At 66.1% G+C, this 57,671-nt stretch carries 36 protein-coding genes, 2 tRNA genes and 1 riboswitch (2 of these 39 cut by a window edge); of the genes, 18 read left to right on the top strand and 20 right to left on the bottom strand.

The annotated features are described in order from the left end of the window. The 5 genes from dusB to hemF all read left to right on the top strand — a co-directional run. On the top strand, positions 1 to 841 hold the 3' portion of the coding sequence (dusB, locus tag VVD47_RS17000; protein WP_327604705.1) for a tRNA dihydrouridine synthase DusB. Its footprint begins 200 nt before the window's first position; 841 of the gene's 1,041 nt are visible here — the last part of the coding sequence; its start codon lies off the left edge, out of view; the stop codon is at positions 839 to 841. Further along, on the top strand, positions 838 to 1,074 hold the full coding sequence (locus tag VVD47_RS17005; RefSeq protein WP_327604706.1) for a helix-turn-helix domain-containing protein: 237 nt from the start codon (positions 838 to 840) through the stop codon (positions 1,072 to 1,074). Before dusB ends, VVD47_RS17005 begins: the two co-directional genes overlap by 4 nt. 59 nt (positions 1,075 to 1,133) lie before the next feature. After that, positions 1,134 to 2,726: a bifunctional phosphoribosylaminoimidazolecarboxamide formyltransferase/IMP cyclohydrolase gene (gene purH / locus VVD47_RS17010; RefSeq protein WP_327604707.1), complete on the top strand. Its 1,593-nt coding sequence runs from the start codon at positions 1,134 to 1,136 to the stop codon at positions 2,724 to 2,726. A 78-nt stretch (positions 2,727 to 2,804) separates the two neighbouring features. Continuing rightward, a complete protein-coding gene (purD, locus tag VVD47_RS17015) occupies positions 2,805 to 4,073 on the top strand; it encodes a phosphoribosylamine--glycine ligase (RefSeq protein ID WP_327604708.1) in 1,269 nt (422 codons plus the stop codon). 11 nt (positions 4,074 to 4,084) lie between these two features. Continuing rightward, a complete protein-coding gene (hemF, locus tag VVD47_RS17020; RefSeq protein WP_327604709.1) occupies positions 4,085 to 5,101 on the top strand; it encodes an oxygen-dependent coproporphyrinogen oxidase in 1,017 nt (338 codons plus the stop codon). Between the two features lie 134 nt (positions 5,102 to 5,235). Here the strand turns inward: hemF and VVD47_RS17025 are convergent, their stop codons facing one another. The 11 genes from VVD47_RS17025 to VVD47_RS17075 all read right to left on the bottom strand — a co-directional run bounded on the left by VVD47_RS17025 (position 5,236) and on the right by VVD47_RS17075 (position 30,805). After that, positions 5,236 to 6,408 carry a heme biosynthesis HemY N-terminal domain-containing protein gene (locus tag VVD47_RS17025; RefSeq protein ID WP_327604710.1) on the bottom strand — a complete coding sequence of 391 codons (1,173 nt, stop codon included), beginning with the start codon at positions 6,406 to 6,408 and terminating at the stop codon, positions 5,236 to 5,238. A gap of 9 nt (positions 6,409 to 6,417) precedes the next feature. Further along, the gene (locus tag VVD47_RS17030) at positions 6,418 to 7,554 is read right to left on the bottom strand and encodes a uroporphyrinogen-III C-methyltransferase (protein WP_327604711.1); all 1,137 of its coding nucleotides are present in this window, start codon (positions 7,552 to 7,554) and stop codon (positions 6,418 to 6,420) included. Positions 7,555 to 7,706: 152 nt separating this feature from the next. Further along, positions 7,707 to 7,782, bottom strand: a tRNA-Lys gene (locus VVD47_RS17035). A gap of 72 nt (positions 7,783 to 7,854) precedes the next feature. Then, a tRNA-Lys gene (locus VVD47_RS17040) sits at positions 7,855 to 7,930 on the bottom strand. Between the two features lie 83 nt (positions 7,931 to 8,013). Further along, positions 8,014 to 8,973 (bottom strand): Bug family tripartite tricarboxylate transporter substrate binding protein, encoded by a 960-nt coding sequence (locus tag VVD47_RS17045; protein WP_327604712.1) that lies wholly within the window; start codon positions 8,971 to 8,973, stop codon positions 8,014 to 8,016. Between the two features lie 199 nt (positions 8,974 to 9,172). After that, on the bottom strand, positions 9,173 to 10,024 hold the full coding sequence (gene metF, locus VVD47_RS17050) for a methylenetetrahydrofolate reductase [NAD(P)H] (RefSeq protein ID WP_327604713.1): 852 nt from the start codon (positions 10,022 to 10,024) through the stop codon (positions 9,173 to 9,175). Beyond that, complete coding sequence (locus VVD47_RS17055) at positions 10,021 to 10,896, bottom strand: TlyA family RNA methyltransferase (RefSeq protein ID WP_327604714.1); 876 nt, start codon at positions 10,894 to 10,896, stop codon at positions 10,021 to 10,023. The genes metF and VVD47_RS17055 overlap by 4 nt, the downstream gene beginning before the upstream one ends. A gap of 21 nt (positions 10,897 to 10,917) precedes the next feature. Next, a complete protein-coding gene (ahcY, locus tag VVD47_RS17060; RefSeq protein WP_327604715.1) occupies positions 10,918 to 12,327 on the bottom strand; it encodes an adenosylhomocysteinase in 1,410 nt (469 codons plus the stop codon). Positions 12,328 to 12,415: 88 nt separating this feature from the next. Next, a riboswitch (S-adenosyl-L-homocysteine riboswitch) is annotated at positions 12,416 to 12,510 on the bottom strand. 46 nt (positions 12,511 to 12,556) lie between these two features. Continuing rightward, positions 12,557 to 13,855 carry a hemolysin family protein gene (locus VVD47_RS17065; RefSeq protein WP_327604716.1) on the bottom strand — a complete coding sequence of 433 codons (1,299 nt, stop codon included), beginning with the start codon at positions 13,853 to 13,855 and terminating at the stop codon, positions 12,557 to 12,559. A 67-nt stretch (positions 13,856 to 13,922) separates the two neighbouring features. Further along, a complete protein-coding gene (locus tag VVD47_RS17070; protein WP_327604717.1) occupies positions 13,923 to 15,602 on the bottom strand; it encodes a ShlB/FhaC/HecB family hemolysin secretion/activation protein in 1,680 nt (559 codons plus the stop codon). A gap of 17 nt (positions 15,603 to 15,619) precedes the next feature. Next, positions 15,620 to 30,805 carry a leukotoxin LktA family filamentous adhesin gene (locus tag VVD47_RS17075; RefSeq protein WP_327604718.1) on the bottom strand — a complete coding sequence of 5,062 codons (15,186 nt, stop codon included), beginning with the start codon at positions 30,803 to 30,805 and terminating at the stop codon, positions 15,620 to 15,622. A 513-nt stretch (positions 30,806 to 31,318) separates the two neighbouring features. On the opposite strand from VVD47_RS17075, the gene VVD47_RS17080 reads away from it, so the two are divergent. Beyond that, a complete protein-coding gene (locus VVD47_RS17080; RefSeq protein WP_327604719.1) occupies positions 31,319 to 32,809 on the top strand; it encodes a C13 family peptidase in 1,491 nt (496 codons plus the stop codon). Positions 32,810 to 32,944: 135 nt separating this feature from the next. Further along, complete coding sequence (gene asd, locus VVD47_RS17085; RefSeq protein WP_327604720.1) at positions 32,945 to 33,790, top strand: archaetidylserine decarboxylase; 846 nt, start codon at positions 32,945 to 32,947, stop codon at positions 33,788 to 33,790. 28 nt (positions 33,791 to 33,818) lie between these two features. Here asd and VVD47_RS17090 read toward each other — a convergent pair whose 3' ends face one another. The 4 genes from VVD47_RS17090 to metK form a co-directional block, all read right to left on the bottom strand. Continuing rightward, positions 33,819 to 34,382, bottom strand: coding sequence for a hypothetical protein (locus VVD47_RS17090; protein WP_327604721.1), 564 nt, complete (start codon positions 34,380 to 34,382; stop codon positions 33,819 to 33,821). A 56-nt stretch (positions 34,383 to 34,438) separates the two neighbouring features. Beyond that, a complete protein-coding gene (locus tag VVD47_RS17095; protein ID WP_327604722.1) occupies positions 34,439 to 35,452 on the bottom strand; it encodes a nucleoid-associated protein in 1,014 nt (337 codons plus the stop codon). Positions 35,453 to 35,603: 151 nt separating this feature from the next. Beyond that, positions 35,604 to 36,071: a hypothetical protein gene (locus tag VVD47_RS17100; protein WP_327604723.1), complete on the bottom strand. Its 468-nt coding sequence runs from the start codon at positions 36,069 to 36,071 to the stop codon at positions 35,604 to 35,606. Between the two features lie 234 nt (positions 36,072 to 36,305). After that, a complete protein-coding gene (gene metK / locus VVD47_RS17105; protein WP_327604724.1) occupies positions 36,306 to 37,469 on the bottom strand; it encodes a methionine adenosyltransferase in 1,164 nt (387 codons plus the stop codon). 242 nt (positions 37,470 to 37,711) lie between these two features. Here metK and VVD47_RS17110 point away from each other — a divergent pair, with 242 nt between their 5' ends. The 7 genes from VVD47_RS17110 to VVD47_RS17140 all read left to right on the top strand — a co-directional run bounded on the left by VVD47_RS17110 (position 37,712) and on the right by VVD47_RS17140 (position 44,182). Next, positions 37,712 to 38,611, top strand: coding sequence for a lysophospholipid acyltransferase family protein (locus VVD47_RS17110; protein WP_327604725.1), 900 nt, complete (start codon positions 37,712 to 37,714; stop codon positions 38,609 to 38,611). Positions 38,612 to 38,653: 42 nt separating this feature from the next. After that, a complete protein-coding gene (locus tag VVD47_RS17115; RefSeq protein ID WP_327604726.1) occupies positions 38,654 to 39,538 on the top strand; it encodes an LpxL/LpxP family acyltransferase in 885 nt (294 codons plus the stop codon). Between the two features lie 159 nt (positions 39,539 to 39,697). After that, positions 39,698 to 40,657, top strand: coding sequence for a toll/interleukin-1 receptor domain-containing protein (locus VVD47_RS17120; RefSeq protein WP_327604727.1), 960 nt, complete (start codon positions 39,698 to 39,700; stop codon positions 40,655 to 40,657). 20 nt (positions 40,658 to 40,677) lie between these two features. Beyond that, on the top strand, positions 40,678 to 41,508 hold the full coding sequence (dapF, locus tag VVD47_RS17125) for a diaminopimelate epimerase (RefSeq protein WP_327604728.1): 831 nt from the start codon (positions 40,678 to 40,680) through the stop codon (positions 41,506 to 41,508). A gap of 94 nt (positions 41,509 to 41,602) precedes the next feature. After that, a complete protein-coding gene (locus tag VVD47_RS17130) occupies positions 41,603 to 42,253 on the top strand; it encodes a DUF484 family protein (protein WP_327604729.1) in 651 nt (216 codons plus the stop codon). Between the two features lie 7 nt (positions 42,254 to 42,260). Continuing rightward, complete coding sequence (xerC, locus tag VVD47_RS17135; RefSeq protein ID WP_327604730.1) at positions 42,261 to 43,232, top strand: tyrosine recombinase XerC; 972 nt, start codon at positions 42,261 to 42,263, stop codon at positions 43,230 to 43,232. Beyond that, the gene (locus VVD47_RS17140) at positions 43,232 to 44,182 is read left to right on the top strand and encodes a TraB/GumN family protein (protein WP_327604731.1); all 951 of its coding nucleotides are present in this window, start codon (positions 43,232 to 43,234) and stop codon (positions 44,180 to 44,182) included. The genes xerC and VVD47_RS17140 overlap by 1 nt, the downstream gene beginning before the upstream one ends. 33 nt (positions 44,183 to 44,215) lie before the next feature. Here the strand turns inward: VVD47_RS17140 and VVD47_RS17145 are convergent, their stop codons facing one another. Further along, complete coding sequence (locus tag VVD47_RS17145; RefSeq protein ID WP_327604732.1) at positions 44,216 to 44,731, bottom strand: 3'-5' exonuclease; 516 nt, start codon at positions 44,729 to 44,731, stop codon at positions 44,216 to 44,218. Between the two features lie 221 nt (positions 44,732 to 44,952). On the opposite strand from VVD47_RS17145, the gene VVD47_RS17150 reads away from it, so the two are divergent. From VVD47_RS17150 to VVD47_RS17160, 3 genes are all read left to right on the top strand, one after another. Then, positions 44,953 to 46,140: a class I SAM-dependent rRNA methyltransferase gene (locus VVD47_RS17150; protein WP_327604733.1), complete on the top strand. Its 1,188-nt coding sequence runs from the start codon at positions 44,953 to 44,955 to the stop codon at positions 46,138 to 46,140. 1,204 nt (positions 46,141 to 47,344) lie between these two features. Next, a complete protein-coding gene (locus VVD47_RS17155) occupies positions 47,345 to 47,932 on the top strand; it encodes a hypothetical protein (protein WP_327604734.1) in 588 nt (195 codons plus the stop codon). 263 nt (positions 47,933 to 48,195) lie between these two features. Continuing rightward, complete coding sequence (locus VVD47_RS17160; RefSeq protein WP_327604735.1) at positions 48,196 to 48,966, top strand: hypothetical protein; 771 nt, start codon at positions 48,196 to 48,198, stop codon at positions 48,964 to 48,966. 688 nt (positions 48,967 to 49,654) lie between these two features. Here VVD47_RS17160 and nirD read toward each other — a convergent pair. The 4 genes from nirD to VVD47_RS17180 all read right to left on the bottom strand — a co-directional run bounded on the left by nirD (position 49,655) and on the right by VVD47_RS17180 (position 56,394). Continuing rightward, complete coding sequence (gene nirD, locus VVD47_RS17165; RefSeq protein ID WP_327604736.1) at positions 49,655 to 49,996, bottom strand: nitrite reductase small subunit NirD; 342 nt, start codon at positions 49,994 to 49,996, stop codon at positions 49,655 to 49,657. A gap of 20 nt (positions 49,997 to 50,016) precedes the next feature. Then, positions 50,017 to 52,539, bottom strand: a complete 2,523-nt coding sequence (gene nirB / locus VVD47_RS17170; RefSeq protein ID WP_327604737.1) for a nitrite reductase large subunit NirB — start codon at positions 52,537 to 52,539, stop codon at positions 50,017 to 50,019. 856 nt (positions 52,540 to 53,395) lie between these two features. After that, entirely contained in the window at positions 53,396 to 54,610 is a 1,215-nt protein-coding gene (locus VVD47_RS17175; protein WP_327604738.1) for an HNH endonuclease, read from the bottom strand. A 593-nt stretch (positions 54,611 to 55,203) separates the two neighbouring features. Beyond that, positions 55,204 to 56,394: a glycerophosphodiester phosphodiesterase gene (locus VVD47_RS17180; protein ID WP_327604739.1), complete on the bottom strand. Its 1,191-nt coding sequence runs from the start codon at positions 56,392 to 56,394 to the stop codon at positions 55,204 to 55,206. Positions 56,395 to 56,641: 247 nt separating this feature from the next. Here VVD47_RS17180 and VVD47_RS17185 point away from each other — a divergent pair, with 247 nt between their 5' ends. Continuing rightward, positions 56,642 to 57,671, top strand: partial view of a sodium:solute symporter family protein gene (locus tag VVD47_RS17185; protein ID WP_327604740.1) — the 5' portion only. It continues 758 nt past the right edge of the window; only the first 1,030 of its 1,788 coding nucleotides appear in the window; it begins with the start codon at positions 56,642 to 56,644; its stop codon lies off the right edge, out of view.

Below are 57,671 nucleotides of genomic sequence, written 5' to 3' on the forward strand. Positions count from 1 at the left end.
CTCGGTGCAGATCGCCGGTGCGGACCCGATCATGATGGCCGAGGCGGCACGTCACAACGTTGACCGTGGCGCGCAGATCATCGACATCAACATGGGCTGCCCGGCCAAGAAGGTCTGCAATGTCGCCGCCGGCTCCGCGCTGATGCGCGACGAGGCGCTGGTGGGCCGCATCCTCGAAGCGGTGGTCGGCGCGGTCAGCGTGCCGGTGACGCTGAAATTCCGCACCGGCTGGGATCGCGACAACCGCAATGCGCCGACGATCGCGCGCATCGCCGAAGAGGCTGGTATCCGCCTCATCGCCATCCATGGCCGCACGCGTTGCGATCACTACATGGGCGACGCGGAGTACGACACCATCGCGCTGGTGAAGTCGCAGGTCGGCATCCCGGTCTTCGCCAACGGCGATATCTCCTCGCCGCGCAAGGCGAAGCAGGTGCTGGACTACACGAAGGCCGACGGCGTGATGATCGGTCGCGCCGCCCAGGGCCGGCCGTGGATCTTCCGCGAGATCGAACACTACCTGGCGACCGGCAGCGAACTGCCGCCGCCGGAGGTCGGCGAGATCCACCGCGTGTGCCGCGAGCATCTGGCCGATCTGTATGGTTTCTACGGCGAAGAGGCCGGCGTGCGTGTCGCGCGCAAGCACATCGCCTGGTACACGAAGGGCCTGGTGGGCTCCAACGTGTTCCGCAGCATGATGAACACCTTGCCTGACGTACCCCGCCAGCTCGAAGCGGTGGACGGTTTCTTCGCCCAGCTTGCCGACCACGGCAGGTATCTGGCCTACGACGAGTCGGCCGTCAATGAATCTGAAGCTGGGATGGAGGCGCTCGCAGCATGAGCCGCAACAGTGAAATCGCGCTCTGCGTGGAGCAGGCGCTGGACCGTTACTTCAAGGACCTCGACGGCGAGCAGCCGAACGATGTGTACGGCATGGTGTTGCGCCAGATCGAGCGGCCGATGCTGGAGTCCGTGCTGCGCCGCACGCGCGGCAACCAGACGCAGGCGGCCGAGATCCTCGGCATCAATCGCAACACACTGCGCCGCAAGCTCTCCGAGCACGGCCTGATCTGACAACTACCCACACGCACCCGCTCACGCGGGTGTTTCTTTTGCACTGAATGGTTTTGCACATGAAAGTTACCCAGGCTCTCCTCAGCGTTTCCGACAAGCAAGGCGTCGTGGACTTCGCTCGCGAACTCGATGCCCTCGGCGTCAAGCTGCTGTCCACCGGCGGCACCGCCAAGGCGCTGCGCGATGCTGGCCTGCCGGTGACGGACGTGGGTGATTACACCGGTTTCCCGGAGATGCTGGACGGCCGCGTGAAGACATTGCACCCCAAGGTGCACGGCGGCATCCTGGCGCGTCGCGACCTGGCCGAACACCTGAGCACCATCGAGCAGCACGCCATTCCGCGCATCGACCTGGTGGTGGTGAACCTCTATCCGTTCCAGGCCACCGTCGCCAAGGCGGGCTGCACGCTGGAGGATGCCATCGAGAACATCGACATCGGCGGCCCGACCATGGTGCGTTCCGCCGCCAAGAACCACGGTGGCGAGGCAGGCGGTGTCGGCATCGTGACCGACCCGGCCGACTATGCCGGTATCGTGACCGAGCTGAAGTCCAACGCTGGTGCGCTCAGCTACAAGACCCGCTTCGAGTTGGCCCGCAAGGCCTTCACGCATACCGCCCGCTACGATGCCGCGATCGCCAACTGGCTGACCGCCGTCGACGCCGACAAGCTGGAGCCGGCAGCCGCGCCCGAGCGCGCGACCTACCCCGGCAAGCTGCAACTGGCCTTCGACAAGGTGCAGGACCTGCGCTACGGCGAGAACCCGCACCAGAGCGCGGCGTTCTACCGCGACACGAACGCGCCGGCCGGTGGCATCGCGGGCTACACCCAGCTGCAAGGCAAGGAACTGTCGTACAACAACATCGCCGACGCAGACGCCGCCTGGGAGTGCGTGAAGGCCTTCGAAGGCGGCGTGGCCTGCGTCATCATCAAGCACGCCAACCCCTGTGGCGTGGCCGTCGCGGCGACCACCGAAGAGGCCTATCGAAAGGCCTTCCAGACCGATCCGACCTCGGCCTTCGGCGGCATCATCGCCTTCAATGCACCGGTGGACGAAGCGACCGCCAAGGCCGTTTCTGGCCAGTTCATGGAAGTGCTGATCGCACCGTCCTACACGCCCGAGGCGCTTGCCCTGCTAGCCGCCAAGCAGAACGTGCGGGTGCTGACCTGCGGCCTGGGCCGCATCAGCCAGACCGACTACAAGCGCGTCGCGGGCGGGCTGCTGGTCCAGACCTACGATGACGCGATCATCACCCCGGCCGATCTCAAGGTGGTGACCAAGCGCGCACCGTCCGACAAGGAGCTGGCGGACCTGCTGTTCGCCTGGCGCGTTGCCAAGTACGTGAAGAGCAATGCCATCGTCTACTGCCAGGACGGCATGACCGTGGGTGTCGGCGCCGGCCAGATGAGCCGCGTGGACTCGGCGCGCATCGCCAAGATCAAGGCCGAGAACGCCGGCCTGAAGATCGAGGGTTGCGTGGTGGCCTCCGACGCCTTCTTCCCGTTCCGCGATGGCCTCGACGTGCTGGCGCAGGCTGGCGCCACCGCAGTGATCCAGCCGGGCGGCTCGATGCGCGACGCCGAGGTGATCGCCGCGGCCGACGAGCAGAACGTCGCGATGGTGTTCACCGGCTTCCGTCACTTCCGCCACTGACCGTCAGCGCAGCGTCAGGCGCGCGGCGTTGAATGGCCCGACCGCCGCGCCTCCTTACCGAACCTCTACTTTGACACCATGAAAATTCTCGTAATCGGTTCCGGCGGACGCGAACATGCGCTGGCCTGGAAGCTGGCGCAGTCGCCCAAGGTGCAGAAGATCTTCGTGGCGCCCGGCAATGCTGGAACTGCCCTGGAGAACGGCGTCGAGAACGTGCCGGCCAGCAGCATTCCGGAGTGGATCGAGTTCGTGAAGCGTGAAGGCATCGCGCTGACCGTCGTGGGGCCGGAGGCGCCCTTGGCGGCGGGGGTGGTGGACGCTTTCCGTGCGGAAGGGCTGGCAATCTTCGGACCGAGCAAGGCCTGCGCGCAACTCGAAGCATCGAAGGATTTCGCCAAGGCCTTCATGACCCGTCACGACATTCCGACGGCGAAGTACCAGACCTTCTCGGACGCAGCCGCGGCGCACGCCTACGTGGATGCCGAAGGCGCGCCCATCGTCATCAAGGCTGACGGCCTGGCTGCCGGCAAGGGCGTGGTGGTGGCGATGACGCTGGATGAAGCGCATGCCGCCATCGACGCGATGCTCATCGACAACAAGATGGGTGACGCCGGCGCGCGCGTGGTCATCGAGGAATTCATGCAGGGCGAGGAAGCCAGCTTCATCGTCATGTGCGACGGGAAGAACGCGCTGGCCATGGCGACCAGCCAGGACCACAAGCGCCTGCTCGATGGCGACGAAGGCCCCAACACCGGCGGCATGGGCGCCTACTCGCCGGCCCCGGTGGTGACGCCGGAAGTGCATGCGCGCGCGATGCGCGAGGTGATCCGCCCGGTACTGGCCGGCATGGCTGCCGAGGGCTCGCCCTACAGCGGCTTCCTGTACGCGGGGCTGATGATCGATGACAGCGGTGCGCCGCGCGTGGTCGAGTTCAACTGCCGTTTCGGCGACCCCGAGACGCAGCCGGTCATGATGCGTTTGAAGAGCGACCTGGTGGATCTGGTGGAAGCTGCGCTGGCCGGCAAGCTCGACGAGGCCGAGGCGGAGTGGGATCGCCGCGTCGCGCTGGGCGTGGTGCTGGCAGCCGGCGGCTACCCCGACAGTCCGCGCAAGGGCGATGCCATCCAGGGCCTGTCGGCGCCGAGCGAAGACGCTCACGTCTTCCATGCCGGCACCGTGAAGCAGAACGGCAAGGTGCTGACCGCGGGCGGTCGCGTGCTGTGCGTGACGGCGCTGGGTGACTCGGTGCGGGGAGCCCAGGCGCGTGCCTATGAAGTGGCATCGACGATCCACTTCGAGGGCATCCAGTACCGCAGGGACATCGGCCATCGCGCCCTCAAGCGCTGAGGCAACACAGGATGACGACCCGTCTGGTACGCGAATATCTGCTCGAGCTGCAGGCCCGCATCGTCGCCTCGCTGGAGGCTTTTGACGGCAACAGTTTCCGCACGGATCAGTGGGAGCGTCCGAAGGGGGGCGGTGGCATTACCCGCGTCATCGAGGACGGTCGCTTCTTCGAGCGTGGCGGCGTCAACTTCTCCCACGTCATGGGCGATTCCCTGCCGCCGTCGGCGACCGCCGCGCGACCCGAACTGGCGGGTGCCGGTTTCGAAGCCATGGGCGTGTCGCTGGTCCTGCACCCGCGCAATCCGTATTGCCCCACGGTGCACATGAATGTGCGCTTCTTCTCGGCGACCCCGAAAGATGCGGAGGTGGAGCCGGAGCCCAGCGCGCCGCCGAAGTTCTTCGCGGCGCCACGTGGTCGCGGCCACGTGAAAGTGCCGGTGAACCCGGCTGCGGTGCGCCTCAACGGCGAGGGCGATGCACAGCCGACCTGGTGGTTCGGGGGCGGCATGGACCTGACGCCGTACTACGTGTTCGAAGAAGACGCGCGGCATTTCCACCGTGCCTGCTACAACGCCGTGGCGCCCTATGGCGACGAGCGCTATGCCCGCTACAAGAACTGGTGCGACGAGTATTTCTTCCTGAAGCATCGCAACGAAGCGCGAGGCTTGGGCGGCCTGTTCTTCGACGATCTCAACGAACTGGGCTTCGAACAGAGCTTCGGCCTCATGGCCGGTGTGGGCGATGCCTTCCTGGACGCCTATCTGCCGATCGCCGAGCGTCGTCGCAGCCTTGCCTATGGTGAGCGCGAGCGTGCCTTCCAGGCGTATCGCCGTGGCCGCTATGTCGAGTTCAACCTGGTGTACGACCGCGGCACCTTGTTCGGCCTGCAGTCAGGCGGGCGCACGGAATCGATCCTGATGTCCCTGCCGCCGAGCGTGAACTGGCGCTATGACTGGCAGCCGGAAGCGGGCAGCGAGGAGGCGAAGCTGTACGAGTACCTGCAGGGCCGTGACTGGCTGGCGGACTGATGCGCGCGACCGATCGGTGAAATCGGTGAACCGGTGGGACTGGTGAAGTGGTGAAGATGCAAAGCAGAACGGCTTCCCGCGGGAAGCCGTTCTGCTTTGTCCTTTGTGGGTGAGGGCGCTGCCGGGAGTCGACCTCAGGCGCCGAGCTCGGCAGCCGCACGGAAATGCTGGTTGGCTTTCTCGCCACGCTCCAGCGACTCGGCCAGGCGTGCCAGCTCCAGGTGGGCGGCGCGCGATGGCGCCATCGACAGCGAGGCTTCCAGGTAGCTCTCCGCCTTGCCCCACAGCTGGGCGCGCAGGCACAGGCGGCCCAGCGTCAGCAGCAGGCCGGCGTCATCCGGGTGAGTCTTCAGCCAGCGCTCGGCGGTGGCGAGCTGGGCGCGCAGATCGGCCGACTTGCAGCGGCCATAGAGCACCGCCAGCTCGGGCTCCCAATCCTTGTCGAGCACGGACTCGATGGCCTTTGCAGCGAGCAGCTCGTCGCCGGCGCCGATGTAGAGCGGGAGCGCGCGTGCCAGGAAGCGCGGGTCCTGGCGCTCCTCCTCGGGAATGGACTGCCACAGGCGATGCAGCGCGTCGAGATCGCCGTCGGCTTCGCGCAGTTGCTCCTGCTGCGCACGGCGCAGCAAGGGCGCAGCCTGCTCGGGGGTCAGTGCGCGGTACTTGCGGAGCTGGCGGGTGATGCGCGCCACTTCTTCCCAGCGGCCGCGTCCCTGCTCCGTCTGCAGCGACAGGCGCAGGGCCGCGATGTGGCGATGGCCGCTGTTGCGCAACTGTTCGAGCAGGGTGGCGGCGACATCGAAGCGCCGGTCGTTGACCGCGTGCTCGGTCTCTACCATCAGGCGCGCCATGTGGATGTCACGGTCATGTTCGGCGGCGCGGTCCAGCCATTGCTGGCGACGCTCCGGCTCGCGCAGGGCCTGTGCGGCCTTGGCCGCCAGCAATGCCGACAGGCCGGGCGCAAAACCGCCGTCATAGGCGGCCTCGGCATGGCGATAGGCCTGGCCGTAGCGGCCTTCCAGATACAGGCGGCTGCCATCCTGCAGCGCTTCGGCCGCGGCCTGGCGGCGCCTGCGCTGGCGCCAGGCTTCCACCTGACCCGGCAGCTCGATGGTGCGGGCGATGAGGCGTAGCAGCAGGTAGAAGCCGATGAAGGCTGCGGCCGTCAGCAAGGCCAGCAGGTTCAGTGAAATCTGCACGCGATAGGGCGGCAGTACGAGCAGGGCGTAGGCGCTGTTGTAGCGCGCCAGTACGGCGAGCGTGACGGCGAACGTGAAGAGACCCAGCAGCCAGAACAGGGCGCGCATGTGTCCCTCCTAGCGGTTGCCGGCCTTGAGCGCGCGCAGGGCGCTCTCGGTGTCGGCCAGCGTGGGGACTTCCACCTTGAGGCGGGCACCTTCCAGCTGGCGTAACTCGGTCAGCATCTGCGCCACCGGGCGCGCGCTCACGTCGAAGTAGCGCTCCAGCCATTGCTCGACCTGGCGGATATCCTCGCCGAACACCTTGCCGTCACGTTGCAGCAGGGCGAGGCGGGCGGACAGCAGGCGCAGGCGCAGGTTCTCGCGCAGGTAGGCCGACTGCGAAGGCGACAGCAGGGCCGGATCGGGACGATCCATGCGCTCGATGCGGATCAGGTGACGGAAGTCGGTCCACAAGTCGCTCAGGATGCTGGACAGGAAGCCCGGTTCCGGCGGTGCGAGCGGTGCCGATGCCGCGGCGACGGGGGCCGACTGTACCTCCGGCTTGCTGCCACGACGTGGTGTCGGTGCCGGCTTGCGCGGTGCCGCGGCAGGTGCCGATGCATTGCGACCGGGCAGGGGCGGGGCATGCTCGAAGCCAAGTGGCAGGGAGTCGATGCGCCCAAGCATGGTTTCCAGTTGCAGCGCCATGCTGGTGACGTCTGCCAGCGGCAATGCCTTCAGGCGGTCGATGTCGCGGGCCAGCGCGCGGCGCAGTGGCAGCAACTGCGCACGGTCCACGCTGCCGAGGCGGGCTTCCGCACTTTGCAGCGCGGTCAGCGCGGCGGGAATGTTGCCCGCGAGCTGCAGCTGCTGGATTGCGATGCCCACGGCTTGGTCGACGTCGGCGAGGACGCGTTCGTCCCGGGCCTTGGAGAACTCCTGATATACGGACTCCAGGGTGGACTGCAGCCCCTGGGTTTCAGCCAGGCGAGCCTCCACCGCGCCCAGCTTGGCCTGGATGGTCTGCAACTGGTCATGGCTCTTGTCCGCCAGCGTGCGGGCTTCCCGGGCGACGGTATCGCCTTCGTTCAGGCGGCGCGCCAGTTCTTCCTGGGTGCGGCGCAGCTCCTGGCGTGTGTCTATCCATTGCCAGGCGAGGAACAACAGGCCGGCAGTGCCGATGATGGCCAGCGGCAGTATCCAGCGGTTCGCACGGCCGGCTCTGGCTGCTGCGGGCGGGGCCGGCGGATTCGGGGCAGGTACGGGCTCCATGCCGCGCATCTTACCCGAAGCCTTGTCTGGCCAGTCTCCGGGAAGGCCACAAGCGACAGCCTGCAGGCTGCACGATGGGTGAAAACACCACACCGACGCACATGGGCATACAAAGCAAAAAGCCCAGTCCGCGGACTGGGCTTTTCTGTATCTGGTGGGGGCACAAGGACTTGAACCTTGGACCTACGGATTAAGAGTCCGCTGCTCTACCAACTGAGCTATACCCCCGAGAGAGGCGCGCATCTTACCGGATATTGCAGGAATGGCAAGGCGCCCTTTACTGCTTTGCTTCGTTGCGGGTGGTGGGTCGGGCGAGACTCGAACTCGCGACCAACGGATTAAAAGTCCGCTGCTCTACCGACTGAGCTACCGACCCGCAAAGCAAAGACGCGAAATTATAGGCTAGCTGCTGCCTGTTGTCAAAGGCCGCGAGCGACCGGATTCGGCATTCGGAGGCCGTCAGCGTTTTGCCAGGCCGAGGGCGCGCATCACGGCGGCGACGTCGGCATAGTTCCGGTCGAGGAAGCGTGCAAACTCCGGTCCGTCCTGGTAGTCCAGATTCAACGAGGCCTTGCGCGCGGATTCGCGGAATGCGGGTGAGTCGAACGCGCGCTTGAAGGCGTCGGTCAGGCGTGCCTTGGTTTCATCGGGCACGCCCAGCGGCAGGGCGAGTCCGCGCCAGGTCGAGAAGCTGACCGGCAGCCCCTGTTCGGCGAACGTCGGCACATCCGGGAAAAGCTCGTCGCGCTTGTCGTCCATCACGGCGAGAACGCGGAGGTTGCCGGCCTGCACCTGGGCGCGTACTTCCGGCACGCTCACCGAGACGGCCTTGATGTGCCCGCTGAGCAGGGCGGTGACGGCAGACATGGCGCCGTCGAAAGGCACGTGGCGCACCTGGATGCCTGCCTTGGCCGCGAACAGGCCTCCGGCCAGATGCCACACGGAGGCGGCTCCGGAGCTGCCCAGCGTGAGCTCCCCCGGGTGACTGCGCGCGAAGCGGATGAATTCGCGCAGGTTGTCGAAAGGCGCGTCCCGCCGCACGGTGAGCGCCGCCGCATCGCTGTTGATGCGCATCAGCGGATCGAAATCGCGGTAGGTGAACGGGACCTGCCCCTGTACCTGCAGCGAGTTCAGTTCGAAGGTGATCATGCCCAGTGTGTAGCCGTCCGGCCGCGCCTGGGTGATGGCGCTGTGACCGACCGCGCCACCGCCGCCGGTCGTGTTGACGACGCGGATCGTGTAGCCGAGATGTCGCTCGGCCTCGTGGACCAGCGCACGCAGCAGGGTGTCGGTGCCGCCGCCTGCCGGCCAGGGGCAGATGACGGTAACCGGCTTGAGGGGAAAGCTCGTGTTCTGGCCGTGTGCCGCCGGAAGCGCGCAGGCCAGCGATGCCGCCATGAAGCGACGTCGGTTCATCATCTCCTCCTCCTGCATCCGGCTGACACCGTGTGCCCGGTGCGTGCGCGGCGCTTGTCGTTATTCCCGTGCGTGACGGGTCCGACGATTGTGACGCAGGGCGGTACTCGCAGGCGGCTGGGGAGAACCCGGACGAAGCCCTTTGGCGGGGCTGCGTGGGCGGGTCGGTCGGCGAGGTGGGTGATGCTTGCGGTGCTACGTGTCACGTGTGGGAACTGTCCTGGTTCGACAGGCGCAAACGCTGCCAGATCTCGCGCGTCAGGCCGGCCTGGTTCAGGGTGTAGAAGTGCAGGCCCGGAGCGCCGCCGGCCAGCAGGCGCTCGCACAGGTCGGTCACTACGTCCAGGCCGAATGCGCGCACCGAATCGGCGTCGTCGCCGAAGCTTTCGAAGCGGCGGCGCATCCATTGCGGAATCTCGGCGCCGCAGGCATCCGAGAAGCGCGCCAGTTTGCTGTAGCTGGCAATCGGCATGATGCCGGCCACGATGGGGGCGGTGACACCGCGTCCGCGAACGACGTCGACAAACCGGAAGTAGGCGTCGGCGTTGTAGAAGTACTGGGTGATGGCCGCATCGGCTCCGGCTTCCATCTTGCGCACGAAGGCGTCGATGTCCTGCTGGGCATTGCGGGCCTGCGGATGGAACTCGGGGTAGGCCGCCACCTCGATGTGGAATTCCTCGCCGGATTCCTGGCGGATGAATTGCACCAGCTCGTTGGCGTAGCGGAATTCGCCGGGGTCCGCCATGCCGGAGGGCAGGTCGCCGCGCAGCGCGACGATGCGCTTCACGCCGATCTCGCGGAATTCGGCGAGGTGCTCGCGGATGCTCTGGGCCGTGGCGCCGATGCACGACAGGTGTGGCGCGGCGGAGAGTCCCTCGGCCTGGATCTCGCGCACGATGGCCAGCGTGCGGTCGCGCGTGGAGCCGCCGGCACCATAGGTCACCGAGAAGTAGGCCGGGTTCAGTGCCACCAGTTGCGCGCGGGTGGCGCGCAGCTTGTCCACGCCTTCCGGCGTGGCGGGGGGGAAGAATTCGATGCTGAAAGTCTGGGTCATGAGGTGATCCGTGACGTAGCTTCGTGCAGGGCGGCCGTGTTGCCGCGCTGCGCGAAGACGAAGAACTCGCGGTTGCCGTCGCTACCGGTAATGGGGCTGTCGAAGTAGTCCAGCACCTGCAGGCCGTGGGTGCCGCAGGTGTCGCGTATACGCGCTTCTACCTGCGGGTACAGGCTGGCGTCACGCACGATGCCGCCGCGGCCCACACCTTGCGGCCCGACCTCGAACTGCGGTTTCACCAGCGACAGTACGTGACCGCCCTCTTGCAGAAGGGCGGGCCAGCGTGGCAGCAGCAAGCCCAGCGAAATGAAGCTGGCATCGCAGACGACGAGGCCGAAGCCGCCGGGGGGCATGTGCGCGCCCAGTTGATCTGCGCTCAACTCGCGGGCGTTGATGCCCTCCAGCGTCACGCAGCGCGCATCCTCGTGCAGGCGGGCATGCAACTGGCCGTGACCGACCTCCACGCCGATCACCCGTGCAGCACCGGCCTGCAGCAGGCAGTCGCTGAAGCCACCGGTGCTCTGGCCCACGTCCAGGCAGGTCATGCCGACGACATCCAGCCCGCTGCGCGCCAGGGCGCCATCGAGCTTGAGGCCGCCGCGCGACACGAAGCGATCCGCCTCGTCCGGCGTGACATGCAGTTCCGCGGAGTCGGGCAGCAGTTCCGAGGGTTTGCGAACGAGCGTGCTGCCCTGCGCCGAACGCCAGCTCACGCGGCCAGCCGCGATGAGCCGCTGGGCGGCCGTGCGCGACGCCGCCAGGCCGCGCTCGACCAGCAACTGGTCGATGCGCGGCAGGCCTTCACGCGCCGCGGCCCCAGCAGCCGGCGTGGCCGGTTTGCTGCGCGGTGTGCGGGCGTGAAAGGAGTCCATGCTGCGAAGGCTGGCGAACGCTCAGTAGCGGTAGTGGTTGGACTTGTACGGGCCTTCCACCGGCACGCCGATGTAGTTGGCCTGCTCTTCGGTCAGCGTGGTGAGCTGCACGTTGAGCGTCTTGAGCTGCAGACGCGCGACCTTTTCGTCCAGATGCTTCGGCAGCGTGTAGACGCCCACCGGGTAGTCGTTGATCTTGGTGAACAGCTCGATCTGCGCGATGGTCTGGTTGGCGAAGGACGAGGACATCACGTAGCTGGGGTGGCCGGTGGCGCAGCCCAGGTTCACCAGGCGGCCCTTGGCCAGCAGGATGATGCGCTTGCCGTCCGGGAAGATGACGTGGTCGACCTGCGGCTTGATCTCGTCCCACTGGTACTTTTCCAGCGAAGCGACGTCGATCTCGTTGTCGAAGTGGCCGATGTTGCAGACGATGGCGTTGTTCTTCATCGCGGCCATGTGCTCATGGCGGATGACGTGGAAGTTGCCGGTGGTGGTCACGAAGATGTCGGCCTTGTCGGCGGCGTATTCCATCGTCACGACGCGGTAGCCTTCCATGGCGGCCTGCAGCGCGCAGATCGGGTCGATCTCGGTGACCCATACCTGTGCCGACAGTGCGCGCAGTGCCTGCGCCGAGCCCTTGCCCACGTCGCCGTAGCCGGCGACGACGGCGATCTTGCCGGCCACCATCACGTCGGTGGCGCGCTTGATGCCGTCGACCAGCGATTCGCGGCAGCCGTACAGGTTGTCGAACTTGGACTTGGTGACCGAGTCATTCACGTTGATGGCCGGGAACTTCAGGTCGCCGCGCTGGTGCATCTGGTACAGGCGATGCACGCCGGTGGTTGTTTCCTCGGTCACGCCCTTGATCTTGGCAAGGCGCACCGAGTACCAGGTCTTGTCCTGGGCCAGCTTGGCCTTGATCGCGGCGAACAGGATGGTCTCTTCTTCCGAGCCCGGTTTGGCCAGCACGGACAGGTCTTCCTCGGCCTTGGCGCCCAGGTGCAGCAGCAGGGTGGCATCGCCACCGTCGTCCAGGATCATGTTCGAGTAGCCGCCATCGGCCCACTCGAAGATGCGGTGCGTGTAGTCCCAGTACTCGACCAGGGTTTCGCCCTTCTTGGCGAACACCGGGATGCCGGCGGCGGCGATGGCGGCGGCCGCGTGGTCCTGCGTCGAGAAGATGTTGCATGAGGCCCAGCGCACGTCGGCGCCGAGCGCCTTCAGCGTCTCGATCAGCACGGCGGTCTGGATGGTCATGTGCAGCGAGCCGGTGATGCGCGCGCCCTTGAGCGGCTGGCTCTTCGCGTATTCCTCGCGGATGGCCATCAGGCCCGGCATCTCGCCTTCGGCGATGTTGATCTCCTTGCGGCCCCAGTCGGCCAGCTTGAGATCGGTGATCACGTAGTCATTGAAGTCAGCCACAGCGTTCATGAAGAACTCCTGAAGTGTGGCCGGCAGGGAAGGGTGGTGCGTGCTTCTCAGCGTGTATCTCACCTTCATCCCGTGTCCGGCACGGTTGAACAGGTGAGCGCCGTTGAATCAGCCCGGTGCCATTGCGGCAGCGGGTTCCGAGCCTGGGAAACCACCCGGTTTCTCGCAGCGCTCCTCGGAAAGTGCCGGGATTATAGGCGATGGGCGGGCAGGCCGAAAGGCTGGCGGTTCAGCCGGCCTGCTCGCCGGGAATGGCCAGCAGTTGGTCGACGCGGTTGCGGTCCACGTCCATGACCTCGAAAGTCCAGCCGGCGCAGTCGAAACGCTCCGCCTTGCGCGGGATGCGGCCGAAGCTCATCAGGGCGAAGCCGGCCACCGTGTGGTAGTTGCCCAGGCTCTGGTCGGGCAACTCGCGGATGTCGAGCTTTTCCTTCATCTCGTCGATGGGCAGCAGGCCGTCGAGCAGCCAGGAGCCATCGGGGCGGCGCACGGCCAGGGACTCGTCGGGGTCGTCGGCATAGGGCATCAGGTCGCCGACCACGGCCTCCACCACGTCGTAGACCGTCACCATGCCCTCGGTGAGGCCGAACTCGTTGATGACGAAGGCGCATTCGCTGCGGTGGCTGCGGAAACTGCGCAGCAGCTCGATGAGCGTCAACGCCCCCGGCACGAACAGCGGCGGGTTCATCGGCAGCTGGGTGAGGTCGACTTCGCCGGACAGCGCCACCGGCAGCAGCTCACGGCTGTCCACCACGCCCACCAGTTGCTGCATGTCGCCCTTGCACACCGGGAAGAAGCGCTGCGGGTGCTCGCGCAGCAGGGTGAGGTTCTGGTCGCGCGGACGGGTGAGGTCGATGTAGCGCACGTCGATCACCGGCGTCATGGCGGCGGCGGCACGACGGTCGTCCAGGCGGAACACGTTGCCCAGCAACTGGCTCTCTTCGCGGCCGATCTGCCCGCTGCGCTCGCTCTCGTCCACGTAGGCGAGGATGTCTTCCACGCTCGTCACCGCCGGTGCGGCGCGTACCGGCAGGCGCTTCAGGATCACGTCCGACGACCACGACAGGAAGCTGATCGCCGGCGACAGCACGCGGATGAACAGCGTCATGAAGGGCGCACAGCGCAGCGACACTTTTTCCGGCTCGGCGATGGCGATGCGCTTGGGGATGATCTCGCCGAACACGATGGACAGCGCGGTGACCAGCGCGATGGTGGCCGCCAGCGCGATCTCGCTGCGCCAGGGTTCCAGCACGGGCAGGCGCTGGGTGATGGCCTGCTCGATGGCGGCGTTCATCGCCGAATCGCCGTAGATGCCGGCGAGCAGCGAGGTGGCGGTGATGCCGATCTGCGTGGCGGCGAGGAAGCGGCTGGGCTGCTCCTTGATGGCCAGCGCCTGCCGCGCGCGATGGTCGCCTTCGTCAGCGGCCTGCTGCAGGCGGGCGCGGCGTGCCGATGCCAGAGCCATCTCCGTCAGCGCGAAGAAGGCCGACAGCAGGATCAGCAGCAACAGTATCCAGAAGGCATTCATGCGGGGCTCCGCCGCAGGGCGACGAAGCAAGCATGCCAGAAAGCCACGGGCAGTGCCCGTGGCCGGATCAAGGCAGGGTGATGCTGAAGTAGGCGTGGGCGCGCCAGGGCGCGTAGTGCAGTTCGGCCGGATTCTTGTCCAGCGGTGCGGCCAGGACCAGGCGGCCGCTGAAGGTCTTCCAGTCGAACATCACCCCCGCACCCACGCCGGTGAGGAAGTCATTGCTGCCCACTTCCTTCAGGATGCCCGGGCGATAGGGAAAGGCCCCGCCGTGGTCGATGAAGCCCAGCCACTGCACGCGCGGTGCGTCGGCGCCACTTTCGAAGTAGGCCTGCGTGCCCTGGCCATAACGCAACTCGGCGCTCACGTAGTAGCCGTTGCGCCCCGACAGCAGGCCTTCGGAGAAACCACGCACCGTGTACGCGCCGCCCACCTGGAAGAGCTCGCTGGAGGGCAGCAGCTCGGTGTCGCTCAGCTGCAGGCTGGCCCGGGTGACCAGCTGGAAGCTGTCGCTGACGCGGTCGAGCCGGTTGCCGGCCATGCGGTAGTACAGGAAGTCGCTCTCGCCGCCCAGGCCGGTCAGGCCCACGGACACGAACTGGTCCAGGTACCAGGAGCTGCGGTCGCCGAGGCGGTCGCCGGCCAGGCCGAAGGTCAGGATGCGCAGGTCCTCGTTCAACTGCTCGACGCCACCGAAGCGGCTGACGGATTCGCGCGCCGAGAAGCGTGCGTAGGTCGACCAGGATCGGTCGAGCTTGGTGAGCAGTGGCTGGGTGAGACCGATCGTCGCGTCCTGCGACTTGCCGGTGATGTCCAGCGGCTGGAAGGGGCCGTCGATGATGCGGATCTCGCCGGTGCTGGCCGACAGGTCCAGGCGCAGGTCGTTGCGGGTCACCGGCAGGGAGTAGGACAGGCCGAAGCTGTGGGAGCCCTCGGTCACCGTGCCGTTGAAGATCGCACTGTCGCTCAGGCCGGCCAGGTTGTTGCTGCGTGCGCTGAAGCCCGCGCGGGCGTTGCCGGTGGTGTCGCGACCGGCATTGTCCACGTAGAACTGGAACTGGTTGCGCGGGGGTTCGATCATCGTTATCTGCACGTCGGTGGTGCCGAACTTCTCGCCGGCCACCACGCTTGCGCGCAGCTGCGTCGCGTTGAGCCGGTTGAAGCGCGCGATGTCTTCTTCCAGCGTCGGGATGGACATCAGCGAGTCCTGCGACAAGGTGAGCCGCTCGGAGACGTAGTCGCTCGCCAGGGACTGGTTGCCCTGTACCTGCAACCGGCCGGTGCGGCTTTCCACCAGGCGGATCTGCACGACGCCGTCGCGTACCGTCTGCGGCGGCAGGAAGGCGCGCGCGGTGAGCGCGCGGCGCGCATCGTAAAGCTTGTTGATCTGCACCACCGCCGCCTGCAGGTCGGCCAGGCTGACGGTCTGCCCCCGCAGTGGCGCCAGCACGCTGTCGATCTCGCTGGCGGAAAGGATCTGCGAGCTGTCGACCTGGAAACGCTCCACACGGATGTTCTTCACCTCGCTGGCGGCGCTCGCCGCCGGCGTCGCAGGCGTGGTGACGGCGGGCGCCTGCGGGGCCTGCTGGATGAGTTCCTCCCGTCGCTGCTCCTCGCGTTGCGCGCGCTCGCCGCTCTGCACGGCCCCCGGGGAGATGGAGGGCGGAATGAGCTGCGCGTTGGCGGGCGGCGTCATCGCTGCCCAGGCGCCGCAGATCAGTGCGGCAATCGTTGTCTTGTTTGTCATGGATGTGCTGCGTGGTCTCATGGTTGTGCGCCGGACGCGGTCAGCCCTGCGCAGGCGCTGTCGCCACCCTTGCATTCGAAGAGGTCGCCGCTGATCGAAACGTTGCCCGCTGCGGGCGCGGTGTCGGTGCGGATCTGCAGGGCGGTGCTGCTGGGCGCAGCGCGTAGCGCGCCCAATGCATCCTGACCGGTGCCCGATGCGGTCACCGTGCCGGCCGGGAAGCCGGACACCACCTTGAGCGGATTGCTGCGGATGATGAAGGCGCCGACTTCCGCCGAGGACGGCGTGATGCGCAGGTCATAGGTGCCGGTCATCGTGAAGGCGTGCGCATCGAACGCTGACTGTCCCAGCCTGCTTATTGCATCCACCCGCACGCTGTAATCCGGCGTCTGGAAGCTGGCGTAGTTGCCGACCCGGCCGTCGATCACGCGGAGCGGGCCATTGGTGTTCACCGTGCTGACGTAGGCATCCAGCAGGCTGAACGTGGCGCCGGCGGGGGCGTCCAGCGTCATCGCCACCAGGCTGGCCTGACTGCCGTTCATGCCGCTGACCTGCAATGCGAGCGGCAAGGGCGTGCTGACCGTGGCCTGGATGACGTCAGCCTGCATGACCACGTCCGGGCTGCTGACCTGCAGCGCATGCGCGCCGCCGATGGTCTGCGGTGCGCGCACCTGCAGGGTGGCCGGGGTCGTCACGTCGGTGCCGGTGCTCGCGCTGCCGAGCACGCTACCGCTGCCGTCGCTGCCCGCGGTCAGCACGATGTCGGACGCGGAGGACAGGCTGCCGCCGGCAAAGGCGATGTCGTCGCCTGCCACGAAGCTCACCGGGCCCTGGCTGTTCACCGTGCCACCGATGGACTGGCTGTTCGCCGTCCGGGTGGTCAGGCTGCTTGCGGCAGTCACCGTGCCGTCCAGCTGCATGTTGCGACCGGCGTCCAGTTGCAGGTTGCCGCCGCTGGCCAGCGTGCCGGTGACCACCAGGTCGCGACCGGCCTCGACCCGGGTGTCGCCCCCCGCCGTGGCGCTACCGCCGACAAGGACATCCTGGCCGGCGTTGACCTGCAGCGATGCAGGAGTGTCCACGCGGCCGTTGATGACCACGTTGCCGTTGCTTGCCGTCAGCGAGGTGTTGCCAGTGCTGGTGAGCGTGCCGGCGGGAGTGATGCTCAGGTTCTGCTGCGCGACGAGCAGGCTGCTGCCCGCGGCCTGCACGCTGCCGGCCACCACGATGTCGGTGCCACTCCTGACGGCCAGGTTGCCACCCGTCGTGAGGCTGCCGCCCAGCGTGGTCGTGCCGCCGCTGAGGAGCGTGGTGTCACCTGCGACGCGCGTCGTGCCAGCGAGCGTCAGTGCCGCACCTGCCGTGGCGTCCAGACGTTCCGCGTCGACCAGCGTCCCGGTGACCGTCAGGTCGTTGCCCGCCGTCAGGGTGGTGGAGCCGCCACTGCTCAGGCTTGCGCCGGTCATGCCGAGGTTGCCGCCTGCGTCGATCCCCGCGGTGCCGGTGGCGATCAGCGTACCGGTGACCTGCGTGTCGCCGCCGCTGCGGGTACGGAGGTCGTTGCCGCTGTCGACCGTGCCGTCGACCAGCAGGTTGCCCACCGCGTCGAGCGTGACGTTGCCGGCGGCGTCGATCAGGCCACCCACACTCATGTGCTGGCCGCTGGACAGGCTCAGGGCACCTTCGCTGACAAGCTGGCCACCGACTCGCAGGTCACCGGCCAGGGTGACCAGGGTCGTGCTGCCATTGCTGTCGAGTCGGGCGTCGAGGTCCAGGTCGCGGCCGGCGGTGACGCGGGTGTCGCCGCCGGACAGTGCCGCGGCGTTCAGCGAGATGTCGTCGGCGGCGATCAGGGTCAGTGCGCTGCCGGCCGTGATGCGGGTACCGCCGGCATCGACCTGCAGCGAACCATTGCCGTCGGTGCCGGCCTCCACGCTGATGTCGCCGGTGGCAGTCAGGCTGCCCGCCCCCCTGATGGAGATGTCGTCGCCGGCGGACAGGGTGATGCTGCCGGCATTCACCTGGCCGAGCACGTCCAGGTTGCCGACGTTCACGTGATAGGCAAAGTCGCCTGTCGTGTTGATGCTGCCGAGGTTGCCGTTCTGTCCCGCGCTGCTGATGTACACGCCGTTCGGTGCGCTGGCATTGAGCAGGCCGGTGGCGCCGACGTTGACCTCCAGCGCGCCGGCTGCTCCGCCGGCGGCGCCTATGGTCGTTGCGGCCGTCAGGCTGACGTTCTTCGCCTGTACGTCGAGCTTGTCGTCCTGGCCACCGTCCAGGATGGCGCCGGTCGCAGCTTCGAGCACCGCATCCTGCTGCGCGTACACCGAGCTGATCCGCATGTCTCCGCTCTTCTCGGTGATGTACACGTCGTTGCGGGCGCGGGCGATGAGCTGGCTGCCGTTGGCGACATCCACCACCATGCTCTTGCTGGCCGAGCCGATGCTGCCCTGGCCGGCTTCCAGCACGAGGTTGGCGGACTCGATGGCGGCATCGTTGCCGCTTGCCGCGTTCGACAGGCCTGCGCCAGTCTTGATGCGCACTTCCTGCGTGCTCTTCACCTTCTCGATGGCGAGGTCCTGCTCCGAGCCGATCAGGATGGTGCCGGCCGCTTCGGCAACCAGGTTGCCGCTGGCGGTGACATCGACATCCTTCTTCTGGCGGATGCGGATATGGGTGGCGGTGAGCGTGACGTCCTGCTTCTCGGCGGTCAGCAAGGCCAGCTTCTCCTCCTTGCTCAGCGTGCCGGGGTCGATGCTGCGGGAGATCAGCAGCTCGCCGGCATCCTGTCCGATGCCGCCCGCCAGCGTGCCGAGGGTGATGTTGCGGCCGACGACGTTGGCCTCCTCGATACGCACTTCGGTATCCGCCACCGCGCGGAACAGGCCTGCGCCCAGCGAGTTCGCCAGCTCGCTGTCCTTCCACTCGGCGCCGTCCCTCAGGGCGGTGCTTTCCTGGAGGGTCGCGGTGTAGCTGAAGCTGTCGTTGTAGGTGCCGCCACCGAAGCGGGTATGGGCGTCGTGGTAGAACGCGGTCTGCTCGGCCTGGTAGCTGGCGATGTCGGCATCGGTCCAGCCGTTGGCGTTCTTCAGCGCACTGACCTGCGCGGCGCTGAGCGTGAAGCTGTAGCCCGCGTTGTAGGCATCGGTCGCAAAGCCGCCGTTGCCGTCGGCACGCAGGTTGCGCATGCGCCAGTAGCTCTTGTAGTCGTTCTCGACCTGCTTCTGGAAGTTCGCAACCGTCTGGTCGGCCGCGGCCCGGGCCGGGTTGCCGCGCAGCTTCATGTTGTCCCACAGGGCCAGCAGTTCGGTCGAGGACTTGTTGTCCTCCTGCTCGACCAGGTTGGCGTCCAGCAGGCTGCCACCGACGACACCCAGCGTGACGTCGCCAGTCCTCGAATCGATCTTCGTGACGCGCATGTCACCGGTGGCCTCGGTGAGGCGGATGTCGCCGGCAGCGCTGGCCGACAGCACCGTGTTGCTGCCGCGCGTATCCACCGTCACGCCACTGCCTGCCGTGACGATGCCGCCACTGGCTGCGGTGGCTGGCGTACCGATGCCGCCGGACAGGCTCACCAGATTGATGTTGTTGCCACGCAGGATGACGAGGCCGGCATTGGTGGTGGTCATCAGGTGACGGTCTGCAATCACGTTGAGATCGCCCGCCGTGGCGTTCAGCGCCGCGATGCGCAGGTCGCCGCTGATTTCCTTGACGCTGATGCCGTCGCGCGCCATGGCGCTCAAGGTGCCGTCGACCAGACCCTTGGCCGGGTCGGCATCCGTCAGGTCGATCTGCACGGGCCTGGCTGCGCTGCCGATCGCACCGGTGGCGGCGTTCAGCGAGACATTGTTGGCGAGGATGTAGGCGTTGTCGCTGAGGCTCTCGATGCCATTGGTCGCATTGATCGTGGCGTTGCCCGTCAGGCTGCGGACCATGCCGTTGAGCAGCACCTTGCCGCTCGACGAGGCGATGTTGACGTCCGAGGTGTCGTAGCCGGTGAAGGTGACCTTGATCTGCTTCGAGGCGTCGAGGCTGTGGTGGTAGTAGTCGTACTCCGTCCAGGTATAGCGATAGGTCTGCTTCACATACTCGCTGTGACAGACTCCGGCGATGCAGTCTGTATCCCAGCGGACCGGGGCCAGCGTGTTGCGGGCCTGCGGCGTCACGTACTGCGAGTGGTCGTAGTTGTAGTCACCGGTCCTGAAGTCGTTGGCCGTCAGCCAGTCGCCGGTCAGGCGATTGGTATAGGTCGAACTGCTGCTGGTCTCGCTGGGTTGACCGCCGGGGTCAGGCGCCAGCCAGTCGGCGCCCCAGGTGATTTTGGTGATGTAGGAATCGTCGCGCGTCCAGGAGGTGGTCTTGCCGTTGATCCAGTTGAAGCGGCGGTTTTTGGTCGTCTCGTAGGTGCCGGTACGACCGTTCCGCTGGCTGACGATGTAGTTCGGCTTGCCGTCGGCGTCGACGGTGCGGTTGTCCAGCGTGTAGATGGTGTCGCCGATGCGCACGATCTGCGTCACCAGCGCCCTGCCGGAGCTGGAGGCTCCCGTCTGGTCCACACTGCCATTGGCGAGCAGACGCTTCGAGGTGTCCGTGATCTTGATGACGCCTTCAACGCCCGGACCGGTGTCGAGTCGATTGATGACGATGTCGAGGCCAGTGTCGTTGACCACCGCGATGCGCCCATAGCCGTCCTGTACGCGCAGCTCGCCGTTGCCGGTCGAGAAGACGTTGCCGTACAGCTCCATGTGGCCGCCACCCATGCGCACGTTGGCGAGATCGAGGCGGTCGGTCGCCAGGTCGTAGCGCACCTTGATGTCGGTGCTGGCCGGGTCGGGGTTGTTGAGGTCGAAGTAGCGCGGCGCGCTGTCCGGGTTGGCCAGGTAGGCCGCCTTGGCCGCCGCGATGGCACCGGCCTGGCTGCTGATCAGCGTGCCCGGGATGGTGATGCTGCGATCCGGCAGGCCAGCCTGGATCAAGCCGTTGATGTTGAGCTTCTCGCCACTGATGTAGACGTTGTTGCCGGCGATAGTGGTGCTGCAATTGGTCGGCACGCTGCAGTCGCGAGCGGTGATGGCGGCGATGTAATCCGCTTCGATCGCCTCGCGCTGAGCGGGCAGGCTGCCCAGCTGGCTGATGGGATTGCCGCCCTGGTGCGTGAAGCCCGGCGTGTAGGTTTTGATGAAGTCGCCGCCGGTGGCGATGTTCACCGTCTCGGCATTGATGTTGGCCGACGCACGGATGGTGCCGTGGCTCTTGGCATCCGCGATGCCGCGCAGGTTGGTGATGTCGCCGGAGATCCACAGCTGCGCCGGCGAGCCGGTGTCGGCGTCGTTGCTGTTCTCGATGGCGATCACGGGCTTGGGCGAAGTGTCGGCGTCCACCACGGTGATGCTGGTGCTCTTGCCCGAACTGTTGCGTGCGTTGATCGCGTCGGCCGAGGAGACGCGCAGCCCGTTGAACGTGACCTGGCCACCATCGTCGTCGGGGATGGTCAGGGTGTTGGTGGTCATGAAGCGCGTCGACTTGTTGTCGATGTCGATGCGCACGTCGCCGGGGGCTTCTAGCTTGCCGCCTGCACCACCGGTGAGGTAATCGCCGGTGACATGAACGTTGCCGGTGGTGGCCAGGATCGGGTTGACGTCCAGGAAGTTCACCAGTGTGCCGGCGTCCAGGGCTGCCAGTTGCGATTCGAGGATGTCGGCATCGTTGTCCAGGGCATTGGCCACGTCGGTGGCGTTTGCGTCGCCAGCGTAGTTGTTGGCCGAGGTGCGGACCTGCTGCGCCTTCAGGCGCAGCGCGTTGATCTCAGCGGCCAGTTCGGTCGCCAGGTTCACGTTGTTGCGCAGGTTGAAGCTGACGCTCTGCGACTTGTCGTAGCTGCCGTCAGCGTTGTAGGTCAGCCACTGGTGGTGCCAGATACCGGCTTCCACGGTGCCATCCACGTTGACGCCCGAGCCCGGGTTGAACGGATTGTTGGAGTTGTTGGCCGTGGAGCCGCCAGTGATCTTCAGCGAGGAGGTGTCGGCGCCGAAGAACTCACCGATCGCGGACAGGATCTCGCGGTAGGAGTCGGTGCCTTCACCGAAACCACGCACCGTGTGCGTGCCTTCCGAAGCGGTGAGGTAGACACTCTTCACTGAGCGGACCTGCGCACCGGCAGCGACGTTGATGGTGTTGTGCTGGTTGATCTCGCCGTGGGCCTTCGGGTCCGTCTCGATCGGTACCGCGGTGCGGTTCCACAGGCGGGTGTCGGCGTCGGCGTTCAGGTTGTTGCCGGCGTTGCGGTCGGTGCCGGACATCAGGTGCACGTCCTTCTCCGACTCGATCAGCGTACCGGCGCCGATGTTCACCTGGTTGTCGGCCGCGATGTAGGAGCGTGTGTCCCCCTCGGCGGCGCCGGCCACGCCATAGGTCTTGGAGCGGGCTTCCGTGCGCACGTCGGCCACCGTGCGGGCCGACAGGTTGATCTCGCCGTCGCTCAGCAGCGTGGCGTTGCTACCGACCTGCACCTTGCCGTCGTTGAGGTCGTTGTTGATCACCGACTCGGCACGCGCGATGGCCACCGCGCCGCCGGAATCCAGGCGCACCGAATCGTGGGCGTTCACCGTGTTCTGTACGCCGAGGTTCAGCACACCCAGGCCGACGCCGGCCACGTTGACGATCAGGTCCGTGCCGTCGCCGATGCTGACTTCCGCCCGGTTGCGGATCGTCGATTCACTGCGCGCTGCGGCGCCATTGAGCAGGCCACCGCCTTGCGAGTCGACGTTGTAGCTGCCGCCCAGCGACGGCTTCACGATGCTGTTCAGCGCGTGCGCCTGCACTTCCTGCGCATTGATCGTCAGGTTGTTGCCGATGCGCGCGTTGGTGAAGGTGTCGACGTTGTTGACCGCGCGTGCGCCGGAGTAGCCGACCACCGACGCGTTGAGCGAATCCGCCGTGGCGTTGAAGTTGGTGGTTTGCGCGGCGTCGATGTCCAGTTCGCGCGCCGTCACGCTGCCGCCGGTGCCACTCGCGCTGCCCAGGTAGGCATCGGTATGCGACACGGCGATCGTCTGCGCCTTGGACGCGACCAGCACGCCCAGGCCACCGGCGCCGGCTTCGGTATCGGCACGCAGCGTATCGCTGCCGGTGGCCGAGATCTTCACTTCGTCCGTAGACACGATGTCGGCGTTGTTGCCGATGCCGGCCGTGGTGGTGGTGTCGGCGACCGTCCTGGCGTTGTTGCTGCCGCCGGCCAGCAAGCCGATGTTCACACCGGTGACGCGAGCGTCACTGCTGGTGGCGGAGTTCGCCAGTACCTGCACATCGTCGCTGGTGCGCAGCTTCGCATTGTTGCCGATCAGGGCGCGCGTGCCGGTGTTGGCGATGGCATCGGCATCGGTAGCACCTGCACCCAGCAGGGCACCGCCGGCCGCGGCGACGGCAGAGGCATCTGCCGTCTTGTCGCCGCCACGCAGCCTGGTCTGTGCGTCCAGCTTGAGGGTCGCGGCTTCCACGTCGATGTTGTTGCCGGTGATGGCATCGGCATCCGTATCCACTTCGGCCTTGGCCAGCGATACGCCGATCGACACGCTGGTGCTGACGGCAACGCCCAGGGCACGCGCATCGGCCACCGGGTCGACGTCGGCACGGATCTGCGCCAGGCCGCCGGTGGTGCGTACGGTGGTGTTGTCGCCCAGTTCGGCTTTGGCGGAGGACCGGTCGGTGGCCTTGGCATCCGCGCCGGCGCCGCTGAACAGGCCGCCCGCTGCAGCCGTGGCTTCGGCATAGGTGTCGGTCTGTGCATGGCCATGCACGTCCAGGGCCTTGCCGGTGATCTGCGCGTTGTCGCCCACTTGTGCAGTCGCGCTGCCGTCTTCGGTGGCATACGCGAGCGCTGCGCCGACGCCGACGATACCGGCTGCGCCGCCCAGTGCTTCGGACCGCAGGTTGTGGTCGATGCCGGCATCCACGCGCACCAGGCCCGTGCCATTGGCATCGGCAGCTGCCGTGCCGGTGGCGTTGATGATGGCGCTGTTGCCGATCTCTGCCGTCGCGCTGCTGGTCTTGCTCTGGATCGCCACCGAGGCGCCCAGGCCGACCAGGCCGGCGCCGCCGGCATAGGTCTGCAGGGAGGACGCACGGGTCTGCACGTCGCTGGCACTCACCAGCACGTTGCGGTTGGCGGTGACATTGCCGGACACGCTGGCCAGCGTCGCATCATCCACGTTGGCGATGGCGATGCCGCCACCCAGGGAGACGCCACCCGACACCGCGGCGCCGATGGCCATGGCATCCGTGTCGGTCTGCGTGGTGGCGGACACATTCACGTCGCGTCCTGCCTTCAATACGGCGCCGCTGCCGACACCGGCTGCGGCCGTGTTGTTGGAGGGCAGGGTGGCAAAATCGTTGGCGACGTTCAGCCCGCTGCGTGCGCTGTTGGTGCGCGACACGGTGCCGGAGATGCCCCCGGCGTCCGTGCTCGACTGGTCGCCGAAGGCGCTGCGCGACGAGACCGTGCTGGCGTCATTCACCGAGCCGGACAGTTCGGATTGCGCATCGCTGCCAGCGCGGCTGCCGACGCCGATGTAGGACACGGCACCGGAGATGCCGAAGGTGAGGCCGCCCGAGGCGGCGACGGTCAGGGAGCTGATGTCACGCGTGGCGTCTGCATCGACGACGATGTCGCGATCCGCATCGACACGGGCACCCCCCACGATGGTGGCTGAGGCGCCGTTGTTCACCAGCACCACGTCGGCGGTGGCACCCACGCCGCCGCCACTGACGCCGATGCCCAGCGCGCCCAGCTTGCTGTCGAAGCTCGTGCTGTCGCTAGCGGTGACGCGCACGTCCTGCGCGCTGCCGGCGTAGCTGCCGTCCTGGTTGATCTGCGTCGAGCCGCCGACGGTGGCTTCGGTGCTGCCCTTCACGATGGTGACGCCCACCGTGCCCGCGATGCCCACGCCGCCCGAGGCGGAACCGGTGGCGCCGATGATGCCGATATCTTGGTCGGAAGCGGCGTGCACGTTCGTCGCGCCGTTGGCGTTCAGCGTCGTGCTGCCGCTGGTGGTGGCCCTGGTGGTCTGATCGACCACGGTGACGATCACCGAGGCGCCGACACCGGCCGCGCCGGACACGTTCAGGCCACCGACGTAGTGATCGGCGTCGAGCTCGGAAGTGGCTTCGACCGTCAGCGCACCCTGGCTGTTGAGTGTGGCGTTGTGCGCGAGTGCCTGGGTGGTTCCATTCACCGACAGTACCGTGGCCGAGATATTGACGGCCGCTGCGCCGCCGCCGGCTGCCCCCACCACGATCTGTTCAGTCTCCACCGTCGAACCGGCATCGACTGTCACCGCGTTGTTCGCCTGCACGGTGGCGCCATCCACCTTCGCGGTGGTGGTGTGCGAAACGATCGTGGAATCGGCCGATCCGCCGACACCGGCTGCGCCGCCGATGGCAAGCCCGCCCGCGCCGGCCTGCACGACGTCGTGGTGGTAGGCCGCCACGCGTGCCTGCTGCTGCGCATTCGCGCCGGCCAGCGATTCGTTGATCCTGGCGCCGCCCGTGACCTGTGCGGTGGTCGTGCCGCCCAGCAGGTTCACCGACACGGTGGCCGCGACACCGGCCTTGCCGCCGCCGGACACGTTGGCGAGGATGGATTCCACCTTGCTGGTGGAGGAAGCCACCACGGCCACGCCGCGGATGTTGTCCTTCTGCTGGCGACTGTCTACCGATACGCCGAAGCCGCCGGCCGTCAGGCTGCCGTTGTCCACCGCCATGGTGCCGCCCAGGCCCAGCGCGTCGACGCGCGTGGCACTGCCGGTCACTTCGGCCGTGGTGCTGGAGTGGATGTCGTTCACCGCGATGGCGCCACCGCCACCGACCGTGCCGCCCAGCGCGACCGTACCGGCCTTGGCCTGGATGGTCTCATCGTCCTGTGCGGTCAGCAGCAGGTTGTGGTCGGCGTCGACGTTCGCGCCGTTGCCGATGCGCGCCGTGGTGCTGCCGCCCAGGTCGTTGATGGCAATCGAGCCAGCGAAGCCTGCCGTGCCGCCGCCGGAACCTGCCGCCGCCCACACGTCCACCGTGCCGCTGCGCTTCGCTTCGACCGTCACGGACGCCGCGCTGTCGATCTGCCCGCCGCTCACTTCTGCCAGCGTGCTGCCGCCGATGTGGTTGTACGAACCGGAGGCGCCCACTGCCGCCGTGCCGCCGCCGGACAGCGCGCCGGTCACCGCCAGGATGTCTGCCTCGTCGGTCGCCTTGATGCTCACGTTGCCACTGGCCAGCACGGTGCTGTTGTCGCTGCGTGCCTGCGTCTGCGTGGTGATGTCGTTGATCGCCAGCGAGCCGGACACGCCGACCTTGGCCGAACCGCCACCGCCCATGGCGTAGGTTTCGATCTCCGAGTCGTTCTTCGCCGTCAGGCTGACGCTACCGGTGTCGACGTGGGTGTTCTTCAGCTCGGCGCCGATGCGGTTGTCGATGTCGTTCCAGGCGAAGCTGACACCGAAGCCGGCATTGCCGGCGGAGAGGCCCAGCGCACCCACCACGGCGAAGATGCCTGCGCCGTCCGTGGCGCTGACGTTCAGCGACGCGGCGTCGATGCCGTTCACCGTCTTCTTGCCATCGATATAGGCGTTGGTGCGGTTGTCGATCTCGTTGATGGCCACCGCCGCGGCGCCGGCCATCTGGCCGCTGCTGGCACCCAGCGACGCAGCGATGGTGTCGATCTGGCCGTCGCTGGTGGCATTGACGTCCAGCGCGCCGCTGGCATCCACGTCGCTGTTCTGGATGTAGGCGCTGGTCACGTTGTCCAGCTCGTTCCAGGCGAAGGACAGGCCGATGCCCGCCTTGCCACCGAAGGCGATGGCGCCCGCCACCGCGCGGATGGCAGAGGTGTCGCTGGCGCTGACGGTCACGCCCTGCACGCCGCTGACGTTGCTGTTGTAGAGGTAGGCGGTGGTCGTATTGGCGATGTCGTTGATCGATACCGAGCCGGCGACGCCTACCTTGCCTTTGCTGCCTTGCACGGACGCCGACAGGGTCCGGATCTCGCCGTCGACATCGGCATCCAGCGACAGCGCGCCGCTCTGAGCGATGGTGGCGTCGGTGATGTAGGCAGCCGTCGTGCCGCCCAGGCTGTTCATCGCGAAGGAGCCGGCCAGGCCGTTGCCATTGCTCTGTGTGGAGATGGTGACGGCGCCGGCCAGCGCGTTGATGGCCAGCGTGTTGTCGGCGTCCAGTGTGACGTTGCCGGCCTGGGTGACGTTGGCACCGTCGGACAGGTAGGCCTTGGTGTCGGCGGTGATCTCGTTGATGGAGGCATCGGCCGAGACGGCGATGCCGAACTTGCCGGTGCCGCTGCCACTGCTGCCGCTCTTGGTGTCCGATCCGCTGGCGCCGGATTCCGAACCCTGGGCGCTGCTGTTGGTCGCAATCGCGCCGCTGACGGAATACGCGCCGATCTCGGTGTCCGACTCGGCCTTCACCAGCAGGTTGCCGCCGGTCTTCACGCTGCCGGTGGCAGCTGCGTTGTCCAGGTTCAGCGGATCGTAGTCGCCCACGAAGGCCGAGGTGCTGGTGTCGATGTCGTTGATCGACACCGCGAAGCCGATGCCGACCTGGCCCTTCGTGGCGACCACGCCGCCGGCGATGGCGATGTTCTCCACGTCGCCCAGCGCCTGCACCTGCACGTTGCTGCCAGCGTCGATCCGCGCGTCGTCGTCGATGGCGGCGACGGTGGTGTTGTCGATCATGTTGATCGACACGGCGCCCTCGATGCCGACGTTGTCCGACTGGCCGCCGGCTTCCGTCACGGTGACGATCTGGCTCACCGATTCGGCCTTCACGTCCACGCCGTTCTCGCTCTTCACCTGGGCGTTGCCGCGGATCGTCGCGCTGGCCGTGCCTGCGATGTCGACGATGTTCACCGCACCGCCGATGGCCGCCTTGCCGCCACTGGTGCCGAAGAACTTCTTGCCGAGGATGCCGACCGCATTGACGGTGCTGACGTCGTTCTTCGCGTACACCGTGACCGACTGCTGCGGCAGCACCATGCTGTCCTTGTCGTAGACGGTGTTGATCTTCGCGCCTTCGTCGATATGGGCGTTGCTGTGGTTGTCCAGGTTGAACAGGCTGACACCGGCGGCCAGCCCGAGCCCGCTCTTGCCGCTGGCGGAGTTGATCGAGTACGAGGTGAACACCAGGTCCAGCACGGCGCCCTGCAGGTGGTTGAGGATCGCGTCCGGCGAGTTCCAGTCGATCTGCCAGGCGAAGGGCACGAGGGTCTGCGCATCCACGCGCAGCGCGCCCCTGGCGTCCACCGTCGCGTCGTGGCCGATGAAGGCGTCCGCGTTGTTGCTGAAATTGCCCAGCACCACCGAGCCGCCGATGGCGGTGCCGGTGGAGGTGGACTTGGCGCCGGCGCTGGCGGTCGGGCGGTCTTCCACCTTGGCCACGACGTCGATCTTGCCGTTGGCCTTGACCGTCGCGTTGGCGGCGATGCTGGCATTGGCCGTGTTGGTGGCGTCCACGTACGCGACGGCACCGGAGGCGTTGAACTTGCCTTCCTTGATGCCCGGGAACATGAAACCGGTGAGCTTGTCGCTGTTCGCCTGGCTGAGGCCGCCGACCGAGGTCAGCAGGCCGCCGGAGACGTTGCGCTGGATGCCGGCGGTGAAGTTGGTCATCTTCGCCGACAGGGTGTTGGGATTGCCCAGGGTGGCGGCATCCGCGCTGGTGGTGTTCTTGGCGATGTCGACCTTGGCGTTGGCCTTCACGTCACCGGTGGTGGCCGTGGCGTCACCGCCCAGCCTGGCCGTGGCGGTGTTGTCCGATTCATTGACGGCCACCGCGATGCCCAGGCCGCTGCCGCCCGCGTTGCGGGCGCTGGCCACGGCGGTGATGTCGGCCTTGACCAGCGCATTGACGTCGATGGCGCCGGCATTGATGGTGGTGTCGTCGCCGGTTTCCGCCAGCGCGGTGGCGGTATTTTTGGCGCGAACGAACACCGCGTCGATCGGCTTGTTGGTGGAATTGACGTCCGCACTGACGTTCAGCTCCACGTCGGTGGTGGCGCCGACGCTGGTCTTGTTGGTGGAGGTGAGCGTCGCCGTGCCCAGTACCTGAGTCTTCGCCTCGGCGGTCGATTCGCCCCAGGCGGCGGAGAACAGCATCGGGCTGCTGAAGCCCGGCTTGGCGGCGGAGACGGCCTCGGTATTGATGTTGATGGCATCGCTGGCGGTGACGCTGGTGGCACCGTTGACCAGCACCCTGGCGGTGGAGGTGGATAGCGCCACCAGCGGGATCGCGCTGAAGTCGAACAACTGGTCGTTCACGACCTGCAGCGTGGGGTCGTTCTCGTCAGGCAGCCAGCTCTGGTCGGCCAGGCGCACCAGGTTGCCCAGCACGTTGAGCGTGAAGGAGGTGCTGGACTTCGCTTCGATGGTGACGCTGCTGCCGCTGATCTGGGTGTTCCGGGTGGCGCTGTCACCGATGATCGTGTCGGCGCTGGCTTCCTTCTTGAAGCCGGCACGCGCGCCGGCGCGGCTGTCGATGGTGACGGAGCCGCTGCCGGTGATGCGGGCGCCGTAGATCTCCGTCTTCGCCGTGGCCTTGGTCTTGACCGCCAGGAACTCACCGCCGGGGCCGTCGGACAGGCTGTCGGCCTCGTCGTCCACCAGCTTCTGCGCATCCGCCAGCGAGGTGTTGGGGAAGGCGTCCAGCGCCTGCACGATGGCCGAGGTGTCGGCGTCGCTGCGGATGAGGATGTTGCGGCCACGGATCGTGGCGTCGGTGATCTTCACGCTGGCGTTGGCCGTGCGGTCCGCCCCCACGGCGTTGACGTGGCTGGCGGAGACGGTGATGTCACCGGCCGCGAAGCCGTTGTCCGCGTGCGCCAGCAGCTTTGAGCCGGCCTTCAGTTCGACGTGCGAAGCCTTCAGGCGCAGATTGCCGGAGTCGCCCTGCGAGGCGGCGGTCAGGTGGTCGTCGGTGGTCGGGTTGGTCGTGTTGCGGGTGGAGATCACCACGTTCTCGGCGACCGTGATCGAGTTGTTGGCGATCAGCGTGTAGGCGCCGCCGTCGGTGAACTGGCTGTTGGCCACCACCTCGATGTCGTTCGGGTCGATCAGCACCGCACCGGCGTCGCCATTGTTCGCGCCGACCTTCAGCTCGCCGCCGGCCAGCACGATCTTCTCCTTCGCGCTGAATTCCACGAAGCCGCCATCGCCCGACACCTCGCCGCCACGGGCCGAGACGGTGGCGCCTTGCGACAGGGTCGCGTTGCGGTCTGCCCAGGTGATGACCTGTCCTGCATCGGACGCGCTGCCATGGCCATCGGCCGACACGCGTGCGCCGCTGGAGAGGGTGATGTCGCGACCGGCGCGGATGTCCACGTTGCCGGCGTGCTGTCCGCTCGTGCCGTCGGCTGCGACCGTGCCCGCAATGCTGACGTCGCCCGCAGCGAGGATGCGGATCGTGTCGCCGTCGGCGTAGGTGACGCCGGCCTGTGCCAGGCCATCCACATTCACCAGTGCGCCAAACTGCACGGCTGCCGAGGGGCCGCTGTGGACGCTGCCACCGGCTTCGATGTTCACCGTGGCGGCGGCCAGCATGGCGGCGTCGATGGTGCGGATGGCGCCACGCACGCTGATGAGGCCGGTGCTGGACAGCGGGAACTGGCCGGCCAGCGCCTGGGCGACCGCTGCGTTGTCGATCGCGCCTTGCGGGGACAGCAGACGGTTCATGAAGTCCGCCGTCGGCGCGGCCAGCATCAGGCTGCCCACGTTGATCTGTCCGCTTGCGCCCACGACGACGCCGTGCGGATTGAAGAAGAACACGTTGCCGCCGATGCGCCCGTCGCGATATGCGTTCATCACGCCGTCGATGTTGCTGGCGCCAGCGCCGTTGACGAGGTTCAGCAGGTTGGCCGTGTTCGTCGGCAGGTGCAGGTTCACCGTCTCGCCGTTGCCGACGTTGAAGCGGCTGAAGCTGTTGAAGGCATTGTTGCCGCGGACGGTCCCGGTGGTGATGTCGGTGACGCCTCCGCCGCTCCCGCTGAGGTTGGTCTGGGTGCGGCCGTCGGTGACGATGTCCGCCGCCATCGCGCCTGGCATGGGCAGCAGGACGCCGCCGAGCATGCCCATCGCGTTCAGGAAAGCGCAGTGACGCAGGATGCGCAGGTACTGGCGGCGGAAGAAGGTGATGGCACCGTAGCTCATGGAATTCCCCGATATCCGTAACCAGGCCGGGAGCGCGGCGCTGGCGCGGCAGCTGTTGTGCTGCCTTTCTTGTGTTCGTGTGGGCGATCACTCCGGGCGCGGCAGCCATGCCGTATTCCGTTCCGCGTCGTCGGACGTCGGGGAACGGTGGGTGGGCGGGGGATGTCCGGGCGCCCCGGAGCGGGCGCATTCTTGCGGCTGGAGCAAGCTTGGATGAGCGGCTGGTCGGCTTCCATGTACCGATCTCGCGCAGTGCGACAGCCTTCACGGTGAATGACACAATTTCAAGCCATACGGCGAGGTATCGTGCCCATAAGGGCGGGCCTTGGAGCCCTGTGGAGCCCTCCCGGCGTTGAAGGGCGTCGCCACCCTGCGGGCTCATGTCGGCTGCTCATTCCTCGCCGGTCCGCGACGCTGCCCCTGTTGTCCGCCGGATGCGCCTGCCAGGGCGTTCCCCGCTGCCGTCGCAAGTATCATGGACACCGCTTTTCTTTCGCTGCGATGCCTTTGCGCATGAATCACGACACCCCCGACGCCGCATTCCACGCTGCCGACACAGGAACCGGCGCTGCCGAAGCGCTCGCACCCGCTTCCCCCCGCTTTGCCCCGGCTCCCCAGCATGCGCTGACGCACGTGCTGGCCACGGGCTTCGGCAACGTCTGGGCGGGCCTGCGGCTCGCGCTGTTTCAGCGCGGCGCCATCGCTGCCCTGCAGGTCTCCGTGCCGCAGCTCGTCTGGCTGGTGGTACTCGGCTTGTTGCTGAGTCTCGGCAGCGACCTGGTGCGCGTCGGCCTGGACGGTCAGTTCAATCCCTCGGCCGTGCCGTACGAGTTCTACGGCTTGCCGTGGGTGCTGCTGTGCGCATGGCTGGTGGCCAATGTGGCGGGCGATGCGTCACGCACGCTGGCAGCCGCCATCGCCGTGCTGGCGCTGCAACTGGTTGCCGGCGTCGTGTGGGAGGGGCTGGGCTTCCTGCCGCCGCAGTGGTGGCAGGCGCTGGGCGAGCAGGGTGCGCAGCTGCTGTGGTGGTCGCCGCTGGTGTGGTTGTGCGTGGCCACCATGGTGGCGCTGGCGCGGATCTGCGACCTGCAGGTGCCGCGTCGCCTGGTGCTGCTGGCGGTGCCGGTGCTGCTGGTGTTGCCGGCCTTCCTGGTCGGCCAGCCGCCGCAGTTGTGGGTGGCCCGCTACGAGGAAGATCCGGAGGTGCTGGCCAGGCGCGAGGCGGTGGTCGACGAGAGCGTGCTGTATCGCCAGAACCTCTTGCTTGACCAGGTGCTGTCGAAGGTGGCTCCCGGAACGCCCGGGGTGCCGGAGTACTTCTTCGTCGGTCTCGCCGGTCACGGCGGCCAGGACGTGTTCATGCGCGAGGTGGAAAGCGTGGACCGGCTGTTTGCCGAACGCTTCGGCACCGGCCAGCGCAGTGTGCTGCTGGTGAACAACCCGGCCACGACGGACATCCATCCCTTTGCCACGGTCACCGCCCTGCAGCGCGCACTGAAGACCATCGGCGAACGCATGAACCGCGACGAGGACGTGCTGTTCCTGTTCATGACCTCGCACGGTGCGGCGGATTTCCGTTTCGACCTGTCGCTGTGGCCCTACCGCCTGCACGAGTTGAGCCCGGAGGTGCTGCGCAAGGCACTGGACGACGCCGGCATCCGCTACCGCGTGCTGATCGTATCGGCCTGCTATTCCGGCGGCTTCGTGCCGCCGCTGTCCAGCCCCGACAGCCTGGTCATCTCGGCCGCGCGGGCAGACCGCAATTCGCATGGCTGCGCGCACGAGAACGACTGGACCTTCTTCGGCCGCGCGCTTTTCGACAACGCGCTGCAGAAGACCTTCTCGGTGGAGCAGGCTTTCGACATCGCACGCGAGGACGTCGCGAAGCAGGAGGCGGCGGAGGGGCTGGAGCCGTCGGAGCCGCAGATCAGCGTCGGCGATGCCGTGCGCAAGCCCCTGGCCGCGGTCGAGCAAGGTCTTTCGACGGGCGCTGCCGGGAAGTGATCGCCAGTGCGCCGGCCGCCGGCGGGAATGCCGGAACCTCCCGCGTACCGGCCCGCGCGGGTAGGTAAAGTCTGATCGGTCGGCAGGCCGGCTGCCGATACAATGGCGCCCGTTCCCCTTGCCCAGGTGCTTCCCGTGTCCGACCGCCTCGCCGTCCTGCCGCAATACCTGCTGCCCAAGCAGGCGCTCACCGCGTTGATGGGGAAGCTCGCCAGCAAGCAGGCGGGCGCGCTCACCACCAGTGTCATCCGCTGGTTCGTCGGCCGCTATGGCGTGGACATGAGCGAAGCCGCCAACCCGGACATCGCCAGCTACCCGAGCTTCAACGAGTTCTTCACGCGTGCGCTGAAACCCGGTGCGCGCCCGCTGGCGGATGCCGATTTCATCTGTCCGGTGGATGGTGCGATCAGCCAGTTCGGCGCCATCGAGCGCGACCAGATATTCCAGGCCAAGGGTCATCGCTACAGCACCACCACACTGGTCGGCGGCGATGCGCAACTCGCCGCGAAATTCCAGGATGGCCACTTCGCCACCCTGTATCTCAGCCCGCGCGACTACCACCGCATCCACATGCCCTGCGAGGGCCGCCTGCTGCGCATGATCCACGTGCCCGGCCCGCTGTTCTCGGTGAACCCCACCACCGCCCGCGGCGTGCCAGGACTCTTCGCCCGCAACGAGCGCGTGGTCTGCGTGTTCGACACCGCCCATGGCCCCTTCGTGCTGGTGCTGGTCGGCGCCACCATCGTCGGCAGCATGGCCACCGTGTGGCACGGCGTGGTCAACCCGCCGCGCGTGAAGCAGGTGCGCGAATGGCGCTACGACAGCCAGCAGATCGTGCTGAAGCAGGGCGAGGAAATGGGCCGCTTCCTGCTGGGGTCGACGGTGGTGATGCTGTTCCCGAAGGGACCGCTGACGTTCAATGCGGATTGGGCGCCGGCGCGAGGGATCAGGTTGGGTGAGGTGATGGCGGTACAGCGCTAAGGTGAAATCACGTTGATCAGCGCCCCGCCTATGGGCGGCTCACATGCAATCTGATGTCGACATCTTCGATGGGCGGCAGGACGCGGATCTGGCCGACATCCCTGTGAACCATCGCAGCTACGATACCTTCTCCGACACCGGTTCCTATACCGGAGGCGGTTGAGGTAGGGGGCGCAATATTTGAGGCAATGCTCCTTGCGTGCTCCCCGAGATGAGGATCAAGGGAGCCCCCTAGGTTGAACATATAGAAGTAAGCCCGATAAGCCTTGATGTCGTTCGATTTGGGTACAAACAGGCCTCCCGGGAATTTGCTATCGGGAAAGCGCTCCTTGTTGAAGTTGGCTGCAGCAGGAATTTGAACGGCCAGATCTGGGCCACGATAAAAGCGCCCGTCCTCGTTTTCGTACTCGATCACGTAGACGCCCGATTCAAGGGCGAAACCGTTGTCGTAATACTTGAACCCCTTCACCGTGACAAGATCAGCAGGATTCGCGGGTTTCGCCAGCGATTCAAGTCGGACGTTGTAAGCGCTACATGCCGATAAGATGAGAGCGGTCAGCAGCACGAGCGCAGCACTACGAATGTTCTTCATGGATGAGATTTTGCGAATGGTTTGGCTTAAAAGCTGCTCGCTTGCAGCGTCGCTATCTATTCTTCAAGCAACGCCTGCTTCAGGCTCGCCGGAATCTCCGTGAGAATCAGTCGGTCATTCTGACGGTCATACATCACCGCTCCTGATCTCAGGCTGCTGCGGTCGAACTCCAGCTTCCACTGCGGGCTGGCGGCGCGGAAGCGCACCAGGGGGCGGATGGCGCGGCGGTCGGGGACGAAGCCGGTGGCGAGCTGCATGTCTTCGCGGTCCAGGCTGCGCTGCAGGCGTTCCGGTTCGTCCGGCCAGACCCGGCGCACCATGTCGTCGAGCGCCAGCGGCATGCCGGCTTCGCCGAGTTCGTCCAGGCACAGGTGGGCGCGCTCCATCATCTGGTCGCGGGCCTCGCCTTCCAGCTTGTGGGCGTCTGCGAACTGGTTCAGCCCCTGTACCAGCTTCTGCGTTTCCTTCAGTGCGATGACGACATCGTTGCAGCCGAGGAACAGCTTGAAGTACTGCGCTACTTCGGCGCGGCCCTTCAGGAAGCTGATGTAGCGCTCGGCGCCGTTCTGCCATGAAGTGAGGTCGATGCGACCGGCGACGCGCAGCTTCTCCAGGTCCAGGTGCAGGCTGTCGGTGATCTCCAGCCCGTTGGCGATGGCGGTGCCGGTGGTCTCGCTGACGATGGCGACGAACAGGCAATCGGAGCCGCGGTCCTGTACGTGTGCGATCAGCACGTAGCCGCCAGTGGCCAGCGATTCGGCGGCGGCGCGTTTGCGCAACTCCTCCATCATGCGGCAGCCGAGCTCGGCGAAACCCAGGCTGCGTTCCACCAGGTACTGATGCAGCCAGACCGGGAGCGGGAAATCCGCTTCGTCGCTCTCGAACTTGCCGTAGCCCTTGCCCAGGCGGTTCCCGTAGGACAGGCAGAGGGTTTCCACCAGTCGCTGGGCGGCCGGCGTGATGGCACAGGGTGCTTCGCGCAGCGTGATGCCGGCTTCGCCGTGGGCCTCCTTGTCGAGCCTGTGGATGACGAGGGCGGTGATGCGGTTGGGCGTTTCGGGGCTGTTCATGGACGCACGGCAGATGGGGCAGCGAGGCAGGCGCGGATTCTCGCATGCGACGGGCGGCCGGGGAGGCAGGATGGATCAAGCCATGCAGGGCGGCCCTGCATGGTGTGCGGGGTATCGCGGGAGTTGCGCGCTTACAGCTCGCGTGATGCCGTCAGGCGCGGCCTTCCGGAATCCCGCGCAGGCCGGCGCGCTCCAGCCGGTCTTCGAGTTCGCCGAGGTGCGCGGCCACGACATTGCCGGTTTCCTCCACCGCAGCGCGCACTGCGGCTTCGTGCCGCGCCTGCCGCTCGATGTTTGCCAGGGTGGCGGCTTCCAGGTACTGGCGCAGCTCGGTGAAGCGCGAGGCCTCGGCGCTGTTGGCGAGCGTGCGCTGGGCTTCGAGTTCCTTGGTATGACGGCGTGATTCGACCAGGAGGGTGGTTTGCAGATGGGTGATGACGCCCATGAACAGCGCACTGAGCACTGTCAGGATGCCGAGCAGTACAAGCCCCAGCGGGGCCTGGACGACCACGACGCCGAGATTGAGCGGCCCCGGCGCGGAGATGGCGCCCCAGTTGAGGAAGATGAACACCAGACTGCACAGCACTGCAACCAACAGGACCAGGGTGCGGATCTGCATGATTCCTCCTTGTTATGGCGACGTGTCGTGGCGAAGAACTGCCTCGCGGTTTCTCATTATGGGTGACGCGCGGTGAATCACTCAGGGTGAATCATGCCGCTGTGCCTGATGCGGACATGGTCCGCATCGGTCTGACCGTCGTTCGACCACGACGTTCAGCGGCCTCGCCAGCGAGTGACAAAAGAAAACGGGGCGCCGGAGCGCCCCGTTCTTCAACTGCCGGTGAGCAGGTGCTTACAGGCCGGCATCCGCACGCAACGCAGCTGCCTTGTCCGTACTCTCCCACGTGAATTCCGGCTCGTCGCGGCCGAAGTGGCCGTAGGCGGCGGTCTTGGTGTAGATGGGGCGCAGCAGGTTGAGCGACTGGATGATGCCCTTCGGACGCAGGTCGAAGTGCTGCTCGATGAGCGCCACGATCTTGTCGTCGCTGACCTTGCCGGTGCCGAAGGTGTTGACGTTCAGCGAGACCGGGCGGGCCACGCCGATGGCATAGGCGACCTGCACTTCGATGCGCTCGGCCAGGCCGGCAGCGACGATGTTTTTCGCCACGTAGCGGCCGGCGTAGGCGGCGGAACGGTCGACCTTGGACGGGTCCTTGCCGGAGAAGGCGCCGCCACCGTGACGGCCCATGCCGCCGTAGGTGTCGACGATGATCTTGCGGCCGGTCAGGCCGCAGTCACCGTGCGGGCCGCCGACGACGAAGCGGCCGGTCGGGTTGATCAGGTACTTCACCTTGTCGCCGAGCAATTCCTTCGGCAGCACTGGCTTGATGATCTCCTCGATGACGGCTTCCGACAGCTGGGCGTGCGACACGTCCGGGCTGTGCTGGGTGGACACCACCACGGTGTCGATGCCGACCGGCTTGCCGTCGACGTACTTCACCGTCAGCTGGCTCTTGGCGTCCGGGCGCAGCCAGGGCAGGCGGCCGTCCTTACGTACTTCCGCCTGGCGCTGCATGATGCGGTGCGCGTAGTAGATCGGCAGCGGCATCAGGCTGGGGGTTTCATTGCAGGCGTAGCCGAACATCAGGCCCTGGTCGCCGGCGCCCTGTTCCAGGTCCAGGCCTTCGCCCTCGTTCACGCCTTGCGCGATGTCCTGCGACTGGCGGTTGATGGCGGTCAGGATCGCGCAGCTCTTGTAGTCGAAGCCGATGTCCGAGCTGTCGTAGCCGATGCGGCGCACGGTGTCCTGCGCGATCTCGCGGTAGTTGATGTGGCCGCTGGTGGTGATTTCGCCCGAGATCACCACCAGGCCGGTGGAGACCAGCGTCTCGCAGGCCACGCGGCCGCGCGGGTCGACGGCCAGGATGGCGTCGAGGATGGAATCGGAAATCTGGTCGGCGACCTTGTCCGGATGGCCTTCCGAGACCGACTCGGAAGAGAAGAGGTATTCGGCCATTGAGCCTGCTCCCAAAACAAAAAACCCCGGTTGGTGGCGCGAGGCCGACTCCGGGGTTTTGCGAGCGGGCGACGCTTTAGCAGTATTTTTGCGGCCCTGGGGGATGACGAAATCCCGGAACCGACGTCGCCCTGCAAGTTGTCTGTTTAACTCGGCGACGCGAGAATTATACCCGTTGTCCGCATACTGAAAACCCGCGGCGACGGAATCCACCCTTCCGGGCCTGCCCGGCCACGCCCCTGTTGCACACTGCGCGCCAATCCATGTCATCGCTGATCCCTGCCGTCTTTGCCGTGCTGCGTTGCCTTCCCTTGCGTCTGCTCCACCTGCTGGGGGCAGGGGTGGGCTGGCTGGCATGGTGGCTGTCGCCCGGCCTGCGCAAGCGGACGCTGGAGAATCTGGCACTCGCCTTTCCCCAGGGCGTTCCGTCGGGCCTGGCGCGGCGGGCGACCGTGGATGCGGGCCGTGCGCTGCTGGAGCTGCCATGGTTGTGGTCGCGGCCGATCGAGGACGTGGCGGCCCGCGTGACCGAGCAGGAGGGGTACGAGCGGGTCGAGGCGGTGCGCGCCGAGGGTCGTGCCATCCTGTTGCTGACGCCGCACCTGGGGTGCTTCGAGGCGGCCGCCCAGCACTACGGCACGCGCTATCCGATCACCGTGCTGTACCGCCGCCCGAAGCTGGACGTTCTGGCGCCGATCATGGAGTCGGGCCGGCTGCGCGGCCTCATGAAGGCGGCGCCGGCCGATGCAAGCGGGGTCCGCCAGATGCTGAAGGCATTGAAGCGGGGCGAGGCGGTGGGCATGCTGCCGGACCAGGTGCCGCAGTTCGGCGAGGGGGTGTGGGCACCGTTCTTCGGCCGCCCGGCCTACAGCATGACGCTGGCTGCGCGCATGGCCGAAGTGAAGGATGTTCACGTCTTCATGGCGTATGCTGCGCGCCTGCCGGGTGCCCGCTACCGGCTGGTCATCCGCGATCTGGGCCGGCCGCTGTCCGGCACACCCGAGCAGCGGGTGGCGCAGATCAATGCCGAGCTGGAGGCCCTGATCCGCGAGTGTCCGGACCAGTACCTGTGGAGCTACAACCGCTACAAGCGCCCGGCGGGTGTGCCGCCACCCGGGGCCGTAGTTTCTGCCGATGCCTGAAGCCGCCTTTCTCCACGCGCCCACCTTCTTCCTCCTTCCCCGATGAGCGAATTCTTCATCCGCCTGGTCCTGGGCTTCATCTGGCTGCTGCACTGGCTGCCGCTTTCCGTCCAGGCCTGGATCGGCAATGCCCTGGGCTCGTTGCTGTACTACCTGGTGGTGCCGCGCAGGCGGGTGGTCCTGACCAATCTGCGCCTGTGCTTTCCCGAGCTGGACGAACGCGAGCGCAAGGCGCTGGCGCGCCGGCATATCCGCCTGGTGACGCGCTCCTACCTGGAGCGTGGCGTGCTGTGGTGGGCTTCCGAGGAGCGTCTGCGCGGCCTGATCCGGCGCGAGGGCTTTGAGCACATGCGTGATGCACTCGCGGAAGGGCATCCGGTCATCCTGCTGGTGCCGCACTTCATCGGCCTGGATGCAGGCGGCATGGGGGTCGCCGTGGAGTTCGAGGCCTGCAGCATGTATTCGCACCAGCGCAGCAAGGTGCTGGACAAGATGTTGCTGCGCGGCCGCTCGCGCTTCAACGGCGCCTTGCTGCTGTCGCGCCAGGAAGGGCTGCGCGGCGCGGTCAAGGCCATGAAGAAAGGCAAGCCGTTCTTCTACCTGCCGGACCTCGATTTCGGCCCCAGCGACGCGGTGTTCGTGCCTTTCTTCGGGGTGCAGGCCGCCACCATCACGGGCCTGTCGCGCCTGGCGCGACTGGCCAGGGCCAAGGTCATCCCGGTGGTCAACGAGATCCTGCCCGGCGGTGAGGGCTACGTGGTGCGCATGGAGCCACCCTGGGAGGACTTCCCGACCGACGACGTCGAGGCCGACACCCGCCGCATGAACGCCTGGCTGGAGAGCCGCGTGCGGACCATGCCGGAGCAGTACTACTGGGTGCATCGCCGCTTCAAGACGCGGCCGCCCGGCGAGCCGGGTCTCTACTGAGCGCTCCGTCCTTCCCCGCCGCCCGTAAGGCGCCCCCTGCGTACCGGTGCGTGCCAAAGAGGGCTTCGTCCTCTACGATGCAGGAAATGCCGGCAGGCAGGTGTGGATCGCTGCGGACGGCGCGATGGCGTGCAACTGCTTACGGACCGAGAGGCTGGCGTGACGCGGATCTTCATCTCCTATCGACGTGACGACACCGGCGGCTATGCCGGTCGCCTCGAGGACGCACTCGAAGGGGCGCTTGGCCGCGATGCGGTGTTCCGCGACGTGCAGGACATCGCTCCCGGCGACGATTTCGTCGCGGCGATCCGCCAGCGCCTCAAGGGCGCGGACACGGTGCTGGTGCTCATCGGCCCGCGCTGGGCCGGCCGGCTGGCGGATGGACGACGGCGCATCGACGACGCGGGCGACTTCGTGCGCATGGAGGCGGTGGCCGCGCTCGGCGCACCGCTGCGTGTCATCCCCGTGCTGCTGGCCGGCGCGACGATGCCCTCCGAATCCGATCTGCCGGAACCCCTCAAGCCGCTGGCCCGTCGCAATGCCTTCGTGCTCAGCGACGCGGGCTGGCACGACGATTTCGTGCGCCTGCTTGCCAGCCTGAGCCCGCCGCGGCGGCGCGGGGTCGTGACCCTGCTGGCAGCGGTCGTCGCGCTGGCCGTTGCCGGCGGTGCGGCGTGGTGGTGGAGCCGGCCGGCCGCACCGACCCTTGCAGAGCGTGTCCTGGGCACCTGGCAGGGCAATGTGCGCTACGCCTGGGGCGACCGCTACGACGAGCGCTTCGAGTTCAAACGCCACGCTGGCGAGCTGACCGGCACCGCCAGCTTCCTGCGCTATCCGCGCGCCATCGAGGCGCTGCGTATCGAGGGCGACAATCTGCATTTCGAAACCCATTCTCTGGAGCGGGTCGGCGAATCGGAAAAGACGCTGACCCACCGCTATTCGGCGGAGTGGGTGCAGGCAGGGGAGATTCAGGATGGGCAGGGCCCCCAGGATCGACGCGGCGAGCGCCTGCGCATGCGGCTGGTCACGACCGGTGGCCACAGCAGCAATCCGCCGATCGAGTTCGAGGCCCGCCGCGTGACGGAACCGGCGGCCGGAGCGGATCGCGCCAGCCCCTGAATGGGGCGATAATGGCGGCCATGAAGCTGCAATTCACCAAGATGCAGGGCCTGGGCAACGACTTCGTCGTCATCGACGCCGTGCGCCAGCCCATCGCCATGACCCCGCAACTCGCCGCGCGCCTGGGTGACCGCCGTTTCGGCGTCGGCGCCGACCAGATCCTCATCGTCGAGAAGTCCGAGACGGCGGGCGTGGACTTCCGCTACCGCATCTTCAACAACGACGGCAGCGAGGTGGAGCAGTGCGGCAACGGCGCGCGCTGTTTCGTGCGCTACGTGATCGATCACGGCCTCACCGACAAGACCGAGATCCGCGTCGAAACGAAGTCCGGCCTCATCACGCCGCGCGTGGTGGAAGGCGGCCTGGTGACGGTGGACATGGGCGTGCCGGTGTTCGAGCCGGCGCGCATTCCTTTCCAGTCGAATACGGATGCCGTCGAGCAACCGCTGCAGGTCGGTGCCGACACGGTCAGCATCACCGCGGTGTCGATGGGCAATCCGCACGCCGTGCAGGTGGTTGCCGACGTCGATACCGCCGCCGTCGAGACGCAAGGCCCCGTCATCGAATCGCATCCGCGCTTTCCTGCACGCGTCAATGCCGGCTTCATGCAGGTTGTCGATGCGCACACCATCCGCCTGCGCGTGTATGAACGTGGCGCCGGCGAGACGCTGGCCTGCGGTACCGGTGCCTGCGCCGCCGTGGTGGCCGGCATCCGCCGTAGCCTGCTGCAGAGCCCGGTGCGGGTGCAGACGCGTGGGGGCGACCTGTCCATCGCCTGGGACGGCGTGGGCGCACCGGTGATGATGACCGGCCCGGCCGTGAGCGTCTTCGAAGGCGAGATTGACCTATGAGGTGAAACGTCAAGCGTGAAAGGTGAAACGCGGATGCGCGCCCTTCACGGACCACGTTTCACTTTTCACCTTTCACATTTCACGGATCCCCCGAATGAACGCACAAGACGTCGTCGACTTCCTCAGCAGCCATCCCGAATTCTTTGCCGAGCACCCGGACCTGCTGGCGCAGATCTCGGTGCCGCATCCGACTGCCGGGGGCACCATCTCGCTGACCGAGCGCCAGGTGCATACGCTGCGCGAGAAACTCACCGCCGTGCAGACCAAGCTCGGCGAGCTGGTGGGCTTCGGCGAGGAGAACGACGTCATTGCCGAGAAGGTGCATCGCCTCACTCTGGCGCTGCTGCAGTCCGAGAGTTTCGAGACGGTGACCGGCTCGCTCTACAGCCACCTGCTGGAAGACTTTGCCGTGCCGCACGTGGCGCTGCGCATCTGGAACAGCATCCTCAAGCGACCCAGCGAGGAGTTCATCGAGGTCACCGAGGACTTCCGCTTCTTCGCCGCCGACCTGCACCACCCGTACTGCGGCCTGGCCAACCAGCCGGAAGTGCTGGCCTGGTTCGGCGAGGCGTCGAAGCACATCCAGTCGCTGTCGCTGGTGCCGCTGCGACGCGATGCACAGGTCTTCGGCATGCTCGCGCTGGGCAGTGAAGACCCGCAGCGCTTCTTCCCGGAGATGGGTACGCTGTATGTCGAACGCATCGGCGAGCTGGTCGGTGCCTCGCTGCTGAAGCACATCGGCTGAGGCAGCCATGCAGGCCGGGGAGCGCGACCCGCACAGCCAGCCCGAGGCCGCAGTGGACATCCCGGCGGCCGATGGGCCGGTGCCCTTGCCGACATTGCCGCCCGAGATCCTGGCCTATCTCGACTACCTGGCGTTCCAGCGCCGCAGCAGCGCGCACACCATCGCCAACTACCAGCGCGACTTTGCCGTGCTGGTCGATATGGCTGCCGGCCGGCCCTTGTCCAGCCTGAAGCTGCAGGACGTACGTCGTTTCGTCGCGCGTTCGCACGCCGGTGGCCTGTCGCCACGCTCCATCGCACGCCGCCTGTCCGCCTGGCGCGGCCTGTACCGCTGGCTGGTGCGCGAGGGCAAGCTGGAGGCCAATCCGGTGCTGACCGTGCGCGCGCCACGCGGCCCCAGGCGCCTGCCCAAGGCGTTGTCGCCGGACCAGGCCGCCGCCCTGCTGGACGGCACACCGGAGGACACGCTGGAAGTGCGCGACCTAGCGATGTTCGAGCTGTTCTACTCCTCCGGGTTGCGCCTCTCGGAGCTGGGCACGCTGGACCTGGAAGGCACCCTGTCCGTGCGCGACGACGAAGTCACCGTCTTCGGCAAGCGCGGCAAGACGCGCACCGTGCCGGTGGGTGGCAAGGCGCGCGAGGCCCTGCAGGCCTGGCTGGCCGTACGCGTGCAGATCGCAGCGGCCGACGAGCCGGCGCTGTTCGTCAGCCAGCGGGGCGGACGGCTGTCCACCGCGATGATCCGCAACCGGCTGGCACGCTGGGCGCAGTTGCGTGGCCTGCCTATCCACGTGCATCCGCACATGCTGCGCCACAGCTTCGCCAGTCATGTGCTGCAGTCGTCCGGTGACCTGCGCGCCGTGCAGGAGCTGCTCGGCCACGCCAGCATCGCCACCACGCAGGTCTACACCCACCTCGACTTCCAGCACCTCGCCAAGGTGTACGACGCCGCGCACCCGCGCGCGCGCAAAGGCAAGTGATGCGACGCGCACCCGGCCTCCTGCATCGCCGGGCGCTGCGCCCGGCGGCCCTGGCGCTATCCGTGTTGATGCTGTCCGCCTGCGCGCTGGTGCCGCTGTCGGAACGCACCCGCCAGGCACTGCCGGAACACAACGGGCCGGTCTTCGAAATGCACAATGCCGCAGGCAAGCCGGCGGGCTGGCTGTACGGCTCGGTGCATGTCGGCTCGGCCGAGCGGCCTGCGTTCTCGCAGCAGGCGCTGGTCGCCATGTCGCAGACCCGCCACGTCTACCTCGAAGTCACCGACGGCAGCGAGGACCGCTGGGACATGGCGCAATGGAAGGCCGAGGACTTCCACCCCGCGCCGGAGCCACGGCTGAGCGAGGCGCAGATGACCGAGGTGATGGGCCAGGAAGTGGACATCGTCGAGGCGCGCCGCGAGCGCACGTTCGAAGTGCAACTGGCGGGCTACTGCGGTCTGGAGCGGCGCTTCGGTTCCGAGAACACCGCGCTGAAGCTGCTGGCCGGCAGGAGCGTGCAGGTGGGCGGGCTGGAAACCACGGCCAGCCGCGAGCGCGACGAGAAAAGCGGGCCGCAGGACCCGGTGCGCCGTGCCGACGAGGAAAGCCAGGTGCGCGCGGCCATGGCGGATGCGATTGCCGGCCTCATGCAGAGCCCGAACTACGTGTGGCGTGCCGACCAGGACCCGCGCCTGCGCGTGCTGGACGCCATGTGCAGGCTGTTCTCCACCCACCCCGAGCAGCTGGCCAGCCTCGTGCAGGCCATGCCGGCGGGCACCTACCGGGCGCGCGAACGCACCATGGCCAAGGGCGTCGTGGCCGCCGTCGAGCGCGGCGAACGCCCCTTCGTGATCGTCGGTGCCATGCACCTGCTGGGAGAGGGCAGCATGCCCGCCCTGCTGGCCGAGCAGGGCATCACGGTGCGACCGATGGGCTCCACCAGGCCCTGACGACGGCGCGTGCCTGCCGCGCGCTGCGCGGGCTCAGCCGACCGCGCGCTTCGGTTCCTCGACCCCGCACAGGCGCACCCAGGTGAGTTGCAGCATGCGTGCGTCGGCGCTGGCGCGGTGGCGGGTGACCTGCTGCTCGCGCTCGATGGCCGCGCGGGTGTCGTTCCACAGGTTGGCGGTCGGCTCGTCCAGCAGGCGGGCGAGGTGGTCCAGCTTGAAGTTCGGCGCGCTGTTCGCTTCCTCGTACAACACGTTCAGCCAGGCGAAGTCGTGGTACCAGGCATCCGAATACACGGTGAGGCCGCGCAGGCGCTCGTTGAGCATGCGCGCCACCTCGTGGGCCTCGCGGCCGTGCGCCATCACCGTCTCGCGCGGGATGCCATGCACCTTCATGGCCGCGTCATCCCAGTGCGTCCAGCCCTCCGCCGGCCGCACCAGGGTGCAGAAGCTGCTGCCGTCGGGCAGGGCCACGCCGATCTCGATGGGATAGCTGCCGCGGCCGAAACCGGAGGCTTCGATGTCGATGATGGCGGGCGGATGGTTGAGCATGGCAGTCATCGTGGGGGTTGGCGGGGTGGGCGTCGATTATGGTTTGCCACAGGCCGGACAGCCCGCTGCAGCGCGGCATCGGCGCGGACAGGCAGGGTCGGCATGGTCAGCGGGGGAGGTTGAGGGGTAGCATTCGGCCCCTCGCGGGTCCGTCCTCGCACGAACCCTCGCTTGCAGGTTTTTCCTGCATTTCCTTCTTCATAGCAGCTTCAGGTTTCAGCATGGCGCGTCTCTATCTTCAAAACGGCAAGGAACGTCCGGTCCTGCGCCGCCATCCGTGGATCTTCGCCGGCTCGGTAGACCGGCTGGATGGCCGCGCCCGCCCCGGTGACACGGTGGAAGTGCTCAGCCATGACGGCCAGTTGCTGGGCCGCGCCGCCTGGTCGCCGGAGTCCCAGATCCGCGCCCGCATGTGGAGCTTCGACGCCGATACAAGCATCGACCATGCCTTCTTCAAGAAGCGCGTCGCCGAATCCGTCGCCCGCCGCCAGGCCCACCCCCACCTGCGCGGCCAGGACGGCGTGCGCCTGATCCACGGCGAATCCGATGGCCTGCCCGGTGTCATCGCCGACCGCTTCGGCCCGGTCGTGGTGGTGCAACTCACCAGCGCCGGCGCCGACAAGTGGCGCGAGGCCATCGTCGCCGGCCTCAAGCAGGCCACCGGCTGCGAGGCGGTGTACGAGCGTTCCGACTCCGAGGTGCGCAAGCTGGAAGGCCTGGAGCCCACCAGCGGCCTGCTGGATGGCGAGCTGCCGTCCCCGCTCACCATCATCGAGAATGGCGTACGCATGGAGGTGGACGTCGTCGGCGGCCACAAGACCGGCTTCTACCTCGACCAGCGCGACAACCGCCTGCTCACCGGCCAGCTCGCCGCCGGCCGCAGCGTACTCAACTGCTTCTGCTACACCGGGGGCTTCTCGCTGCAGGCGCTCGCTGGCGGCGCCGCCTCCGTGCTGTCTATCGACTCCAGCGGCCCCGCACTCGCCACCGGCGCGCGCAACCTCGCGCTCAACCCGTCACTCGACGCCAGTCGCGCCGAGTGGCTGGAGGCCGACGTCTTCGAGGCGCTGCGCAGCCTGCGTGCCGAGGGCCGGACCTTCGACCTCATCATCCTCGACCCGCCCAAGTTCGCCCCGTCTGCCGCGCACGCGCAGCGTGCCTCGCGTGCCTACCGCGACATCAACATCCTCGGCTTCCGCCTGCTCAACCCCGGCGGCATCCTGATGACGTATTCATGCTCCGGCGGCATCGGGCAGGAGCTGTTCCAGAGCATCGTCGCCAGCTCGGCCGTCGATGCCGGGGTGGAGGCGCGGATCATCCATCGCCTGTCGGCGGCAGCGGATCATCCGATCGGGTTGGCGGTGCCGGAAGGGGAGTATCTGAAGGGGCTGGCCTGTCAGGTGGGGTGACTGCCGTTGTCCGGTGCGGCGTTCCCTGAGTTTCGTCCCCTGAGCTTCGGTTTCTGAGCCTCGGTCCCTGAGCTTGTCGAAGGGGTCGAAGGGGTCAAGGGAGCGAAGGTTCTCTCGCGAGGCCCGCGCACCTCCTCATTCCCGCACCACCTCACGCACCGTCATTCCCGCGCAGGCGTGAATCCAGCGACGTTGCCCCCTCTCCCCTCAGAGGGAGAGGGCTGGGGAGAGGGGTGGTCTTTTCTACCGGCTCCCGCGGCAGGGCCTGTGCTCACTCATTGCGCTTGGCCGGGAGTTCGCCCCGGCGGGCGAGTTACCTTTTGCTGCGCGGCAAAAGGTAACCCAAAAGCGCGCCCCGCTTCCGCCGCCACGCTTCGCGTGGTTCCCTGCGCTGCGCGCCATGCCGAGCGGCTGCGGAACTCGCGCTGCGCGCTCAGATATCCTCGCCGTCGCGCTACGCGCGATCCCTCGTCACGGCTGTGCTGCTCGGCGGCTGCAGAGGGGGAGGGGGCTGTGCCGGCTCGATTGATCGCGCTTTGAGTTACGCAGCCAGATGAGAATAGCTTCCGAAAGAATGCAATGTGCATTAATGCATGTTGCTCTCCAAGTCTCTACGATACGCTGAAGACTTTGCAAAAAAGGAGCTTGCACAACGTGAGCGAGCAGGAAGCCTTGAAGTCCCTGACGGATATCGGTATTCCGATTCTTTCCGCTGTTGCAGCGACTGTTGCGGCAATTTTCGCTTGGCGAAGTTCTCGAACCGCAGTTCAAGCCCTGGAGTTGGCGAAACAGGACCATCAAGAGCGACATGCAGGCTTAGATGCATACCTTATTGATGGAGTTTCTTGGGATAGCAAGAACGGTGATCGAATCGTAGCTTTTGCGTGCTCCGTTTCGAACTCCAGTAGCGCCCCCTTGTCCGTGTCGCGCACGGAGCTCAATGTGCATGCGAAGAGGGAGGGCGGATCAGACGTTTGCGTACTTTGTAGGCCCGAACCATTCGACTTGCAGGCGGACTGGGATCTAAAGCCCATCGCTGCGCCTATTAATCTTGATGCTCGCACCACTGAGTCAGGTTGGATCGGGTTTCGAATTCCGCTGAGGGTACTTCAGTCCATGGCCGTAGACAGATACGAGATGGTTTTTGAGTGCTCCTCAGGGGAGCGCGCCTCTGTAACGCAGTATCTTTTGCAGAAGATATCAAATGCAACGCGGTAAGCTTGATGAATCAATCCTTGTTCCCCTCGTTTCTGACGGTGCAATTGCAAATCCTGACGTCGCAGATGGAAGATTGATACCTGTATTGATCATTGATTGCAGCAGTAGGCCTGAAATTTATGACCTAGTCCTATTGCATAAATCTGCGCCCCCGGGCGATGTGAAAGTTATGTGGGGAAGGAAGATTTTTAGCAAGAAAAACATCTACTTGGTTATTGAGAGCGTACGTCCTGTTTCAACCAAGTTCGGTATCCGGTTTTGCATGAGCAAGCATGCTGGGGTCGTGGATGGAGTCATTCACGCAAGGGGGTTTTACCTTCAGCCGCTCCAGTCTGGTAGACGGGTTCTGGACGGATTGGACGAACCAAAGATCCTCGTTGAAGTTCCTGACTCGGCAATGCTTAATGATTGGCATGCAATGCATCACGCCTCTGTTGTGAAGACCTATCGTCAGCAAGGGGCTTCACGAGGTGCCGCCAGAAAACTGGCGGATGAGCATTTGCAGAGGCTATCTGAGCTCTGGCAATTGCGACAACAGGCTGGCGTATCCGAATCAACCGACGACGGTATTTAGTCCCGTGCGTGCAGTTGGTGGAGCGCAACGCGTCCAATGAACTGATACAAAGCAAAGTCAGTAAGTACGCACGGCCCACCCCTCCCCTCTCCAGCCGCCGAGCAGCACAGCCGTGACGAGGAATCGCGCGTAGCGCGATGGCGAGTTGTGGAGCCGCTCGGCATGACGCGCAGTGTAGGGGACCACGCGAGCTATGTGCTCCACGCAAGCTCATCGCAATTAGTTAGCTTGGCGCGGTTCCTACTCATTTGGAAGTTGTAACCATGAGCGGTGAAATTGCACAGTCTAAAGAGAGTCAATGGCATGGCTCTCACCATCCTTGGAGCTTCCGTCCGCACGCGTACCGCTGGGAAGGCGAGCGGATCGCGGGAGTCAATATGTTGCCGCTCGCTACTGAGTTGCGGGCGTGGATGTTGCAACTTGGAGAGCTGGCACTCATGCCGACGTTGATGCCTCCAGCGGAGGGTGGGTTTACGAATCCATACACCGCCAACGGCGTTACTCTGACGCTTCTCATGAGCAGAGTGATCAACGCTTCTCACGAATACGCAACCTCCCAAATGCAAGGCCACAGCGAAGTAGACGCGGAGATTAAACGAGTTCGCCTATACAACGAACTGCTCATCTACTCTGCCCGGCTGTGTGAGGTGGCGATTAAACAACTGCTCTATTGCACCCAAATCCCCGAGTCTCGATACGAACGGATGGCGTTGGGTGCATTGTTAGAGTCCCCGTGCCCCACCTGCAAACGGGGAGGCGGCAATAAGCCTCATCTTGTCTCTTTGGTCGGTACGCTGGCACATCCATACCATCTTTGCCGTGAGTTCGAGCATTGCGCTATGGATCACATGGATCTAGTGAATCGGCTGCGAAACTCGGAAGCAGCTCATGCCGGAGTTCAGCGTCTGAACATCAGATCTGTTGAAGCGTCCAAGGCCCAACTAATGGAAGACAGTCACGAGATTCTCAATGGTTTTGTACACATGCTGTCGCATCTGAAAGACTTAGAGCAGAATGCTTGTGGATCTGGCTGAGAAAGGGGAGGCAATAAATGCTCTGAAGAGCGGTGGCCTGCAGGCATCAAGCTGCAATTTCAACCTGGTCCCTGGCGAGAGATTCTCCTTTGATCTGCGGGAGCCAGGGAGTCAATGATCGAGCCGAGCCCGAGTAGGGTGCAATAACCCAAGGGCATTGCGCCGGATGAGGGTGTCTCTGCAGAGTGCTGCCTGCCAATCGGGAACGACCCCAATCCCCTCTGTAGCCGCCGAGCAGCACAGCCGTGACGAGGGATCGCGCGTAGCGCGACGGCGAGGATGTCTGAGCGCGCAGCGCGAGTTCCGCAGCCGCTCGTCATGGCGCGCAGCGCAGGGAACCACGCGAAGCGTGGCGGCGGAAGCGGGGCGCGTTCTCTGCATACTCTCTGCCGCGCAGCAGAGAGTATGTCGCCCGCCGGGGCGAACTCCCGGCGCTGCGTAACGGGTGACCACGGGCCTTGCGGCGGGAGCCGGTAGAACAAGCCAGGGCGCGTGGGCTCGCCGAGCCCACCCTACAGCGGCTACAGCGGCTTCGACCGCTTCGATCCCTTCGACAGGCTCAGGGAACGAAGCTCGGGGGTTGCGCGGACATGACGTCCGGGTGATTGCACCGCACCCACAATGCAGAAGGGCCGCTTGCGCGGCCCTTTTCGTTACTCCCTCAGCAACGCATCAGCGATGCACACCCTCAAGCCGCGAGCGCCACCTTGATGCGCCCACCCTCCACATCCACCACATGCGCCTTTACCGAGCATTCCGGCAACTCCAGACACGCACCCGTGCGCAGATCAAAGTGGTTCTTGTACAGCGGCGAGGCGACGACGATGTTCTCGCCGAGGTTGCCGACCAGGCCGCGTGACAGCACGCTGGCGCCGGACTTCGGGTCCACGTTGTCGATGGCGTAGAACTGCTCGGGGCCGACGCGGAAGACGGCGACGTGGCGGCCTTCCACCAGTGCACAGACACCGGTGTTGGGGATGATGTCGTCGGCGGCGCAGATGTCGGTCCAGGTCATGGTTGCGGTACTCATATGATTTCTCCGGCTACGGTTCAGGCGGGGGTGGCGGCTTCGGCGCGTTCTTCGGGGCGGGCGGGGCGGATCTGGCCGCGTTCCTGCACGAATATGACGTGCTCGTCCGGCTTGTCGCTGTTCACGAAGGAGCGGAAGCGCTTGCGGGTGTCCGGGTCATTGACGGCGGACTTCCATTCGCACTGGTAGGTGTCGACCACCGCCTGCATCTGCGACTCCAGCTCGGCGCACAGGCCCAGGCTGTCGTTGATGAGCACACTCTTCAGGTAGTCGAGGCCGCCTTCCAGGTTCTCGCGCCAGGTGCTGGTGCGTTGCAGGCGGTCTGCGGTGCGCACGTAGAACATCAGGAAACGGTCGATCAGCTTGAGCAGCTCGACCTTGGTGAGGTCGCTGGCGATCAGCTCGGCGTGGCGCGGCTTCATGCCGCCGTTGCCGGCGACGTAGAGGTTCCAGCCCTTGTCGGTGGCGATGACGCCGACGTCCTTGCCCTGCGCTTCGGCGCATTCACGGGTGCAGCCGGATACGCCGAACTTGATCTTGTGCGGCGCGCGCAGGCCCTTGTAGCGGTTCTCCAGTTCGACGGCGAGGCCGACGCTGTCATCCACGCCGTAGCGGCACCAGGTGCTGCCGACGCAGCTCTTTACGGTGCGCAGCGACTTGCCATAGGCATGGCCGGATTCGAAGCCGGCGGCGATGAGTTCTTCCCAGATGTTGGGTAGTTGCTCCAGGCGGGCGCCGAACATGTCGACCCGCGCGCCACCGGTGATCTTGGTGTACAGGCCGTACTTCTTGGCCACCTGACCGACGGCGATGAGGCCGTCCGGCGTCACCTCGCCACCGGGCATGCGCGGCACCACGGAGTAGGTGCCGTCCTTCTGGATGTTGCCGAGGAAGTAGTCGTTGCTGTCCTGCAGGGCAGCGAGGTCCTTCTTCAGCACGAACTCGTTCCAGCACGACGCGAAGATGCTCGCCGCGGCCGGCTTGCAGATGTCGCAGCCCATGCCTTTGCCATGCGTGTGCAGCAGCGCCTCGAAGCTCTTGATCTCGCCGACGCGGATCAGGTGGTACAGCTCCTGGCGCGAGTAGGGGAAGTGTTCGCAGATGTGGTTGTTCACCGCCATGCCGCGCTTGGCCATCTCGGCCTTCATCACCTGCGTGACCAGCGGCACGCAGCCGCCGCAGGTGGCGCCGGCCTTGGTGCAGGACTTCATCTGCGCGATGGTGCAGTTGCCTTCGCCCACCGCGGCGCAGATCTGGCCCTTGGTGACGTTGTTGCACGAGCAGATCTGCGCGGTGTCGGGCAGCGCATCCACGCCCAGGCCCGGCTTGGCCTTGCCGTCGCTGGACGGCAGGATCAGGAACTCCGGGTCTTCCGGCAGGGTGATGCCGTTGAGCGCCATCTGCAGCAGCGTGCCGTACTCGTCGGCATTGCCCACCAGCACCGCGCCCAGCAGTTGCTTGCCGTCCGGGCTGACGACGATCTTCTTGTAGACCTGCTTGCGCTCGTCGATGAACTGGTAGCTGCGGCAATCCGGCGTGCGGCCGTGCGCGTCGCCGATGCTGGCGACATCCACGCCCATCAGCTTCAGCTTGGTGCTCATGTCGGCGCCGACGAACTGCGCGTCCGTCTCGCCGGCCAAGTGGCGGGCCGTCACGCGGGCCATGTCGTAGCCGGGCGCGACGAGGCCGAAGGTCTGGTCGTTCCACGCCGCGCATTCGCCGATGGCGTAGATGTGCGGGTCGCTGGTGATGCAGTTGCTGTCGATGACGATGCCGCCGCGCGGGCCGGTGGCCAGCGCGCACTGACGGGCCAGTTCGTCACGCGGGCGGATGCCGGCGGAGAACACGATCATGTCCGTCTCCAGCCAGGTGCCGTCGGCGAACACCATGCGGTGGCGCGCGGTGGCGCCATCGACGATCTCGGTGGTGTTGCGGTTGGTATGCACCTTGAGGCCCAGGTCCTCGATCTTCGCGCGCAGCACCTTGCCGCCGCCTTCGTCCACCTGAACCGCCATCAGGCGCGGGGCGAACTCCACCACGTGCGTCTCCAGGCCCAGGTCGCGCAGCGCCTTGGCGCACTCCAGGCCGAGCAGGCCGCCGCCCACCACCACGCCACTCTTGGAGATGGCACCGGCTGCGGTCATCGCCTCCAGGTCCTCAATGGTGCGGTAGACGAAGCAGTTGTCGCGGTCACGCCCCGGCACCGGCGGCACGAAGGGGTTGGAGCCGCTGGCGATCACCAGCTTGTCGTAGGCGAGCGTCTCGCCGTCGGCGGTGGTGACGGTGCGGGCGCGGCGGTCGATGGACACCGCGCGGGACTTGAGTTTCAGGTTGAAGCGGGTGCGCTCGAAGAAGCCGGGCTCGACCAGGGACAGGTCATCGGCAGTCTTGCCGCTGAAGAATGCGGAGAGATGCACCCGGTCGTAGGCCGCGCGGGGTTCCTCGCAGAGGACAGTGACGTTGGCCCCGGCCAGGGAGGTTTCGGCCAGGCTTTCGAGGAACTTGTGGCCCACCATGCCGTGGCCAACGAGGATGATATTCATGTCTGATCCTGCACAACGCGGGGCCATGGGGCTGTGCAGTGACACTGCGCCTCGGCCCACCCGCGATAACGTCCGTCACCGGACTGGGGTGAACAAAAATGGGTTGGAACCTCACCTGGGCGCGCACACGCGGTGACACCCGAGTCAGAGTTCCGCCGTCATCAGCGGAGGCTCAAACAGTCCGCAGCATCGACACCGCGGACGGAAGTCATATAGCAAGGGGTGTGCCGGATTCGCCAAGTACCCATTCCGCCAGGAGGGGCGCTGGTTTGCGGGCGGTCGGGGCCGCTTCGGGGCGCTGTTTGCGGGGGAAGGGCGCGCTGTTGTGGTGCGGCGGGAGCCCCATCGCGGGGCGGGGGTGGGGGCTGCGTTGTGTTCGGGTCACCCACGCCGAGGGCGTCGGTCGGGATGGTGGCCGTGCGGGACACGTTGATCCCATGCCACCTCACGCACCGTCATTCCCGCGCGGTCCCTGAGCTCGTCGAAGGGCGGGAATCCAGTGTCGTTGTCTTGCTTCGTGGTTCTACCGGCTCCCGCCGCAGGGCCTGTGCTCACTCGTTACGCTTGGCCGGGAGTTCGCCCCGGCGGGCGAGCTACCTTTTGCTGCGCGGCAAAAGGTAGCCCAAAAACGCGCCCCGCTTCCGCCGCCACGCTACGCGTGGTTCCCTGCGCTGCGCGCCATGCCGAGCGGCTGCGGAACTCGCGCTTTGCGCTCAGACATCCTCGCCGTCGCGCTACGCGCGATTCCTCGTCACGGCTATGCTGCTCGGCGACTACAGAGGGGATGGGGCCGTGCAGACTTTGGTTGCCGTGCTTCTTCAGAACGTCCGGCGCAACAACTTCCGACTCTTGCACCCTACATGAGCTCGGAAGGCTGGCGCCTGCGAGAACCGCGTACCAAGCGCTCAAGGTAAGGGGAGATTTTTTCCATCATGTAGGTGGTGAACTCTGCCGCCATTTCTTGTGAAATGACTCCATCTTTTCGTATTTCTAGCTGTCGGCACGCGTGGTCTAACCCTTCATCCACGATCCGTTCCCACGCACGCATTCGTCCACGAGCTAGCACGATTGGAATGACGTGCTCGGCCGCAGCGCGTTGGTTCTCATGGTTGAACCCTTGGCCTGATACCAACAGGGAGAGTTCGTCTTGGCTGATCGAAGTGTTCAAACGGACACCACCAGGGAGGCCAGCAACCGGGTTGATTGAGTAGACCGCGTTTACGCTTGGTCCGCTGTAGCAGTCGCTAAGGATGACGACATACCTGAAGAAACTGAAGTACTCGACATACGACCACAGTCTCTTCGTGGCCGGATCACCATGCAGCGAGACACAGTGAAATACGTTGTCTTTCGGTCGGTCAATGACTAGGTCAGACATGTATGCAAATCCGTACGGAATCGGCTGATTTTCATCCTGCAGGAAGCTAAGGGCCTTTTCACAATCCTCATGTGGAACTCCGCATTCCGAGGCAAAAGCGTAAGCCGTCTTGATGATGGAACGTCCTGCGTCTGGACCACCTAGAGATAGGCTGACATGTAGCGGAGAGTCCATGTACTCGGTTTTCACTTGCAGCTCGCGAATTGCTTTCTCAAGATCAAACCCAGGGTACTTCCGAGCAACGCCTCGCAATCGGCTGGTCGCCTCAGAAAGTGAGTTGGCGGTAAGACTAATGCGGATGGTCCCAGCCGACTCCTCCTCGACATACGACGGTTTTTCCGGCTGAAAAGAGCCATCGGCTAGAAGCCAATATTTCTCTCCCTCTACGGTCTGAACCAGTTGTCGCGGCGGAGGAGTGCCGGACTCTCTGCTAATTCCTAAGGCAAGTGAGAACCAATTCAATTGTCTGGCGAGCTCCGCATCCCAGCTAGCGCCGTGTTTGCTGTTACAAGTTCGACATATGAACCCTGTGGTCTTTTTTCGACCACCGATTGAGTTCGGGATGATGTGTTCTTTTGTCCGGTTTTTTCCGGACAGCACGCACTGACATAGCGCGCAGTACTTTAGGTTTTCCAATCTTGCATCCCTTCTCGTCCTCTCGCACATGCGCAACGCAGCCTGATGTTGGCTCATTGGCAACACTCGTAGCATGTCCATTCCCGACACAACCTGTCTATTGTCTGTCCGAGCTGGTGCTTCATGCCTAGGATGCAATAGTCGAAGGGCATTGCGCCGGATGTTCCGAAGAAGCACGGCAGGCAAAGTTGGTACGGCCCAATCCCCCTCTGCAGCCGCCGAGCAGCACAGCCGTGACGAGGGATCGCGCGTAGCGCGACGGCGAGGACTGCCTGAGCGCGTAGCGCGAGTTCCGCAGCCGCTCGTCATGGCGCGCAGCGCAGGGGACCACGCGAAGCGTGGCGGCGGAAGCGGGGCGCGTTCTCTGCATACTCTCTGCCGCGCAGCAGAGAGTATGTCGCCCGCCGGGGCGAACTCCCGGCCAAGCGTAACGGGTGACCACAGGCCCTGCGGCGGGAGCCGGCAGAACGAAAAGTCAAAGACAACGACACTGGATTCCTGCTTTCGCAGGAATGACGGTGCGTGAGGTTGTGCGGGAATGATGGAGCGTGAGGATTGAACGGGTAGGCGGCTGGGCAGTTGTGCCGCACCTACAATGCAGAAGGGCCGCTCGCGCGGCCCTTGTCGTTCTTGCTACTGCATGACAGCGCTCAGCGCTGACCGCGCAACCACTCCTTGCGCGCCTTCACCGCCGTATCCGGGAAGTCCGAGAACACGCCGTCGATGCCGAGTTCGTAGAACTGCTTGTACTCCTTCGCCGGGTCGTTGCCGTAGTCGGCGGGCAGGCGGCGGGCTTCGTTGCGGAAGGTCCAGGTCTGCACGACGAGGCCGAGCTTGTGGGCGCGCTTGATCAGGTCGTTGGCGGGGACCAGCTTGCGGGCGGCCTCACCCGGCGCGGTGGAACCGGCAATCGGCGTGGTGCCGACGATGTAGCGCTTCCACGGCGAGATGCCATCGGCGTACTGGCGTACTTCACGCAGGCCGGCATCCGTCGTCAGGTAGGCGAAGGTGCGCGACAGCAGGCGCGGGTCGCCGGAGGCGGTCCAGTCGTAGGGGCGGTCGTAGGGCGCGGTGAAGTCCAGCGTGCCGTCGTCCTTCACATCGTTGGCGTCCAGCAACTGGATGAGGCGCACATGGGTCATGCGGTTCAGTTGCTTGAGGTTGCCCTGCTCGAAGCTCTGGATGAACACCGGGGCGTGGCGGTCGTTCCAGCCGGCTTCGGTCAGCGCGCGCACCAGCGGACGTTCCAGCGCCAGGCCGAGTTGCTGGTGGTAGGTCGGGTGCTTGGTTTCCGGCGCGATGCCGATGACGCGGCCGGTGTCGCGGCGGGCCTTCTTGGCGAGGTCGATCACTTCCTTGAAGGTCGGGATCCTGAACTTGCCGTTGTACTGCTGCGGGCGCTCGGCGAAGGCCTGCACGGCGCGCAGGGTCTTGATCTCCTTCAGCGTGAAGTCGCTGGCGAAGAAGCCTTCCTCGGGGAAGCCGTCCACCACCATCACGCGGCGGCGGCTGGCGAATTCGGGGCGGTCCTTCACGTCGGTGGTGGCGATGAGGTTGGGCTCGTGGCGGGCGATCAGGTGGCCGTCTTTCGTGATGACCAGGTCCGGCTCGATGTAGTCCGCACCCTGCTGAATCGCCAGCGCATAGGCCTCCAGCGTGTGTTCCGGCAGGTAGCCGCTGGCGCCGCGGTGGCCGATGACCAGCGGAATGTCGCGGCCGTGGCCGCCGTGGTGGTGGCGATCGTCGTCGCGGCGGTCGTCGCGGTCGTGGGCGCTGGCGGGGAAGGCCAGCATGGCGCCCAGCAGGGCGAGGCTCAGCGTGAAACTGCGGCGGGGGAACATGGGGTGGGGCTCCTGTGGGGTGACAAGAGCCTGCACGGTAGCGGGGGAGTTTGACGGCCGCGTGACGCAGGCGTGCGCGCCGTCATTCACTGCGGAGAGGGGGGCCATCAACGCTGCTCGTGACTGGCATGCACCACGGGCCCGGCAACTTGTTGACGTCGCGCAAGCAAGCCATCGACGGCGCGAACCTGTACGGGAAAACCCTGGTCCCTCCCTGTGCCCACATTTCATTCACAAGGAGCGTCCCATGAGCCTGGACGTCAACGCAGCCGTCGTCATCGCCTACTTCATTTTCATGGTCGGCATCGGCCTGGTGTTCCGCAAACTCGCCAGCAACTCGGCGAGCGATTACTTCCGCGGCGGCGGCAAGATGCTGTGGTGGATGGTCGGCGCCTCGGCCTTCATGACGCAGTTCTCCGCCTGGACCTTTACCGGCGCGGCCGGCAAGGCCTACAGCGATGGTCTCTCCGCCATCGCGGTGTTCATCGGTAACGTCATCGCCTATGCGGCGGCCTGGTGGTACTTCTCCGCCCGCATGCGGCAGATCCGCGTCGACACGCCGACCGAGGGCGTGCGCCGCCGCTTCGGCCCCACCAACGAGCAGTTCTTCACCTGGGCCATCCTGCCGCTGTCGGTGATCAACGCCGGCGTGTGGCTGAACAGCCTGGCGATCTTCGTCAGCTCGGTGTTCAACGTGGACGTCGTGGCCACCATCTGGGTCACCGGCATCATCGTGCTGCTGATCTCGCTGCTGTCCGGTGCCTGGGGCGTGGTGGCCAGCGACTTCGTGCAGGCGCTGATCGTCGCCGTGCTGTCCATCGCCTGCGCAGGCGTCGCGCTCTACAACGTGGGCGGCGTCGGCAACATGGTGCAGAACTTCCCCGGCGGCTTCGTGGAAGGTCCGGACATGAGCTTCCCGCTGCTGATCGTCGGCACCTTCCTGTTCTTCATCGTCAAGCAGATGCAGAGCATCAACAACCTGCAGGAGTCCTACCGCTTCCTGTGCGCGAAGGATTCGCGCCACGCACGCAAGGGCGCCATCTTCGCGCTGGTGATGATGCTGGTCGGCGCCTTCATCTGGTTCATTCCGCCGTGGTCGGCTGCCTCGCTGTTGCCGGACGCCACCAGTGCCTATCAGGCGACGCTGGGAGCCAAGGCGAGCGACGCGATCTACCTCGTGTTCACCGAGAAGTTCATGCCGCTGGGCACCGTGGGCCTGCTGATGGCCGGCCTGTTCGCGGCGACGATGAGCTCGATGGATTCGGCGCTCAACCGCA

This window comes from Uliginosibacterium sp. H1 (assembly GCF_036017065.1).
GTDB lineage: Bacteria > Pseudomonadota > Gammaproteobacteria > Burkholderiales > Rhodocyclaceae > Uliginosibacterium.

Excerpts from the sequence above, each read along its gene's own strand:
- VVD47_RS17180 (WP_327604739.1), bottom strand. The coding sequence starts at position 56,394 with ATGTTCCCCCGCCGCAGTTTCACGCTGAGCCTCGCCCTGCTGGGCGCC.
- VVD47_RS17090 (WP_327604721.1), bottom strand. The coding sequence starts at position 34,382 with ATGAAGAACATTCGTAGTGCTGCGCTCGTGCTGCTGACCGCTCTCATC.
- VVD47_RS17025 (WP_327604710.1), bottom strand. The coding sequence starts at position 6,408 with ATGCGCGCCCTGTTCTGGCTGCTGGGTCTCTTCACGTTCGCCGTCACG.
- metF (WP_327604713.1), bottom strand. The coding sequence starts at position 10,024 with ATGACCCAGACTTTCAGCATCGAATTCTTCCCCCCCGCCACGCCGGAA.
- dapF (WP_327604728.1), top strand. The coding sequence starts at position 40,678 with ATGAAGCTGCAATTCACCAAGATGCAGGGCCTGGGCAACGACTTCGTC.
- VVD47_RS17150 (WP_327604733.1), top strand. The coding sequence starts at position 44,953 with ATGGCGCGTCTCTATCTTCAAAACGGCAAGGAACGTCCGGTCCTGCGC.
- VVD47_RS17070 (WP_327604717.1), bottom strand. The coding sequence starts at position 15,602 with ATGACAAACAAGACAACGATTGCCGCACTGATCTGCGGCGCCTGGGCA.
- VVD47_RS17095 (WP_327604722.1), bottom strand. The coding sequence starts at position 35,452 with ATGAACAGCCCCGAAACGCCCAACCGCATCACCGCCCTCGTCATCCAC.
- VVD47_RS17045 (WP_327604712.1), bottom strand. The coding sequence starts at position 8,973 with ATGATGAACCGACGTCGCTTCATGGCGGCATCGCTGGCCTGCGCGCTT.
- VVD47_RS17115 (WP_327604726.1), top strand. The coding sequence starts at position 38,654 with ATGAGCGAATTCTTCATCCGCCTGGTCCTGGGCTTCATCTGGCTGCTG.
- VVD47_RS17130 (WP_327604729.1), top strand. The coding sequence starts at position 41,603 with ATGAACGCACAAGACGTCGTCGACTTCCTCAGCAGCCATCCCGAATTC.
- VVD47_RS17175 (WP_327604738.1), bottom strand. The coding sequence starts at position 54,610 with ATGAGCCAACATCAGGCTGCGTTGCGCATGTGCGAGAGGACGAGAAGG.
- ahcY (WP_327604715.1), bottom strand. The coding sequence starts at position 12,327 with ATGAACGCTGTGGCTGACTTCAATGACTACGTGATCACCGATCTCAAG.
- VVD47_RS17055 (WP_327604714.1), bottom strand. The coding sequence starts at position 10,896 with ATGGACTCCTTTCACGCCCGCACACCGCGCAGCAAACCGGCCACGCCG.
- hemF (WP_327604709.1), top strand. The coding sequence starts at position 4,085 with ATGACGACCCGTCTGGTACGCGAATATCTGCTCGAGCTGCAGGCCCGC.
- VVD47_RS17065 (WP_327604716.1), bottom strand. The coding sequence starts at position 13,855 with ATGAATGCCTTCTGGATACTGTTGCTGCTGATCCTGCTGTCGGCCTTC.
- nirB (WP_327604737.1), bottom strand. The coding sequence starts at position 52,539 with ATGAATATCATCCTCGTTGGCCACGGCATGGTGGGCCACAAGTTCCTC.
- VVD47_RS17030 (WP_327604711.1), bottom strand. The coding sequence starts at position 7,554 with ATGGAGCCCGTACCTGCCCCGAATCCGCCGGCCCCGCCCGCAGCAGCC.
- purD (WP_327604708.1), top strand. The coding sequence starts at position 2,805 with ATGAAAATTCTCGTAATCGGTTCCGGCGGACGCGAACATGCGCTGGCC.
- VVD47_RS17005 (WP_327604706.1), top strand. The coding sequence starts at position 838 with ATGAGCCGCAACAGTGAAATCGCGCTCTGCGTGGAGCAGGCGCTGGAC.
- VVD47_RS17140 (WP_327604731.1), top strand. The coding sequence starts at position 43,232 with ATGCGACGCGCACCCGGCCTCCTGCATCGCCGGGCGCTGCGCCCGGCG.
- VVD47_RS17155 (WP_327604734.1), top strand. The coding sequence starts at position 47,345 with ATGCAACGCGGTAAGCTTGATGAATCAATCCTTGTTCCCCTCGTTTCT.
- VVD47_RS17160 (WP_327604735.1), top strand. The coding sequence starts at position 48,196 with ATGAGCGGTGAAATTGCACAGTCTAAAGAGAGTCAATGGCATGGCTCT.
- xerC (WP_327604730.1), top strand. The coding sequence starts at position 42,261 with ATGCAGGCCGGGGAGCGCGACCCGCACAGCCAGCCCGAGGCCGCAGTG.
- VVD47_RS17080 (WP_327604719.1), top strand. The coding sequence starts at position 31,319 with ATGAATCACGACACCCCCGACGCCGCATTCCACGCTGCCGACACAGGA.
- nirD (WP_327604736.1), bottom strand. The coding sequence starts at position 49,996 with ATGAGTACCGCAACCATGACCTGGACCGACATCTGCGCCGCCGACGAC.
- metK (WP_327604724.1), bottom strand. The coding sequence starts at position 37,469 with ATGGCCGAATACCTCTTCTCTTCCGAGTCGGTCTCGGAAGGCCATCCG.
- VVD47_RS17145 (WP_327604732.1), bottom strand. The coding sequence starts at position 44,731 with ATGCTCAACCATCCGCCCGCCATCATCGACATCGAAGCCTCCGGTTTC.
- VVD47_RS17075 (WP_327604718.1), bottom strand. The coding sequence starts at position 30,805 with ATGAGCTACGGTGCCATCACCTTCTTCCGCCGCCAGTACCTGCGCATC.
- purH (WP_327604707.1), top strand. The coding sequence starts at position 1,134 with ATGAAAGTTACCCAGGCTCTCCTCAGCGTTTCCGACAAGCAAGGCGTC.
- VVD47_RS17100 (WP_327604723.1), bottom strand. The coding sequence starts at position 36,071 with ATGCAGATCCGCACCCTGGTCCTGTTGGTTGCAGTGCTGTGCAGTCTG.